A 56,931-nucleotide genomic window follows, 5' to 3' on the forward strand; every position below is an offset into this window, starting at 1 on the left:
GAGCGCCGAGGTGTCGGTCCCTGCCGGACCTCGGCGGAGACTTGGCCGGGACGTACCGCCGCACCCCGAGCAGCGGCGCGAGCATCGATGCGCAAACCTGCGCGGCCGACCTGGCCGCACTCGACCGCGACGGCTACGTCATCCTGCCCGACCTGCTGAGCCCACAGGAACTCGAGGAAATCCGTGCGGCGGTCGTGCCGCTGCTGGATCAGCACGGACGCAACAAGTTCGAGGGGCACACCACCCAGCGGATCTACAGCGTGCTCAACAAAACGCGCACCTGCGACCGCATCGCCGACCATCCGCGGGTACTCGCGCTGCTGGATCGCTTGTTCCTGCCGAACTACCTGCTGTCGATGCTTCAGGTGATCAACATCCTGCCGGGTGAGCAGGCCCAGATGTTGCACACCGACGACGGCTTCTACCCGCTGCCGCGCCCGCGTGCCGCACTCGGCGCCGCGACGATCTGGGCGATCGACGATTTCACCGCCGAGAACGGCGCCACCGACATCATCGCGGGCAGTCACCGGTGGGGGCATCGCGTGCCCGAGGAATCCGAGCGCGAACCCGTGGTGATGCGCGCGGGCTCCTGCGTGTTCTTCCTCGGCACCCTCTGGCACGGCGGCGGCGCCAACCGTTCGGCGCAGCCACGCCTCGCCCTGACCGCCCAATACTGCGAACCCTGGCTGCGACCGCAGGAAGCGTTCACCCTCTCGACCACCCGCGACACCGTCCGCGCGGTCTCCGAGGACATCCGCCGCATGCTCGGATACAGCATCCACCCGCCCTTCATCGGCCAGGTCGACGGCATGCACCCCAAACGCCTGCTGGAACCCGGCGCCCCGCCGCTGTGAGCCTCGCGACGGGCGGTAGCGACACGCTGGTTTCGCTTATAGCGCAAGGGATTCCCGCGACGCGGCGAGCGCTCTAGCGTGGGCGCATGACTTCACCGATCACCGGCACGGCCGCGGGTGTGCCGTTCACCGCTCTACCGCCGTCCGGGGACGCCGCCGGCGCGCCGATGATCGTCACCTGGCACATGCTGGACGCGCCCCGCACCGACGCCGCGTTCGCGGCCGCCCTGCCGATGGCGGGCCTGCCCGCCTGGCGGGTGCATCTCGGCATGCCGATGTGCGGGGCGCGCATGGTCGACGGCAGCACCGACGCCATCGTCGCCCTCTTCAACGAAGACCCCCTGATGTCCTTCCTCTACCCGTTCGCGCAGCAGGCGACCGCGGAATTCCCGGCCGCCCTCGCGGATCTGCGGGAGCAGTTGCCGGTCGACGACGGCCCGATCGGCGTACTCGGCGGTTCGCTCGGCGGAGCCGTCGCGCTGAACGTGCTCACCACGACCGACATTCCGGTCTTCGCCGCCGCGATCGTGAACGGCGCCATCCGCATGCGTTCGGTGGTCGACCTGTTCCCCGGCGAGTATGCCTATGATGCCGAATCCGAAAAGGCCGTCGACAGTTTGGATTTCGTCACCGAAGCCGCGCGCCTTGCCGACCGCGCGCCCCTGCTCGTCGTCAGCGGCGAACTCGACCATCCCGCCTTCCGCGCCGACGCCGCCCGTCTCGTCGCCGCCATCGGCCCGCGCGCCGAACTCTGCCCCATCCCCGGCCTCGCCCACCCGCTGGCCGACGAACCCGGCCTCGCTCCCGCGCCCCAATCCGCCCGAGCCCGCGCAGTGGACACCGCCCTCACCGAGTGGTTCGCACAGCAGCTCACGCAAGCCCCCACGCCCTAGACACCCACGACACCAGTTGTCCCGCTGAACTATTCGGGATCCTGCCGACACGACAAGGCCCACCGGCCCGGGCCGCCCTTCGACCAGACCGGTGGGACGACGAGCCGATCAGGACGTCTGCCCGCCCTGCTTGTAAGGCGCGTTCGCCAGCTGAGCGGCGGTGCTGAACGCCTTCTTCATCTGTGGCCAGAAGGTACTTTCCACGCACGAGTAGCGCGGCATGAAACCGCCGCACGACCCCGAACTGTTCGGGCCGATTTCGATGGTGATGGCGGCCAAGCCCAATGCGCCGTGGGCTTGGTCGTCGGTCGTTCCGGTGGTCGAGTATCCGACGGTTTCCTCCGAAGTGCCGACGACGAATCCGCTGGGCACGATCTTCTTCGTCAACGCGCGCAACTGCGTGGCATTGCGGCTCGTGGCATTGCTCGGGATGATTCCGTAGTTGCCGTACGCGTGCAGATCGATCACGATGCCGGTCGCGGTTTGCGGAACGTCACCGCCGCCGCTGGGCCGCTGGTTGGTGAACAGGCTCGCATAGAGCTTCTGAATCGCCTGAGTTTCCGGTTCGGAGGCCGCCCGCGGACCCTGATAGGTCTGCGAGCAAGGGTTGCGGGAGTCCCCGCCCCAGCGGACGGTGAAATTGCGATTCAGGTCCACACCGGGGCCTTGACCGGAACCGTCGACGACGGAGCACGACGCCGGAGTCGCGCTGTTGTTCACGTTCTTGCGTTGCATCTTGGGCCGATTACCGCCGCTGGCGGTGACGTCGACGCCGTCCGGGTTGGTCACCGGGACCACCCAGACCTCGGTGTTGTCCAGGATCGAGGTCACCGCGGGATCGGTGCCGTAGCCGGTGGCGAGATAATCGATCCACTTCCACGCCAATTCACCGGTGGCCAGTTCGCGGGCATGGATCTGCGCGGTCAGCAGAAATCGCGGTTTGCGCGTGGTGGGCGCCAGATCACACCCGACGGGTTTCATCGTGGTTTTCGCGGCGGCTTTCTCCGCATCGGTCCCCGCGGACGTGCCGGTCAGGCAGATCACGTTCATCGTGTGCCCGCCCCGGCCCCGGTCGGCCAGCCACGATTTGCCGATGTTGTGCACCTGCGCGATGCCGGGATATTTGGCGGCGGTATCGGTCGCATGCCGAAGCAGATCGGCCGCGGTGTGATAGCCACCGTAATAGGTGGCATCAGGAGTCCGCCGCTCCGTAGGGTCCGATTTGTAGACCGGCGCCTTCTTGGTAAGGGTCAGCCCCTTCGCGCGCAGCGCCTGGGCACCGGCCTCGTCGACCGCGATGGTCACCTTGCCCGGTCCGGCGGGCACCATTTCGATCCCCGCGTTCTCGATGATCTCCACCTGCGCCCGCGACGGCACCGGCACATCCCAATAGTAGGGGGAATCATCGGCGGCATTCGCCGTCACCGGACAGAAGAATAGCGTCGAGAATCCACCGACCGCCGCCACGGTGAGAGACGCAAGAATATTGCGAAAACTGCTCATGGACTTTCCTAGTCTTGGGCGGCGACCACGGCCACCGCGAGCCATGTCGTTCTTCTGTGCGGAGATTAAGCTGGTGCGTCGGCACGGAGAAACCCCAGTCGGCGAGTGGGGAACCGCCCCGGGTGGCGGCACACTCGCAGCACTCTGTAAGGTCTCGCACAACAGGTTTCGCCGATCCGCGCATCTTTTGCGCAGGCCCGGGTAAAGCACGGCCAACAGCGGTCACCGGAGGTGGTCTCGCCGGAGGGCGTGCACCTGTCCGGATCGGCGAGGAGTTCGATCGAATGCAAGCACTCACGGTAGGTTTCGAAGAGGAATTTCTTCTGGTCGACGCGGAAGGCCGGCCGGTACCCGAATTCGACGCGGTCTGCGGCTGGCTGACGGACAAACTCGAGGCTGCCGACAGCGCCCGGTTCAAGCCGCAACTGCAGCTGACGCAGATCGAGACGATCAGCGGCATCCACACCAGCATGACCGCGCTGGCGAGCGAATTGCGCAGCGCCAGAGCCGCGCTCGCCGCCGCGGGCGACGCGTGCGCCGTAACGGTGCTGCCGGTCGGCACCGCACCGCATCCGATCGCCGACAACACTCCGCTGCCCGACTCGGGCCGCTCTGCCCGGATCCACGATCGGTACCGCGGCGCGCTCCGCGACTACACCGCGTGCGGGGCACACGTGCACATCGGCGTCGCCGATCCGGAGCGCGCCGTGGCCGTCGTGAATCATCTGCGGCCGTGGTTGCCGACATTGCTTGCGGTCGGGGGGAATTCACCGTTCCACCGCGGCCGCGACTCCGGTTACAGCTCCTGGCGGATCGCCGAGCAGGCCCGCTTTCCCGGTGCCGGACTGCCGCCCTACGCGCGTTCGGCCGACGATTACGACGCACGGATCGCCACTCTCATCGAATGTGGTGCGCTCGTCGACGATCACATGTCGTTCTGGCTGGCCCGCCCGTCGAAGGTGTACCCCACCGTGGAGGTCCGCGCCGCCGACACCGCCGCCACCGTCGACGACGCGATCTTGCAGGCGGTGCTCACCCGCGGTCTGGTGCAGACGGCCCTGAACCAGCTGGACGAGGGCGTGGAAGGCCCCCGCATCGACGATCAGGTCGGCGCCGCGGCGATCTGGGCTGCCGCGCGCTACGGCTTGGCCGGCCCGGCCGTCGATCCGATCGAAGAGATCCGGGTGCCCGCGATACTGATGCTGCGTTCACTCGTTGCATGGATCGCGGACGCGCTCACCGCCGCCGACGACACCGCCGTGGCAAGGCGCCTGTTACGCAATGTCGAACGCCACGGCACCGGCGCGGCACGCCAGCGCGGCGCCGCCCGGCCCGGCCTGCGCCACCTGGTCGACACGTTCCGTCTGACCAGCTGGCCGTGACGCACAAACAGCGTTGCCGGTCAGCGGGTTTCGCTGACCGGCAACGCGGCACAGGCGGTGCGACGACTAGTTGTGCTGATGTCCGGCCTGACGCGCCTCGTTCACATCGGCTTCCGCGCGAGCCTTCTCCGCCGCGGCTTCCTTCTGCGCGGCCTCGCGCTCGGATTCGGCCTTGTCCTGCTGCGCTTTGCCCTCACCTTTGAGGTTCTCGTCACCGGTGACCACACCGGCGGCCTCCTTGGCCTTGCCTTTCACGTCTTCGACGACACCTTCGACGCCCTCGCGGGGGCCACTTCCATGTTCTGACACAGTTATTCACCTTTCGAGCTGCGACTGCGGCTGACCTTCGGCGCTTACCCGGAGTCGTTCGACTCAATCCACCGCGATCAAAGGATCGGCCTGCCGCCGGTCACGGCGATCCGCGCGCCGGAGATGTAGCTGCCGTCCTCGGATGCCAGCAGCACGTAGGCCGGGGCGAGTTCGGCGGGTTGGCCCGCACGCCCCAGCGGCACGTCGTCGCCGAAGTTGGCCACCTTCTTCGGCGGCATCGTGGACGGGATCAGCGGCGTCCAGATCGGTCCTGGCGCAACGCTGTTCACCCGGATCCCGCGCTCGCCGAGCAGCTGGGCCAGGCTCGCGGAGAAGTTCGCGATCGCCGCTTTCGTCGCCGCGTAGGGCGCGAGGGTCGGTGAGGGCATATCGGAGTTGACCGACGAACTGCCGATGATCGACGCGCCCGGCTGCATGTGCGGCAGCGCGGCCTTGACCAAGCGGAAGTACGCGCTGACGTTCACCTGGAAGGTGTGATCGAACTCCTCGTCGCTGATCTCTTCCAACGTCTCGTGCGTCATCTGATAGGCCGCGTTGCTGACCAGGACGTCGATCTTCCCGAACTCTTGCACGGCCCGATCGATGACCGTCCGGCACTGTCCCGGCTCGGCGAGATCGCCGGGCACCAGCACCGCCTTGCGCCCGGCCTGCTCGACCAGTTCGGCCACTTCCTTGGCGTCTTCGTCTTCACTCAGATAGGAGAGCACCACGTCCGCGCCTTCGCGCGCGAAGGCGATCGCGACCGCGCGCCCGATACCGCTGTCGGCACCGGTGATCACGGCCGCCTTGCCGGCCAGCTTGCCCGACCCCTGGTAACTGTCCTCCCCGCAGTCCGGCACCGGGTCCATCCGTGCCTGCACGCCGGGAACCGGCTGCTGTTGTTCAGGAAATCCCATGACCACTCCTCTCGTTGCACCCTGCCGTGTATTCGCCGACTACCGCGATATGTGGTCGGCAAACACCAGGTCGGCGCGTTTCGACCTCCCGGCCGCGACAGGCAGGAGCAGAAGTGGTTCCCGGGCTCCGCTACCCGGCGACCTCGACTGGGCTCACGGGCAACCAATTGTCCTGCAACAGCTCGGAAATGAACTCGTGTACCGCGTCCTGACCTCCGTCGGCGCGCTTGCCTGCCAGCGGCAGATCGCGCAACGTGAACGTGCGTGCATCGATGTCGCACGCGTCCGTCGGGAAGCCGATGCGGGTCGCCGCGCGAGCCATGATCACCTGCATCATGGCCTCGAGGACGCGCCGGTTGGCGCCGAGCCGACGACGTATCTCCGCCGAGCCGAGCCGACCGTGGTCGCCGGACGTACCGAATGACGACTTCAGGGCCGGCGTGCCGGTGTGATCGAAGAAGTGACAGTGATCGCGCCCCGGTTCCCGCTCATCCCATTCCCGGAAGAAGGCCTGCATGCGCTCGTTCAACAGCCGGAAGTCGGCCAACTCGGCGCCGATGACCGCGGGTGCGTAGGCGTCGGTGGTGTCGCTGCGGATCAGCAGGCCCAAGAACGCATGGTGCAGATACCGGTCGAAGATCAGCTTCGCGAACCACACCTGCGGGTTGCCCATCAGCCTGTACTGATCGGTCCACACCGGCAGCAAGGTGTCGTACACCTCGAGGTAGAAGTCGTTCAGTCGCGCCGCGAGGTCATCGATGGCCGCCCCGTCGAGGTCGCGAACGACCATATCGGTCACCAAGGTATTGGACATCGCGATGAAATCGCTGCCGGGCGAGTACAGCGGATCATTGAAGACACCCGCTTCGCCGGTCAACGCCCACCGATCGCGGGAATACACCTGCGCGCAACTATGGGCGAAGTGCCGCAGCCGCTTGAAGTCCTGCAACGACTCCCGGTGCCGGGCGACGGCGCGCGCGACCTCGGGCTCGTGCCGGGTCAGCCAGTCGAGCGCGGCGTCGAACGTGCCGATCTCTTCGAACGGCACATACCGCGGGTCGGACACGATACCGACGCTGATCGACCCCGACACCAAGGGGATGAGCCAGACCCAATAGCCCTTGCCCATGAGATGATTGGTGGACCGCCAGCGCAATCCTTCCGAAACCCTCTCTCGCCAGGCAGATTTGGCAGCCGCGGAGGTGCCCACCTCTTCCTCGACGAGGTCATCCATCCAGATCATCTCGCTCAGCCGGAACCAGACGGCGTCGCAGTTGTGCGGGCTGTCCTTGCGCAGTCCGAGTTTGCTCTTGAGCAAGCCGCGCCGACCGGTGGCGTCGATCACCCACCGCGCCTGCACGGTCTGTCCAGCGCCCGCTCGCGCGATCACGATCTCGTGCGGCGCACCCGATTTCAGGCGAACGTCGACAACGCGATACCCGTGCCGGAATTCCGCACCGGTCGCTGCGACGATCTCACCCAACGCGTTCTCGAAGACGCCGCGATCGAGCTGAAAGGTCGCCGCCGCGTAGAAGAACCCGCTGGGTCCCGATTCCGCGCGCTGTGACAGCGGCGGTGGCGGGACCGAAACGGACGGCAGGAATCGCAGGCCGGTCTTGCGAATCTGGGCCTGCTCCAGATGTTCTCGCAGTTGCAGCGTTTCCGCAAAGTAGGTGCCGCTGATCACGACCGTGGATTCGCCCACCTTGTGCGCGGCCGCGCGGACCGGATGCGGCACCCGCTCTACCACGAGGACGGTGGTTTCCGGTCTGCGCAAGAGCACCTGCCGGGCGACGCTGAGCCCGGCCAGCCCACCGCCCAGCACGACGACGTCATAGTCCGAACGGTCGGTGATCACGGTACGAGCGTCCCTTCGCACGCGGCGGCGACGGGTCGCAGCACCTCGTCCATGCAGCGTCGCATCGCCCGATAGGTGGGCTCCCCTGGTGGATTCGCGTCAAAGGCGAGTATGTAGTGCCCGAGTCCGGTCGACTCGTACAGCTGCGTGAGGCGGTCCCGGCAGCGCTGCGGCGTGCCGACCAGATTGAGCGGAATCATCTTCTCGACCACGCCGGACGCGTCCCGGCCCCCGGCCTTGCGGCCCGCGTCGACCGCCTCGAAATAGGTGCGATAATTCGGCAGCAGGTGCCGACGCGCCAGCAACCCGTTGGCGGTCGCGCCCTCGGCGACCCACCACCCCACGTGCTCGCGTACGGTGTCCGCGGCGCGGTCGTCCGCATCATCCAGTACGACGATGCAGGTCAACGCGTGCCGAGCGGCCGGGTCGAACTGTCCGTGCTGTCTTGCCGTTTCGCGGTATCGCGCCAGCAGTGCTCGCTTCTCGTTGTCAGGCATGGCTTCTCGGATCAGCAACGGGTATCCGTGCGCGGCCGCCCATCGGACGGTGTCCGGTGAGCCGGAGGCGACGTAGACCGGCGGATGCGGCCGCGTCAGCGGTTTCGGCTGCACCGGCACCGCGTCCAGGGCGCCGTCCATCGACGAGATCACGTACGGCTCTTCGCCCCACGCCCGCACCACCTGGTCCATGGTCTCGACCAGTGCACGGTGGTTGACCGTCATATCGACCTCGAAGGCTTCGAAATCCCGGGCGTAGGTGCCGCGGCCGATGCCGAAATCGAAACGACCGCCGCTGAGATGATCGAGCATCGCGACTCGTTCGGCGAGCTTGATCGGATGCTCCAGCGGAACGATGGTGATCGCGGAGCCGACTCGGATCCGCTCGGATCCGCCCAGCAGGAACGAGGCCATGTTGAGGGCGTTGGTGCACAGGCTGTAGTTGGTGAAATGGTGTTCCAGCAGCCATATTCCGGAATAGCCGAGTTCCTCGGCCCACTGCGCCGACTGTATCGCGGCCGCGAACGTTTCCCGCTGACCGATCCCGGGCCGCTGCGCGACGCTCAGTACGATGTCGAATCTCATCTCCGGCTTTCCTCCCTAGACATAGTCCACATAGGCCGGCGCGGCCGGCGACCGTTCCCTACCGGTGACATTCACGAGCGTCACGGTGTCGCGACTCAGCCGGCCGGCCCGCGCCAGCTTCATCGCGCAGGCCAGGGCCACCGACGAGGTCAGGCACGCGTCCACCCCTTCCAGGTCCCAGACGAGTCGTCTGGCCGCGAGGATTTCCTGGTCCGCCACGGCTTCGAAGGCACCGCCCGTCGCTTGCACGATCCGGTGAACGAACGGGTAGGAATCCGCCGGGTTGCCCCGCAGGATGGCCTTGGCGATACCGCTCGGGCGCCGGTTGATGTGCTCGGGGCGGATCGTCGCCGAGTCGTCCCGGAAGGCCTCGTACATCGGCGCACACCGCGATTGCTGTGCGCAGACGATGCTGGGCACCCGCGCCAGCCTGCCGAGCGCCACGTATTCGGTGGCGCCTTTGAACGCACCGTAGACCCCCATCCCGCTGCTCACCGCCTGCACGACGACGTCGGGTGCGCGCGGCGCCAGTTGGTCGAACGCCTCGAGATATGCGAGTTTCAGGCCTTCGCGCCGCGCCGGATTGAAAAAGCCGCTCTCGAACGGCAGGCCGCGCTCGGCCGCGAACCGTGCCGCCGCCGCGCCCGCACCGACATAGTCTGCGTCTACGCAATACACCCGCACATTGGGCGCGTCGGGCACATCGATCCGGTCCAGAAAGTCCCGGGCGCCGAAGATGTGCAGCGTGACCTCCGGCAGGCGCGCGGCGCACCGGCCCATCGAGGTCGAACTGTTGCCGGTGGACGAGACGACGAACTCGGTCACGCCCTGCTGCAGGAGGAACGGCATGGCGACCCCCGCCATCCGGTCCTTGGCGGTCCCGCTCGGGTTGGCGTTCTCCGCCTTCAGGTACAGATAGTCCAGACCTGCCCAGCGCCCGAGTTCACGTGCCCACAGCAGTGGGGTGTTGCCTTCACCGAGCCACACGACGTGCCGAAAGTCTTTCAGCGGCAACAGGTCGAACCAGCGCACGAGCGGATTGCCGTCGTCGCGGATCCGTGCCCGGGGCAGGTCGTAGAACACATCGGTGGCGCCCGCGCAGCGGGGGCACCGCGGCACGAACCCGGCCGCGACACCGTATCCGCAGGCACGACACTCCAATACGACCTGTTTGCGCAATTCCGGCGTGGCCGATGTCTCGATCATCTCGCCGCACCCTCGGTCGCGGAGGCCGGCGACCCCGCGAGAGCCATGATGTCCGTCCGCGATCGGATGCCCATCCGGTGCAGCGTCCGACCGTCTCGGTACAGCTCGCGGCCGGTCGCGGCCGAGGCCATCGTGACGATCGCGTCCAATTGCCGGTGCGGCGTGCCGACCAGCGCGGCGAGCGCTGCCAACGGCACCGTACCGGTCCGCACGTGCTCGTCGAGGAATCGATGGTCGGTACCGCACGGGGCGAGGATGGACCGATATCCCGGGACAGCACGCAGGGTGTCGGCCAAGCTGGATGCGGTGCAATCGTAGGTCTGCCCGAACCATTCGAGCGCGGTCGGCAACTGCACACCCACCGCGCGCCCGAGCAGCACCCGCTCCCGGTCCGCGGCCTCGATGATCCGCGCGACCCCGGCCGATATCCCCTCGGCATAGAAACGATGCCGGTCGCCGTGGTCGAGCCGCGCCAGATTGGCCAGAGCCACAACGGGCTGCAGCACGGCCGTGACATTGGCCAGACTCGACTCCCAGATCGAGCCGGCGCTGCGGACAGCGGGAAAACTCCGCACCAGCAGGTCGCGGGCGATGTCCGCATGCCGCCGCTGTCGCGCGCCGAGCGGAACATCCTTCTTGTACTGGAAGATTCGGACGGTCGACGATCCTTCGCCGCGGCAGACGAACGGCAGGACCATCTCGGCGACAGCGGGGCCGGGCGCGGTCTCACACCAGCCCACCCGGTCGCGCAACGCAGCGGTGACCTCCAGGACGCCGCCGGTGTGGCCGGGCACGAGCACGACCGCGACAGCCTGCCGCAGCGCCGGCCAGGACGCCGTGACCAGGTCACGATGCGCGGCGGCGGAAACCGCGACCAGCACGAGATCCGCGCCCGAGCACACCGCCGCCAGATCCGTCGACACCGCCGCGAGGCGGACCGTATGCGGGTCCGGGTCGCGCAGGGTCAGTGTCAGGGCCTCGAAATCCGCGAGGCGCGCCGCGGTCCGGTTCCAGAGCCGGACCTCGCATCCGGCCCGCGCCACTACTGCCGCCAGCGCCCGGCCCGCATCGCCCGCACCGAGCACCGCCGTCTTGATCGTCTTGTCTCCCATCGTCATCTACCCGGATCACGAACCGGCAGACCGTAGATTTGCTGCTCGAACTCGGCCTGGTCCGCGGCGCGGAAGCGACCTCGATAGTCCAGACCGCGTTCCACCGAGACCCAGCGCACCAGCGAGTGCAGCGGACGCATCTCGTCGTGCACGAACCCGGGGCGCGGCCTGCTCATCAAGCCCACCTCGGTGACGCGCGAGGCGCCGGCCAGGGCGAGTTCGCGCCCGAGCTCCATGCCGCGACGCCACGGATACACGGCGACGGTCTGCGTGTCCCGGTGCACCGCCGCCACGGCGTCCGCCAGTCGCGCGACGGAATAGACGTAGGCGGTCCGGCCCAGCGGGTGTTCCAGTACCGGCGTCTCCCCCGGCGGGACGGTCACCACCGTCCACTCGGACCCGGCGCTCTGGCGGACCCGGTACCCGTCGAACCGGGCCTCCTGCCGCGCCCGGGTGATGTGCGCCTGTGCGTCGACGGTTCGGAAACCGCACGGAAGCCGCTGTGCCACATGCTCGAGCCCGCGCACGAGCGAGGCGGCGAAGGCGTCGCCGTCGCCTTCGACGAAGAACCGCTGTGGGCTGAAGCAGGCTTGCTGCTCGTAGACGCTCAGGTCGTACGCCGCACGCACCGCGACGTCGGCCCAGCTGCCGTCGTCGGCACCGATCAGGGCGATGCTCTCTTTCGGGCCGAACTCCACCAGCTCGGTCCCGACCGGTATCCGCGGCTTGATCGCCGCTATCGAGGAGTGTTTTCCCCACGCGCACACCACATCCGAGGCGTCGATGAAATCCTGCTCCACCGGATCCCCGCCGGGCCAGTAGAGTACGGAGAGCGCACGGGTGAGCGGATGCCAGGGGTCGACGTCGGCGAAGGTACGGGCGAAGGCGAGCGTCGAGACCAGATCGCGGCGCGGCAGTTTCGCGACGGTCACGTTCTTCGTGAGCAACCCGCGGATCACGGTGAACAACCCGGCCAGCGCAACATTGCCGACCATCAAATGCAGTACGCGCCCTTTGGGCAACGCCCGCAAGAAGATCGACTGCCGGGGCAGCCAATCATCGAGCAGCAGAGGATTGTCCAGGTCCGTCTCGACGATGTCGTAGAGCTTGGCGCGCGCACAGGCGCGCGCTACCCGCGTGTAGTCGTCCTCGATCATCGTCTCGTGGTATCCGGTGATCTGCGCCGCCAGGGCGACGGCGGCGCGGCGGCCGGGATAACCGCGATCGCCCCACAACCGGCCGACCCGTTCGAGGAAGACCGTGATCTCGTCCAGGTGCAGCTGCGCGAGCGCGTCTCGTCGGGTCTTCAGCACGTCCCCGACCAGTGCGGGGGTCGGCCGGGGAATCGTGATCCGCCAACCCGATTCGTAGGTGACGACCAGCGGCTCGACCCCGCTGTCAGCCACCGTTTCGCCGTTCACGACGATCGGCAGCGCTACCTCGGGCATACGGCACCCCGGGCCGTTTCGCTCGGCAGCAGCTCCAGCACACCGCCCGCGCGGAAGGTCTCCTGCACGACGAGTCGCACCCACTGGGCGTATCGAATCACGTGGCGTAGGTTGTCCACCGCGAAGCGGCGCTCGGGATCATGGGACAACCGGACCACCCGGAAGTCGCCCATCATCGGCGGCAGTGTGTGTTCGGCTCGATCACGGCGGTAACTCACCTCGAACGCCGAACGACCGCCGGTCGAGCACCCGACGGTCTGATGACCGCGGTAGTGGGTGTCCTCGTTGAAGAAGATCATGTTGTCGGCGGCCTTCTCGACCCATTCGCCGCGCAGGCAACCGTCGCCGAAATAGTTCACCACCGCTTTGCGCTTCAGCTTGATCATCCGGGCCCGCAATGTCGCGCGCAGGCGCTGCTCCGACTCGTGCCCCAGTTGCTCGGCGAAGCCGGCCAAGGCCAGGCCGTCGTCGAGCACCGTATGCGTGAAGAACTGGTCGGACGCGTCCAGCTCGCCGGGGCGATCGAGCAGCACCCCGCGCACGCAGGTGACCGTCACATGGTCTACCGCGAGGGCGCGATCGCGCACTGCGCACCGCATCAGCGCATCGACGAGATCCTTGGATTGTCCACGGGCGGTGAGGCATTGCCTGGTGGCCGCGGGAAGCCAGCGTGCGGCGACGCGGGTGTCGGGCAGGCCCGGTGCGATGGCGGTCAACCCCTCGACCACCCGGCCGGGCAGTTCGGTCCAACTCACCTGTGCGCGGGCGAGCAGCCCCTCTGTGCGATGCCACTTCGCGCCGTCGATCACGGAGTACCTGAAGTAGTCCCGTTCGACGTATTCCCGGACCTTCCGGGTGCGGTCGGCGAGTTCCAGCAGGGACAGGTGATCCAGCGTCCTCGGCTGGCCGATCGCCAGCAGGTAGCCGTCCAGCCGTTGCGCCAGCACCGCACGCACCGACCGCAGGGAGAGTTCACCGGCGAGTTGTTCGAGGCCGATCCCGGCGCGCCGCAGCACCGCCAGCCCCAGGACGAGTTCCGCGTCGGCCTCGGTCCAGGTCTCGTATGGACGGGCCTCGGCCGCGGTCAGCGCGTCACGGAACTCCTTGCGGCCGTGCCAGGTTCCGTCGAAGCGCAGCCAATGATGCCTGCTGGAGATCAGCGTGGCGCCCGCCGCCTGGATCAGATCCCGCACCGAGTTCGCGGAATCTTCTGCGGCACAACAGGACAACAGTCCGGCGACGTCATCGAGCGTAGACGTGCTCGTCGGGATGGTTTCGATCGACACGATCGGCTCCAATCGGAGGTACGCGGTGCGTACGGGAATTGCTGGGGAGCACTGCGCCGAAACTATCACCGAATTTTCGCTGACGCGATAAACCGAAAGTGACAGAACGCATGTGACCGGCGGCCCGGTGAATACCGCGCCGTCGTACGAATTGCGTTACCAGGCGACTGTTTTCGGCGAGCGAATCGTGACAGATGTGCTGAAGGGAGTATTGACAGCGCCGTGGAAACTCCCGTTTGGTGGAAAGGGAGCACGAACTGGCCGAAAAGTCTGGCACGAGGAGCCCTGGAAATGCGAGTGTGGATCGAACGCGCGCTCTGCCAAGGTGCAGAGCTGTGTTGTGAACACGCTGCGGCGGTGTTCGCGACGGACGACGAGTATGTGGCCTACGTGAAGGCCGACATCGGCGCCGACTGCGCGCACAACGCGCTGCTCGTGCCCGGCGAACACGAAGAGCAGGTGCACCGCGCCGCGGCCGAATGCCCGTCACGCTGCATCAACATCATCGACTGACCGGCCGCCGATCGAGGGCAGACCATGACTACGCACGCCAAGGTCACCGTCATCGACTCTATTCGGGCGATCGATGATCTGATCCATCAGCGCGACGATGCTTTCACACTCGCCGGGGCGGAGCTCGAGGAACTCCGCGACGAAGTGATGCGCGCCGCGGTCCGCCACCACTGGCAGTACTGCGCAGCCTACCGGCGTTATGCCGAAGCCAATGAATGGTCGCCGGCCCGGCTGGACCGGCCCGGTTTCATCGAGTCGTTGCCGCTGATACCGGCCTCGGTGTTCAAGCGTCGCGACGTTTCGAGCTGCGCGCCCGAAAAAGTGGTGCAGGTCTGCACCAGCAGCGGCACCCGAGGTACGAAAAGCCGGATATATCGCGACGGAACCACACTGGAGCGTTTTGTCGGCAGCATCGAACAGGGTAGCCGGCTCGCGCTACCGAATCCCGAGATCGAACGGCAGCTGTTCGTGCTCGGTCCGGACACCACTGAAGCCGGCGATCTCTGGTTCTCCTACGTACTCAGCATCGTGGATCTGCTGCATCCCACCCGATTCTGCGTCACCGCAGGCATTTTCCGGATCGATGAGGTGATCGCGGCGTTGCTCGACGAGTCGATCGACCGGCCGGTGATCGTCGGACCACCCGCCTTGGTCCGGGATCTCGCGGCAGCACTGCGCGAACGCGGCATCGATCCCCGCCTCGGCGCGCGCAATGGTCTCGTCATCACCGCGGGCGGCTGGAAGCGCGCGAACACGACGGCGATGTCGCGGCGGGACTTCGAGGAATTCGTTACGGCCGCTTTCGGTTTGGCCGGCGAAGCGCCGATCCGCGACTGCTACAACGCGGTCGAGCTGAACACGGTGCTGTTCGAATGCCGGTTCCGCGCCAAACATCTGCCCGCTTGGTTGCACACGAGCGCACGTGACCCGGCGACGATGCGGCCGCTGCCGCCGGGCGAGGTCGGCGTGCTCGCGTTCTGCGACGCCTCCCCCACCAGCTATCCGGGCTTCGTGGCGACCGATGATCTGGGCTCGGTATCGCGCGAGGGCAGCTGCCCGTGCGGCAACGACTCCGCGGTGCTCACCGTGCTGCGCCGCATCACGACGGCCGAAACTCGCGGCTGCGCCCTACGACTCGACGCCGAGGTCATCCGATGACGACCGCACCAGTAGGACAACGCCGTTCGACCACTCCGGTGACCGTGCGCTCGGAGTGGTTCGAACTGCCCACCCCGCGCGGCATGCTGCGTGGCCTGCACCAATACCAGCCCGACAACCACGATCCGGTCGGACGAGTCATCGTGGTCCCACCGTTCGGCACGGTGATGCGGCGCGGCCGTGCCATCGCCCTCTACTTTCTCCTCAACGGGTTCGATGTCATTCGCTACGACCCCACCAATCATGTAGGCGAAAGCGACGGAACTATCCGGGATTTGACCCCCGATGCCCTTGCCGCGGACCTCGCGCTGGTGCACGACTGGGTCGCGAGCTGCGGCCCGCGCAGCGGGCCCGCCGCCCTGTTCACCGCGAGTATCGCCGCGCGCATCGCATTCGCGACGGCCGCCCGGTCGAGTCGGCGTCCGGTCGCGATCGGCGCGATCTCAGCCGTGGTCGACCTGCGGGCCACCATCGCGGCGGCCAACGACCAGGATTTCATCGGGCAGTGGCTGCGCGGCGAGCAGACCGACCCGGACCGCACCGCGCTCGTGCTCGACCACGAGGTGAAATGGCGGTTCGTCCAGCGGTTGATCGAATTGGGCTGGCACACCACCGAATCCACCCGAGCCGATGTCCGATCGCTCGGCTCCGTGCCGATGCTGGCGGTCCAGGGCAGCCGCGACTCCTGGGTCGATCCGCGCGCCGTGGAGTACGCCTTGCGCGACCACGCGTCGGCCGCCATCGTCGTGCTGTCCGATGCCACGCACGAACTCAACACCGCGTATGCCCGCACGGCGCTCGCCGAACTGGTTCGCTTCTTCCGGCCCGCGCACGCGGCCGACGATCCCGTCCTCGCCCCGACCTTCGCGCATGTCGTCGCGCAGAACAAGGGCGAGCGACAGATCGACCGGTCGCAGCCGGACGGTTTCGCCGTGGAGGTCACCCATTGCGCACCGTTCGACTACGACTTGGGCCCGGGCGCCTCCTCGGCCCCCACCACATGATCGGCCGCGCCGGTACCGCCGTGGGTCGCCGCGGTACCGTTGTGCGGTGTCGTCGCACCATGATTCGAGGCCCGGACGAGCGGCGCCGGACGTAGTGTTCTCGGGAACGCGTAATCCAGCCACATGCCGGCCAACGAGGACGTCACGATGGAGAGCACCACGATGCTCGTGAAGAATTCCTCGTTGATGAGGCCCGCGGACAACGTGACGGTGGCCAGCACGATTCCCGGGCCACCACGCGCGTTCAGCGCGACGGCGAAATTCTTCGCTTGCCGGTTCGATTCGCCCGCCGCGCGCGCGGCGGCCCAGATGCTGAGCCCCTTGACCGCGGTTGCCGTCAGCAAGAAGACGGCGAAGAACACGAGGTCGAAATTGCGTGCCAGATCGAGTTGCATGCCCACACCGGCGAAGTAGATCGGGATGAAGAACGCCAGCGAGAAGCTCTTGATCGTATCCCACGCGCCCGCGTCCGGCACCGGCGCATTCTTTCTATTACCGTGCGGCGCGGTGACATCGGAGGAGGCGATCCCAGCCAAGAGCGCGCCGAAGATGGCGTTGATCCCGAGGAATACACACGCCAGAACCAGCGCGAGTGCGAATACCAACCGGAACGCGATCGGGCTCGCCTTCGCCATCAGATTCGCCCTGCTCATGGCCAGCCGGTTGAACAACCATTTGCCGGCCAGCAGCAGCACCGATATGAAGACCAGGCTGACGATCACCTGATACGCCATCGCACCCGTACCGTCCAGGTGCAGTAGCGAGCCGAGCCCGAACGTCTTCTGGTCGCTCTGGACCAGGCTGAACGTCACGGCGAGCGCCACATACAACACGACGTCCTCGAGCAGCGCGACCGCGAGGACGACCCGGGCGAAACTGGTGTTGAGCAACCCGAGGTCGAGCATTATTCGCGAGATGACCGGAATGCTGGTGACCGCGAAGGCGATTCCGAAGATCAGGGCGAAGGTGGCATCGGTCCCGTGCGGGCCGGAGTAGTCGGCGTGGTCGAGCGCGAGGGCCACCCCGACCCCGAGCACCATCGGAATCACCAGCCCGGCTGCGGCCAGCGCCGCCACGGTGCGCTGTTTGCCCGGATTGCGATAGGTCATGACCTCCCGCCCGGCCAGGAACATCAGCAGCAGCAGTCCGAACTCGTTGAGCATTTGGATTCCGGCATGGACGACGCCGTCGGCGGGGAACAGTTGGCTCGCCACACCGGGCGCCACCTGCCCGAACACCGTGGGCCCCAGGAACAATCCACCGAGGATCTCCCCGATTACCGGCGGCTGGCGCAGTTTCGCACAGATCTGCGCGCCCAGGTGGGCGGCGACGAGGATGATGATCAGCGCGGCGAACAGACTGGCGAAATCGCCACGGGACAGCGACATTTGACCCTCCTTACAGGCCGATGCCGGCGGCCTGCCGGAACTTGTCCAGCCGACCGCCGACAGTGCTGGATCAGTCCACCTTGACCTGCACGCTGATACCGGCGTTGAGGTTGTAGGGATAGGCCAGACTCGCCGCGTTGCGCGCCAACGCCAGATAGCCGCGGCTGGACAGATACGCGACCGCCGCGCCGACTTCCCCCGCGTCGGCGAAGGTCGGGCTCAGCGGCAACTCGAACGGCAGCACGCCGTCGAGGGTGATCCGCAGCTCGGTGCCGTACCCGACACCGAGCTTCTCCAGATCGGTGCGATGAATGTTGGTCCAGACGTTGCCGAACGGATGATCGATGTTGGTCACGTACCCGAGGAGTTCGTTGTCGGCGACGAGTTCGGGATCCTTGCGTTCGAATCGGACGATCTCGTCGTCGGCGAGGCGTCGCCCGACCTTTTCCAGCGGGAAGCCGGCGGCGAGATGCGCCGACGGCAGCGCGACCATCTCACGGCTGTAGAAGGTAGGTTCCGGCTGCTCCGGAATGACCTCGGGCGAGGACACCTCGTAGGCCTCCAGATACCCGTGCTCCTTGATGACCGTGGTGAGCAAGCCGTTGTTCGGCGCGATGTAGATATAGGAACCTTCCTTCCGTTCGAAGCCCGCGCCCGAACCGGCCCACTGTCCGCGGGCGCCGCCCTTGGAGGCGTGCGCGATCCGCAACGCGACCGAGCGCGCGGTGGTGCCGGTCGCCGGGTATGTCGTAGTCGCGAACACCGTGCCCTCGGGGAACAAGCGCGGCAGATCGACGATGTACCGTGCGCCCTCCTCCACGTCCCACGGCTGCATGGTGTGACAGATGTCCACGATCGTGACATCCGGGCACACGCTGAGCATCAACCCCTTGCATTGCGCCACCGAATCATCGGTGATGCCGAGGTCGCTCATGAAAGCGATAATTGGGCGGCGACCATTTGCTGTTGTCACTGACCCGCTCCTTCTGTATTACTTTGCGGTGAATTCCGCCACCTCCGCGGGCGGAAATCTCGATGCCCGGTAGCCGCCCGGGCGGGCGTCAGTAGCGGTACTGCTCCGGTTTATACGGACCTTCGATCGGAATATCGAGATAGTCCGACTGCCGAGGCGTCAAGGTCGAGAGCCGGGCGCCGAGAGCGGGCAGATGCAAACGCGCGACCATTTCGTCCAGTCGCTTCGGCAGCGTGTACACACCTACCGGGTATTGCGCCGACTTGGTGAACAGTTCGATCTGAGCCAGCACCTGATTCGCAAAACTGTTGCTCATGACGAACGACGGATGGCCGGTGGCGTTGCCGAGATTGAGCAGCCTGCCCTCCGACAGGACGAGCACGGCATGACCGTCCGGGAAGATCCACTTGTCGACCTGCGGCTTGATGTTCTCCTTGCGCACGCCCGCGATCCGAGCCAGGCCCGCCATGTCTATCTCGTTGTCGAAGTGGCCGATATTGCCGACGATCGCCTGATGCTTCATGGCCGAGAGATGGTCGGCGGTGATCACGTCCACATTCCCGGTGGCGGTGACGAAGATGTCCGCGAACGCGACCACGTCGTCGAGCGTGGCCACCTGGAAACCGTCCATCACGGCCTGCAGGGCACAGATCGGGTCGATCTCCACCACCACGACGCGGGCCCCCTGCCCGTGCAGCGCCTCCGCGCATCCCTTGCCCACGTCCCCGTAACCGCAGACGACAGCAACCTTTCCGCCGATCAGCACGTCCGTGCCGCGATTGATGCCGTCGATCAGCGAGTGCCTGATGCCGTACCGGTTGTCGAACTTCGACTTGGTGACGGAATCGTTGACGTTGACCGCCGGGAACAGCAACGCGCCGCTGTTCGCCATCTGATAGAGCCGGTGGACACCGGTCGTGGTCTCCTCCGTGACACCGCGGATACCCGCGGCCAGGTCGGTCCACCTGCGCGGGTGGGCGGCCAGCGAGGCCCGCAGCAGCGCATCGATCACCTCGTCGTCGGCCGACCGCTCGGCACCGGGATCCGCTACGGCGCCCACCTTTTCGGCCTCGACCGCCCGATGCACCAGCATCGTGGCGTCACCGCCGTCGTCGAGCAGCATGTTCGGACCCGCGCCGTCGGGCCAGTCGAGCATCTGCTCGGTCGCCCACCAGTATTCGTCGAGGGTTTCACCTTTCCAGGCGAACACCGGGACACCCCGCGGGGCCTCGACCGTGCCCGACGGCCCGACGACGGTGGCGGCGGCCGCGTGATCCTGCGTGGACAGAATATTGCAGCTCGCCCAGCGCACCTGGGCGCCGAGCGCCGTGAGGGTTTCGATCAGCACCGCGGTCTGCACGGTCATGTGCAACGAACCGGAAATCCGGGCACCGGTCAGTGGTTTGCTGTTCGCATACTGTTCGCGCAGAGCCATGAGGCCCGGCATCTCGTGCTCGGCGAGTTCGATTTCCTGGCGCCCGAAATGGGCAAGTGATAGATCGGCGACCCGATAAGAGAATTCAGTTGTCACGGCCAACTCCATAAATGCTCGACCACTGTCCGTACTGACGATAGGGCGACGTACCGTCCAAGACAACGCAGATCAGCGGGGCAACCAGAAGATACGACGGCAAGCAATTGGTGACACACCGTAATATGTAGCAAATTGCGCCGATCGGCACATCGCGGGACGGATCGGCCCGCCGATATCCTGAATATCGTTGTCAGACAGTTCAGGCGCGCCTAAATCAGAAAAAAACTCCGGGACGGATACCATGGTTCACTCTGCGGCAGAAATCGAACTCGGCATCATCGGCGGCAGCGGGTTGTACGACCTGGAAACGCTCGCCGACCGCCGCGAAGTCGCCCTCACCACGCCCTACGGCGACCCGAGCGACAAGGTCGGCGTCGGCGTGCTCGACGGGCGACCCATCGCCTTCCTCGCCCGGCACGGCCGCGGCCACCGCTACCTGCCGGCCGAAGTGCCCGCCGCGGCCAACATACACGCGCTCAAGCAACTCGGGGTCCAGCGCATCCTCAGCATCAGCGCCGTCGGCAGTCTGCGCGACGAGATCGAGCCGAGCCATCTGGTAGTGCCCGATCAGCTCATCGACCTGACCCGGCACCGCCGATCCACCTTCTTCGGGACCGGCCTCGTCGCCCACATGCCGCTGGGCGACCCCTTCTGCCCGGTGCTGCGCGCCGCGCTGACCGACGTCGCCGCGTCGACCGGTGCGTCCGTGCATCGCGCGGGCACCTACGTCTGCATCGAAGGGCCGCAGTTCTCCACCAGAGCCGAATCGGGGCTCTACCGAACCTGGGGTGCCGACATCATCGGCATGACCGCGGCCACCGAGGTCAAACTCGCGCGAGAGGCCGGAATCTGTTTCGCCACATTGGCATTGGTCACCGATTACGACTGCTGGCGCACCGAAGGGCCGTCCGTCACCGCGGATATGGTCGCGTCGGTGATGCGGGCCAACATCGCGACGGCCAAGGACATCATCCGCAAGTTCGCCGCGTCGTCCGACGGCACGGCGCGCGACTGCGAGTGCGCCGACGCGATGCGGCACGCCGTCATGTCGGACCCCGCGGGCGTACCCGGCGACACCGCGGACCGGGTCGCGCTCTTCGCCGGAAAACAGCTGCGGTGATTCCCTTCCCGACTCCCGAGACCGCAGGATTCGTCATGTCCGATACCGTCGACTATTCGACCACCCCAGACCGCACCGACGACCGGCTCCGCGCCGACGTCGCCGACCTCATCCGGGCCTATCCCGATTTCCCTTCGCCCGGTGTGCTTTTCCAGGACCTCTGCCCGGTCATCGCGACCCCCACGATGACCGCCCGGATCGCCAGGGCGGCGATCCGCCATTTCGCCGGCGCCTTCGACATCGTCTTGGCGGTAGAAGCGCGCGGCTTCGTCTTCGGTGCCGTGCTGGCCCAGGAATCGGGCAGCCCGCTGGTGCTCGCCCGCAAATCGGGCAAGCTGCCGGGCAGGGTGTACCGCGTCAGCTACGACCTCGAATACGGCCGGGCGGCGCTCGAGTTGCAATGCGATGTCCTGCCCCCGTCCGCACGCGTCCTGCTCGTCGACGACGTGCTGGCGACCGGCGGAACACTCTCCGCCGCAGCGGAACTGGTGGAACTCGCGCACGGAACCGTGGCGGGATACGCGGTGGTCGCCACGCTCACCGAGCTCGGCGGATCCGCCCGGCTCTGGCGATACCGGGGCTACTGCACGCTGACCCTGCCGACCGACTGACCCGACGGCGTGATCACCCGATCCTCGGTGACGATCGCGGCGACGAGATCGGCGGGTGTCATATCGAACGCCGGATTGTGGGCGGTGCTCGTCGCGGGAGCGATGCGCGCACCGTTCAATTCGAGCACCTCGGTCGCGGCACGCTCCTCGATCGGCACCTGGGCACCGGTCGGGCAGGTCGGATCGAGCGTCGCTTCGGGCGCGGCGACGACGAACGGGATCCCCGCGCGCTGTGCCGCCAAGGCGTGGCTCAGCGTGCCGACCTTGTTGACCACGTCGCCGTTGGCCGCGATCCGATCCGCACCGACTACCACTGCGTCGACCCGGCCGTGCACGATGATCCCCGCGGCCGCGCCGTCCACGATGACGGTGTGCGCGATCCCGGCCCGGCCGAGTTCCCACGCGGTGAGCCTGCTGCCCTGCAACAGCGGCCGAGTTTCACAGGCGTACACCAGCTCCAGCCGGTTCGCCGCGTTCAACGCGCCGATGACCGACAGCGCGGTTCCGCATTCGACACCGGCCAGCGCACCCGCGTTGCAGTGCGTCAAAATCCGGCGGGCGCCTGCTAGCAGGTCGGCGCCCCGCGCGCCGATCGTTCGATTGGCGGAAACGTCAGCGTCTCGCACGGCCAACGCCGCGGCGAGGACCGCGTCCAGACCGCCGTCCCGAACCGTTCGCACCTGTTCTACGCCCCACGCGAGATTGACTGCCGTGGGTCGTGCGGCGGTCATGGTCACGGCGGCCGCATCGAGTGCGCGCTCGATCGATTCGCCGGCTTCCGCGGCCCGCAGCGCGGCGAGCGCCATACCGAACGCACCCGCTACACCGAGCGCCATCGCGCCGCGCACCGCGAGCCGGGCGATCTCGCCCGCGAGCTGCGCGGCGGTGCTCACCGTGACGACCGCTTCCCGATGTGGCAGCAACGTTTGATCGATAATGATTACTTTTCCGTCGACCCAGTCGATTGTCCGCATAGGATCACTCTCCGGCCGCGGCCGGATTCCGTCAACGACGGGACATCGGCCATAGCCGAACGGCCATGTGCCAGAAGCCTTTCAGGACACACAGATGGAACGTTCGTCGTATTGCTCTGCCGCAGTGTGGATTACTAATATCGACCATGAGAAACTGCCGAAACGCAGGGGCAGTTTCTCTCGCCGATCGGAGTGAAATGACTGAGCTCAGTAACGATACTCCCCTGTCGCTTACCGCAATTCGGGACCTGGTGACCCGTGAGGAGGTGGACAACGAGCAAGTGCTGCATCTGACCGCGAACGAAACGGTGCTTTCCCCGTTCGCACAGAACGTGCTGTCCACCAAATTGGCGAACCGTTATCTGCTCGAACATCTCGACATGCGGCTGGACTCTCCGTCGCGCCTCAACAACTTCCTCTATCGCGGACTCAACCGAGTGAACGCCATAGAGCAATCCGCGACCCAGGTCTGCCGCGAGCTCTTCGGTGCCGAATATATCGAATTCCGTTGCCTTTCCGGCTTGCACGCTATGCAGACAACCTTTGCCGCACTGTCCCAGCCCGGCGACAAGATCATGCGCATTTCCACCAAAGACGGCGGCCACTTCCTGACCGAGCTCATGTGCCGGTCGTTCGGCAGGCGCAGCACTACCTACGCGTTCGGCGACCTGTGCACCATCGACCTCGAGCGGACCCGGGAGATATTCGAGCGCGAACGGCCGTCGCTGCTGTACATCGACGCCATGAACTACCTCTTCCCGTTTCCGCTCCGGGAACTGAAGCAGATCTGCGGCGACGTCCCGCTGATCTTCGACGCCTCGCACACCCTCGGGTTGATCGCGGGCGGGCAGTTCCAGGATCCGCTGGCCGAAGGCGCCGACATTCTGCAGGCCAACACGCACAAGACCTTCTTCGGACCGCAGAAGGGACTCATCCTCGGCAAGAGCCGCAGCCTGATGGAGCGGATCACCTATACCCTTTCGAACGGCATGGTGAGCAGCCAGCACACCGCTTCGACGCTCGCGCTGTTCATCGCCCTGCACGAGATGTACGAGGATGGGCACGAATACGCGGCTCGGGTGATCGAAAACGCCAGGCATCTGGCAGGTTTGCTCCACGAGCGCGGGATCCCCGTGCTCGCCGCGGATCGCGGATTCACCCAGAACCACATGTTTTTCATCGACACCCGGTCGCTCGGCGCCGGCCCGATGTTGGCCAAGAAGCTGCTCGACGCGAACATCTCGGTGAATCGCTCGATCGCGTTCGAGCACATCGATACGCTGCGACTCGGCGTCCAGGAGATCACGCGGCGGGGATACAGCGGCGCCGATCTCGAACGGATCGCCGGCTGGATCGAACGCTTGCTGCTCCGGGACGCGAACCCGGAATCGGTCGCGCGTGATGTCGCGACATTCGTTGTCGGCAGGCAGAATATTCGCTACTGCGGTAAGAGCGCGGGTCCGCGCCGCGCACCTCGCGGCAAGCCGTCGCCTACGGCCCCGGCTCGGCCGCGCTGGGTCAACATCAGCCTGACGAAAGCCGACAATCGTTGCACCCCAGAGACGGTCGAGGCCGTCCGCGCCCTCGGCGAGGCCGCCGCGGTGTTCGAGCACCAGACCGATTCGGCAGGCAACATCAGCGTCCGGACGAACGGTCACACCTTCGTCTCGGCGAGCGGTTCCTACCTCAAAGATCTGGCGCCGCATGATTTCGTCGAACTGGTCGACTTCTCGGACTGGACGCTACGCTGCGAGGGCGCCGGGCCGCCGTCGGCGGAGAGCTACATGCACTATCTGGTGCGAACATCGGTGGATGCGCGCTACATCGTGCACAACCACTACATCCCGGGTGAGGAGATCGCCGACCTGGACGTGCTCGTCATCCCGCCCAAGGAGTACGGAAGCGTGCAGCTCGCGGAGGCGGTCGCGAAGGCTGCGCCGCGCAGCCACATCATCTACATCCGGCGCCACGGGCTGGTGTTCTGGAGCGATACGCTCGAGGAGTGCACCGCCCTGATGGCCAAGGTGGCGAGCCGGCGGATCTGACCCGCCCTACCAGCCGGAGACCGGATAGGTCATGACCAGCACGGCCTCGACATTGTCGGTCGTCGCCTCGTAGAAGTGCGGCACGTCGGCACCGAACACCACAAAATCGCCCGCCGCAGCGTCACATGGCGTGTCGACGGCTCCGACTCGCAAACCGCCCTTGGCCACGTGCAGATGCTCCACCGTGCCGACCGTGTGCGCCGGGCTGTCGATCCGGTTGCCCGCCTTGCGGATTCGGATCCGCCAGACCTCGACGTACACGCCGGCGCCGACGCGCTGCAGGAGTTCCTGTTTGCTGTAATCCGGCTCGGACGTGCCGGGCCGCAGCGTTGCCCTGGTGGGCGCCGTCGCGACGATGAGGTCGCCGAGCGGCAGCCGCAGCGCCACCGCGATGGCGGACAACGTGTCGATCCGCGGATTACCCGCGCCCGATTCCAACGTGGACAACGTGGCCTTGCTGATTCCGGCCTGCCGGGCGAGCTCCGCCGCCGACATGCCCCGCGCCTCCCGCATCCTGCGGATCTGTGCACCGATGGCGGCGGCGGCACTGTCCAGCTTGGCGCTATCTGCTAGATCGGACATCGACCACCGTTCGCTAGATTGTGCCGCTGGGCCCAATCTAACGTACCGGGCTGGGCGATTACGGTCCGGCTCCGGTGGTGTCGGGCCCGGTCCGCAACGGATGACGGCTCGGTTCGGCGACGATGCGAGCCGGCACGTTCCGTGCTCCTTCGAGAGTGCGCCCGACGATCGCGGAACCGACCACCAGCGCGCCACCTATCATCTGCACGACGGTGAGCTGCTCACCGGCCAGCAGCACCGCGAAAAGGGTCGAAAAGACCGGCTCCGTACAGAGAATCAAGCCGACCCGGGTAGAGCTCGTCCGGCGTGCACCACGGAGCTGGGCGAAGAACGCGAACGACGTGCCGATCACGCCGAGATAGACGATCAGCAGCCAATTCGATCCGCTCACCGCGCCGGCCAGGCGCCACATCGGCGCACCCGTCAGCACCGAGGTCCCCGTCGCCAGCAGCAGCACCACGACGAACTCGATCAGGGTGATGTTCACCAGCGACTGGTTCTGCCCTTCGGAACTGCGGCCGAACAGGGTGATCTGGGTGGCCCTGATCATCGCCGCGGCCAAGATGATCAAGTCTCCGCTCTGCGGATGGAATCCACCCTTCGACAACAGCAACAGACCACAGCCGACGAGCGCGGTGACCGTAGCGAGATAGACCGGAAGCGGTTGTGCCCGACGACTGAGCAGGCGTTCGAGGACCGGCACGAGCACCACGGAAACGGTGATCAGAAATCCGGAGTTGGCGGCCGAAGTATGCAGCACGCCAATTGTTTCCAAGATCAGAATGCCGTAGAGCATGAACCCGAAGGCGATGCCGTTGCGCACCTCGGAAGAGGTGAGCTGAGGCAGCGTGCGCAACGCGAGCAGCGCGATGACCGGTATCGCCGCCGCGAAACGCAGCGCGAGAAAGCCGGCCGCGGGCACCGCACTGCCGACCGTCTGCATGACGACGTAGCTGGAACCCCAGGTGATCGCCACCAGCAAGATGGACAGATCCGTCAGGGCCACCATCGACCCTGGTTGTGACGCGTCCCCACCCCGCATCGTGGTACACCGCCCCCTCGATTGCCAAATATTTGCCGACTTCGACTGACGTACAGCATATTAGGCAGAATCGTACAGTTTGTTGCACTCTGGGCTCTGCCCCCAATTCCGGTGTCAGCGGTAAGTTGTAGCGCCCGCTGCTACCTCGTGCACCCTTGCGACTGCCCAGTCCCATAAGTCACACTGGCTATCGGACATGCAGCGCGGAATGTTCGGGTCACTCGGGTCGCCGTGATCGTCGCTTGCCGGCGGACCAGATCATCCATGGGGGTCACCGTGGTTTGCCAGGTGAATGCTCGGCGGTCAGTCGAGGCTATCCGGCAGCACGTCGGCCTGCATGCGGGCATCGAGCGATCCCATTCTCACGCCGGCCCTACAGTCCACACTCGAGCCCTGGCTGCACGAGTGCCGGGACGGCGTTCACCGCACGGGCGCGCACGTTCGACCTAGGGGCGCGCACCAGCCTCCCTAGTTTTGATACACAGCACGAAAGCGGGGGCAGATTTGATGGTTGCACCGGCAGGTATACGACTGGTAGTCGTCGATGAACATGTGTTGTATCGGCACGGAATTGTGGAAATTCTTTCCCACGAACACGATATGGAAGTCGTCGGACAATGCGGTGAGCGCGATGTCGAGGCGACACTCGAGCGGCACCGGCCGGATATCGCGATCATCAGTATCAGCCAATACGAGCGGCGACCGGAACGTTGGATACGCAGCGTCCTGCTGAGCACGCCCAGCGCGGTCGCGGTGATCATCTTGGGCGACCGGGACACTCCGCGTGGTATCGGCGATCTGATCGCAGCGGGCGCAGGCGGATACGTCTGGAAGAACTCGACCCGGGAGGAATTGATCAGCGCGGTACGCAAGATCTTCGAGAACCCCGAGCAGGTGGTCTTGTCGGTCACCCGAGGCATGCTGCAAGGTCTGGGGAGCGGGGACGGAGCCATACTCTCCACCCGGGAACGAGAGGTGCTGACGCTCGTCGCCGCGGGTCTGAAGAACTCGCAGATCGCCGATCGGCTGTATCTGGCGGAAGGTACCGTCAAACGGCATCTGACGAATATCTACGCCAAACTCTCGGCCTCCTCACGCGTCGAAGCAATAAAACAGGCAATCGCCCTGGACCTGCTTTCGGTCGAGGCGATACTCGAGCCCGACGCCTCCAGGCAGCGATGAATGCCGCGCCGAGCCACTGCGATCGTCGTCGGCATAGCCGAAAGACCCACTGCCTTCGCCGCTCTCGATGCGGCCGCCGGTCTGTCCCGCGATCTCGCGGACGAATTGCATGTAGTGCACGCCATCGATCTGGGCGACTATCCGGTGGATCCCGATATCGATGACTGGGAAAAACGGGCAGACGCGAAACAGGCGACCCTGCGGGCGCGCGCCGCCGCCGCGCTCTACGATTATCGCTCGATCGGGTGGACATATCATGCTCGACGCGGCGCACCGGAGCGAGTCCTGCTCGCCGTCGCGCACTCGGTAGGCGCCAGGATGATCGTCATCGGCTCGCATCCGCATTCGTTTCTCGGCTATCACTACGGTGGTTCCGTGTCGCGTGCGCTGCTGCGCCAGCACGAATATCCGATACTCCTGGTCTCCGAGCACAGTCAGGCCTGAGTGCGCGCTCTCGGACCGCAGCGCCGGGCACGGCCGGACTACGCCCGACCGTGCCTGGCCTTGTGGAACAACACACCTCGGAGACGGTTCGTACCGACCAGCGCGACGCGGCGGACATCCGCCAAGCCGTGGCCTGCAGGTAACACGCCCGTGTGGTCCCCGACTGCGCGCATCGCGTGCAATTCGGCGCAGACACGCTCGACGTCACGGTCGACGAAATTCGTCGAGCCCGCCAGGTGGCCCCTGTCGGTTTCTTTGGTAGTCATCACAGACCTCCGAGATGTACGTTCTGTCGGCAATCGGGTTACGTCATCGCCTCGCCCATGGCCACCTCGTACTGCGCGATCTTCTCGGTCCGCGGTTGGGCCAACCGCACGTAGTCGCCGGTACGCAACGCCATCGACCGATCGAGCCGGGCCGCGTTGAAATACAGCTCGGGGATGTCGAGTACACCAGGGTCGACGATGAGTTCGAGATCGGGATGAAACGAGAAGGGCAGAATCGTGCCCGCCACCGAACCGGAGAGATTCTCGGCGATGTCAGGGGTGGCAAAAGATACATAGGTGCCGTCGAAGAGCGCGCGCACCGCGGTGAGGTCGACCTTTGCGTCACCCGGCACCACCGCCAAGACGTACCGCTTGTTCTTCTTGCCGATCTTCACCATCACCACCATGCATTTCGCCGCATCGTGCAAGTCGTTGCCGCGCATCGGACTGACCAGGTCGGTGCGGCCCTCCGGTTCATGATCGATCAATCGATACTGTGCCGAACCTGCGTCGAGGAACTCGATGAGGCGCTGGTAGGGATCACTCTGGGTCATGCGAACCTTTCTGAGTCGACGAAGACCAACGCGTGCACAACCTCCAGGCACAGCACATCCCGGCAGGTGTGGTGCGATAGGCGAGCGTTTAGTAAAACGAACGATACCGACTACTATACTTTACGCCACCGGCGCGGCGATAGTCCGCGCTTACCGTCGAATATCCACTGCCGCTTCGGTTTACCGAAGCCTCAGATGCCGGCGACCTGCGGTTCGCAACGGATGTCGAAGTTGACGGAGTTGGCGATGAAACAGAGGTCGTGCGCGCGCTCGTGCAGCGCGAGCGCGCGGTCCCGGTGCTGCGCATCGGTGATCCGCGCCCGGGGCCGCAGTACTACCTCGGCGAAGCGCCCACCGCCCGCGGGGTCTTCGACCATGGTGCCCGACGGGTGATCGGTGTATTCGGTGACCACGATCCCCGCGCGGGCGCACAGCACGAGGTACCAGAGCATGTGGCACTGCGACAGCGAGGCCACCAGCAGTTCTTCCGGATTCCACTGTTCGGGTGCGCCGCGGAACGCCGGATCGGCCGTGCCCAGGATCGGCGGTTTGCCCTCGGCGCTGACGATATGCGATCGCTCGAAATCCCGGTACCCGCTGGTGCCCGTGCCGGTGTTACCGGTCCAGGTCACGTCCAGCGCGTACTCGTGCGCCTTGGCCATCCGCCACCCCTACGGCACTTTCTCGATCAACTTCATCACACCCGTCAATGTCGCAGCATAGCTCGGTTCGGTGGCGTAGCCCGCGGCCGCCACTTCGCGGGCGAACGCATAGGGATCGCCGGTGTGCGCGAACGCTTTCGCGTACCGGGGCTGCAACAGCACCTGCGCGTGGCCGTCGAACGACTGAGCCGGGGAGGCATAGGCCCGGAACCACGCGCGTACGACGTAGTTGTAGCGCCCGTCGGGCCGTGGTGTCACCGAGATGATCCCGGGATAGCTTCGCACGTTCGGGGTGTTGTGCACCTCCGTGGTCGTGCACAGCTTACGTTGGGCCTCCGGCACTTTCGCGCTCGCTTTGATACCGAAGAAGTTGTTGCCGCAGGCCTTAGCGCCCCAACCGGTTTCGAGCGCGGCCTGGCCGAGGGTGACCAGCCACGGTATGCGACTGCGGGTTTCGTTCGCCTGCGCGTGCGGACGGTACTTGCGCACGAAATCCACCACGTGGGCGGGCACCCGGCCGCTGGGCCGCGGCCCGGGTTTCGGCGTCGGCGCGGGCGCGCTACCGCCGCCCAGACCGGGAACCGGTCCGGCGAACAGCGGACTCGGCGACCGCGCACCTTCCCAGCTGAGGTCGACATGGATGTGATCGGTGTGCGGGTTGCTGCCACCGTACGGGCGCCAACCCTGCGCACGGTACTGCCAGCCCCACTGCCGTCGATTCCAAATGATGTACGCCACTTGCAATTCCACCGCATTCGCCTGCAACCAGGCGAGGTAGGCCTCGACCTGCGCCCGATGCGCCGGGTCCGCCGCGTTCGCGTACAGGTCGATCGAACGCCCCTCGCCGTGCAGCGACGGGGTCCCGAAAGTCGTTGCCCGGCAGTTGAAGGTACCCGCCTGGCGGCCGGTGAGCCGCTTCCACTGATTCGCCATCGCGCGGGCGCCCGGCTGCTCCCCCGTCGCGCACTTGGTGAACGAACCGCGCCGCACGATGCCTGCGGCACGATCGGGCGTCCGGGTCGGCGTGGGCGTGGGGGTAGGCGTAGGTCCCGGCTTCGGCGTCGAACCGTTCTGGCGATACCGCCGTACATGCGCGAGTGCGGCCGCGTTGGCCGGACCGGTCAGATACGTCCAGGTGTCGGGGCGTCCGCGCACGTCGACGTGCGCGAAATTGCCGCCGACGCCGAGCGCGATATCGTTGCCGCAGGCGTCGATCGCCAGTTCCGCGATCTGTAGCCCGGTGAGACCGGCGATGGTGATGTCGGCGGCTTGTCCGCTGCAATGCCTACTGAGCGTGGGCTTTTGCCCGCGCGCCCGGTAGACGGCGACATTGCTCGCCCAGGACCGGTAGCCCGAGGTGATCCGCACCGGCTTTCCCGCCCGATCGCGGATCGCTTGCAGACAGCGGACCAGCGCCGGCGAGATGCGGGCCCGGTCAGCGGGTCGTCCACCGCTGCTGACGAGTTCACCGACGGTGAAGTTCGGCGCCAGCTTCTTCGCCCGAACCTGCGGGCCGGTGTCGTAGAGCGGCAGACCGGTACTGTTCGGATCCCAATGCTCTTGCCCGGCGGCAGACGGGCCGGGCCGGGCGGTGAGCACCAGCCCCGACGGGAAACTTTCGGCCTCGAAAGCCGCCGCGGCACCGGCGACGCTCTCATCGAACTCGTGCTGCTCGACGGCACCGGATTCTTCGGCTTCGCTGTGCACAGGCCACTCGGCTACGACGCTCATCGCTTGCCTCCCCACCTCTCAGTAGGTGCTCTGGTGGATGGGGCGGCGTTCCCGCGGCGGACGCGCCGGTGTCACAGGACGCGCCCCCAGGTCCGCGAGGGTGACCACGGTGCTGCCGCTGGTCCAGAAATTCTTCGCCTGCCCCCGCGCGACGAGCTCCACGCACGCGGCGTGCGCGCATTGGCTCACGCCGGGGCGGGCGGGATGGAATTCGTAGTAGTCCAGCATCGAGATCTCGATCCGGGTGGCGGGCTTCTTGCGCCAGTCCTTGGGCGCCGGCGGCAGCACCCGCCACTGCACGCAGTCGATCGCGCCATACGCGAATTGCAGGTCGCTGTTGCGATACTCGCTCTGCTCGATCCGGGTGAAACCGATATCGCCGCCGCGCGCGATCGACTTGCGGATCTTGTCCCGCACGCCGGCCGAGCGCTTGATCATGTCCGCCACGTCGATGGTCACCTCGGTACCGCTGGCGCCGAGGAAATGCGCGAACAGCCGGGCCGCCAGCGGGCCTGCCGCGATCACGCGGGCCATCGAAAAGAGCGCCACATCGCGCGGATCGCCGAACGCGCACGCACAATCGATGGCCGCCTTGGCGTCGAGGCGATGACTGGTCAGGCTGCAGCGCTTGCGGAATCGTTTCTGCATCTCGCTCCAGGGCGCCTCCGGCTTCAGATCGTCCTGGACCGGTTTGCATTTGCCGAGCATCCGGCGAGCGCGCGCGGGCGGCGCTTGCTCCTCGAACGATTCGCTGTCCCGGCACCGGCACCCGCACTCCTGCGCGATCGACTCCCCCGCGTAATCCTCTGATTCCCAATCGGTCTCGCCCCAGTACTCCCCGTCGCCCTCCTGTGGCGTCCACAGCTCGTCGCTGCTCTCGTCGGGAACTTCCCGGCTGAGCACCCCGCCGCTCAGGTTCGCTGACGCGTCGGCGAGCAGCTGCCAGCCGAATCGACGGGGAATATCGTTGTGCGGCACTCGCGTTCGCTCCACCCGGAAGTTCGGCGAACCAGCCGTCCGGACAGCCGCCGCCACCCGTTCGCTGGCCCGCGCGGTGCCTTCCCCGGGGCGGTACAGCACCCGCAGCGCGCCGGTGCCCGCCGCCATGCGCTTGCGCGCCCAGTCGATCAACGCTTTCGGGTCGTTGTACAGCGCGTCGAAGGTGTGCACCTCGTCCGGATCGGTGTGACCCAGGATCGCCATCAGCGCCGCGCCACCGCCGGAGTGCGCGGTCAGGATCAGACGGTTGCGACGCACGGTCGTGCCGGTCGCCGCGCCGAAACGGGCCAGCGCGTCATCGATCAACGCGTGCAGCGCACCGGGTTTCGTGAGCGCCGGGAACGTGTAGCGCGCCGGATTGCCTTTGGGCTGATGGTGGCCACGGGGCAGGATCAGCACCGTCGGCACCGTCCGTCCGGCGGCTCCGGGCTTGGCCGGATCGGTGAAATCCAGTCCGCTGATCGGCTTCTTGTGCTTGACGATGTGCATCGCCGCGCCGTGACCGGAGTAGCCGTGCAAGTGCACGACCACGTCGACCACCGAGGGATCGACCATGCCGTTCCACTCGATCAGCAGATCCGGTGGCGTGCCCGCGTGCGAGCGCAGTTGCGGATGGCGGTGCACGAGCAACCGGCCTGGTGTCACCGCGACGGGCTGGGCGTCTTCGTAATCCGCGTCTTCGTAATCCGCGTCCTCGTAGTCGACTTCCCCGTTGTCGGCTGCCTCGTAATCGGCATCCTCGTAGTCGGCGTTCTCGTAGTCGCCTTCTTCGTAGATCCCGCCTTCGTAGCCGGCGTTCTCGTAGTCCGCTTCGGCATAGTCCGCGGCCTCGAAAGGCGCTAGCTCGCTGTCCACTTCGAAGACCGCGTCCTCCTGGTCCGCGTCCTCGCCGTCGTACTCGGTCCCGTAGGCGTAGTCCGCCTCGACAGCCCCGGCTTCGCCGAACTCGGTGTCGGAACTCTCGTTCTGCCAGCCGGTTTCGCCGTCGTGCTCCAGCGCACCCACGTCCTCGGCGAAGACGTCTTCGCGCGTGGGCCACACGCCGGTCTCGGGCGCCGCCTCGGGCGAAGCGAAGATCGATGATTCGGCAACGGTACTCATATCAGGCTCCAATCGGTATCGCGCGATGGCGAACGACTCGACGTCCCAACGGCTCAGAGCCGTGGGGCAACTCGTCGATGTCCGTTCGTCGCGGCCGCCGCCGGCGCCGCCGGTGCCGAGGGTGCGGTGGTGCCGGACAGCACGCCGGCGGGCAGCAGTTTCGTCGGTTGCGCCGATCGGACCTGATTCGTGCTGCGGCGCATGGTGACCGCCAGATCCTTGACCCGCTCACCGGTGGCCGACTGCCACAGATCGATGATGCGGTTCATCGTCTGGGCGGGGCCGGGCCCCGGCACGCCGGTGGAGCGATACAGCAGCTCGGCCTGGGCCTGTTCGTCGAACACCCCGAGTTCGATCGCCCACAGCAGCGGGGAGACGAGCGTGGCGAGTTCGAACAGTTCGCGCGCCTGCCGCGAGGGCGCCACGCCGACCCGCCTGCCGATCGTCGCGAGCCGATCGGCCGGATTGCCGCCGCTGATACCCGCGTTGGCGCTGAGATCCCGGACCACCGCGCTCTCGTAGTCGAGCGTGAGGTGGAACCAGTTCAGCAGGCAGACGTAGCTGAACTCTTCGCGCGAGAGCATCCCGCCGAGGCGGCGCAGTCGCAGCATCTCCGCCAGGGTCTGGCACAGGTAACCGATGTAACTGGCGTCGGTCGGGTTCGAGCCGGAGGTGTTGCGCTCGTTCTCGATGCCGAGCCAGACCTGGCGCAGCAGTTCGTTCCACATCTCGATGAAACGGATATTGCTCGCGGCGCCCGCGTCTCGCTTCCAAGCCTGGCTGTCCGCGCCGGGCGCCGGATGCGGGAGATCGAGTCCGAACATGCGCCAGTAGGCGTTGCGGCGGTTCACCCGCGCATCGGGCCGCAGCTGACTGGTCAACCCGCCCACCCGGAACAGGGGCGGGTCGCGGAAGAACAGCTCCTCGGTGGCGCGTACCCAGGCCATGGTTTCGACCGAGGGCGCGGGCAGCGTCTCGCCGACCACGTAGCGCCGCACAACCTCTGCGAAGATCTCGACGGCGCCAGTGCTTTCGACCAGATACGCGTAGAACATGTGGTCCCACAGCGGCACCACCTGCGGATCGTTGGTCGGGTTGTAGCCGAGCGGCGGCGGGAACGGTGGTGTGCCCGTGGTGGGCCCGTGCACGCCGGACTTGAACGACTCCTTGATCAAGTTGTCCGGCAGCTGCGTCAACTTGACGGCGGCCGGGTCGCCGAGCGGCACCTTGGTCTCGGTGAAGACCTTGGGCCAGACCGTGATTCCGCCCTGCGCCCAGATCTCGTCCAGCCACCGGCTCAACTGCTCCGGGTGGAAGGTGAAGACCGCGTCGGCGGGTGTCAGCGGGTCGGTGAGCTTGGGGAGTTTGGTAGCCAACTGTCGGAACATGGCGCTGCCTTCCTTAAAGTGCCTGCGGCGAGTCGGAGTACGTGAGCGAGACACCGCCGCCGGACCCGGTGCGGACCGGCCCGTACGTCACGAAGGTGACCGCCCGGACCTGCCCGTCGCAGTCCTGGATCTGCGCCGCGACCGCCTCGGCGGGATATTCGATCGCGAAGGTCGGTTTCGACCCGCAGCCGTCGCCGTTGCCGCCGTCCCTGCGGATCTCGTCGTAGACGTAGAGGATTTCCGGGCCACGAGCACCGCGGTGGATCACGGCGATCCGGTCCGCGTAGTTCGGCAGGGCCTTCTGGAATTCCAGCAGTTTGTGCTCGACGTCGACCAGGGCGGGCAACCGCTGGGTGATCGGGCCTTTCGCCGAGAGGTTGCGCGATTGCAACCCGTATTGCAGCTCCGAGAAGATCGACAGCGTGAAGTCGTTGCCTTCCGCGAGCGTGCTCGGCGCCGCGCTCTCCTGCTGCCGGTACTGCTGAAGTACGCCGGTGAACAACTGGATCAGCTGATCCATGTCCACCGCCGCCTTGCCTGGCTCGTTGTCCATGTCGGTCTCCTATCTCCTACGTTCAGGCGGCGACGCGGTCGCCGCCACCCATCCGGCGCAGCCATGTCTCCATTTCCGATGGCGCGGTGGACGATTCGAGACCGCGCAGCACGGTCAGCGCCAGAATCCGCATCGGCTCGACCCGCTGCAGGTAGGTCGAGGTGTACAGCGAGGCGCCCGCGCGGTCGGCCAGCCGGTTCAGTTCGGCCGGCGACACCCGTCGTGGGTCGGCCAGTGCCGAAAGCGGCACGCCGTGGAAGGCTCGCATCGGCCTGCGCGTGCACACCTCGGCGATCGTGGGCAGCAGCGGCATGCTGGCCGCCACGATCGCGCCCACCTCCGAAGAAGCTTGTGCGAGTGGATGTCTGGCCTGCCAGCGAGCGGCCAGCGCGTCCCACGGGCCCGCGCCGAACCAGCTCCGGCACAACGCCGCGTTGAACTGCACCCGCAGCGCCGAGACCGGATGCGGGTCGCCGAACGGCATCCGGTACACCTGGCTCGACGGACCGTCCACGACGGTCGCCAAGGCCGGCACCGGCGCGTACCCCAGCAAGCTGAAGGCGTAGACGTCGGCCGCCACCTCGGAAGCCCAACCGCGCCAAGCGCGCGCCGCGAGCGAACTGTGCGGCGCCAGGGCGGCATGCAGGGCTGCCGCCAATTCCTTTGTCCAACTGGTCAAATGGGCAACCTGGTGGCCGGTCTCGTGCACCAGGGAGGTCGGCTGCCACAGATTGTGCCGAGTGATCTTGATCGCGGCCGCCGGTGACAGCGAGGCGTCCCAGAGCCGGGCGCCGGAGCGCAGGATCGACGCGCCCATGCCCTTGTCGAGATAGGTGAGCACCGGCGGTGTGTCGATGCCGAGCGGCCGCAGCACCTGATCCATGCTGTGCACGGCCAGGGCGTCCAGCCCGCGCAGCACCGCCGCGGTGCGCGGATTCGTCCTGGTATTCACCGCGTCGCAGTAGAAGTCGACCATGGCTTCCGCGCGGCCGTACCGGCGGCGCAACCTGAGCAGTTCCGCGCGTGCGGTTTTCAGGTCGGCCGGCGTCGTCGCAGCTTTGATCGTGAACAGTGCGCGGTCCGCCTGCGCGGTGAGCGTGCGCGCCTGGCCGGTGAGGCTCGCGCGGACGCTGAGCCCGAGGTAGGACTCCAGTTCGCGCCACGCCACCGGTGACGCGCTGACCTCGAGGTCGCCCAGCGCCGCGCACGCGCGCCGCCAGTGCCGTGCCTCAGCGGCCAGCGCGGCGGTCTCGGTGGCGAATCGGGCGTCCATCACTTCATTCCCGGGATGGCGACGACCTCGGCGACGGGCAGCTGTCCCGAATCCGCCGCTACGCCGGTGAAAGTCACCGTGAGCGTCACGCCGTCCGCCGGATCGGCGACGGCGGCGGCGAACTGGGCGCCCCGCTGCGCAAGATAGGTGGCGATGCCGGTGCTGGTCGCGGCGGTCAGATCGCCGGCCAGTTTCGCCGCCGCGACCGGGTCGGTCGACAACTCGGCTTGCAGCAAGCGCCGCGCGATCCGATAGTGCAGGCGCGGCAGGAAGATCTCGCGCAACGCCGACAGCACGGCGGGCAGATCGCGCTGTCCCGCGGGCGCGGCGCGTTGCAGGCGGGCCTGCATGGCCCGGGCTCGCCGCTCGGACAGCTTGATCACGATCCGCATCCGCTTCGTGGCCGGATCCCAGCGCACCGTGGTGAGCCTGCGCGGCCGACGGCCCTTGCGCGCCGGCAGTTTCGCGACGCGCACACGGAAGTAGCGCTGGCCGGGCACGGGCCGGTAGGCGCCGGGAGCGGTCCCGACCCGGCGGCGGCGACCGAGCGCGGGTTCGCGCAGTAGCAGTCCCGCGGCCTCGGCGGTGAGCGGCTGATATTCCTCCGCGGCGGGTTGCTCTGCCGCGGGCAGGGTTTCATCGCGGGTGAGGTGCCCCAGCATGGTGCCGGGCATGGTCTCGTAGAGGTCGATCTCGGCCTGCACCGGCCACCGATCGACGCCGCGGTCGAGCAGGTAGGACTCCAGCGTGCCACCGTCGTTCCAGCGCACCGCCCGCGCCACCTGCCGCGGGATCGGCACCGCGAAAACCCTGGTGTACTTGCGGAATCGGTAGCGCGGTCCGGTCGAGCGGGGCAGCATCACCCAGAAGCCGCCCTCCTCCGCGGTTTCCCGCTCGGGCAGGTCGGCGCGCAACAGCCGGTCGGGCAGGTATGCGGCCGCGGATTCGGCGAACGCGCGCTGCACCGCGGCACTTACTTGAAGCGGATCGGTGAACGCTTCCTCGGGCAACTCCTCGAGGACGCGCGCCACCGTCGCCTCGACCGCCGAGGCGAGCGCCTCGCCGGGGATCGTATCTTCCTCCTGGCCGGTGGCTTCCAGGCCGAGCGCGGTGAAACCGACCCCGACCACCGCCCGCGCGATCAGGACTGACGGGTCCTGACCCGCGATCTTGCCGATGGTGCGGGCCGCGTCGGGACCGACCATCCCCTTGATCAGCTTCGCCAGCGGCTGCGCGATCAGATTGATCAGCTTCGCCCGCGCCCCGGTCACTTTCAGCCCCAGTTTGAGCAGCGGCCGGATCGCCAGCACCGCCGGGACGAACTGCTCGATCTCGGCGATCGGCGGGTCCTCGCCCGTGTAGGCGCTCAGCTGGGCGGCGAGCCGGGCCCGAGCGTCGTCCAATTCGGCGACCGTATTCGCCTCGGGCTCTTCGGCCTCGGCTTCGTCGTACTCCTGCGCGTCGGCCTCGTCGTGCTCCTCCGCCGTGAACATCGCGAAGAGCTGGTGATCGAAATCCTGCGCCAGCAGCGCCGCCGTGCCGAGTTCGTCTGCGGCCTCGTCGGTTTCGTCCGCGGTCTCGTCGGCGGCCTCGCCGATCCCGAGCCGCTTGGCCAGCATCGGCACCAGCGGCCGGATCTCGGCGGGCAGGATCCGGGTCAGCGGGTTGAGCAGTTTCGCGACGACGCCCTCGAGCAGCGCAAGCCCGATCTTCTTCAGCCGCTGCAGGATCGGCCCGAGCACGTGCTTGCCGACGGCCTGCAATCCGCTCTTGATCGTCTTCAGCCCGCTCTTCGCGACGTTGAGCACGCCCTTCACCGGGTTACGGACGAACCCGACCGCCTGCCGGATCTTCTGCTTGATGACGGACTTGACCTTGCGGGTGATCTTGCTGAGGAAGTTCTCGAACACCTCGGAATCGAGGGCGGCCGGGGCTTGCAGCGAGTCGAGCAGTTCGTCGAGTTCCTGCTCGGCCAGCCCGTGCAGATCCGCGTTCTCCAGCCCGCTCGCGAAGCTGTCGATGGTGCGTTCCCATGCGCTGATCAGCGGTGCGAGCCACTCCTGCAACGACTCCCGGCACTCGGACTCCGAGGGCGGCACCGACCACTGCTGGGCATCGGAGAGCGCCCGCGCGGCTCCTTCGTCGAGCAGTTGCTCGAGCGCCTCGGTGAATTCTTCGTCGTGCAGTGCCGCCAGGAACTCGGTGGCGAGTTGCGACTGCTCGTCCGCCACCGAGTAGCTGTGCTCCCCGAAGGGTGATTCGGTGAACGAGTAGCTTTCGAACGGCGACTCGTCCAGGGCGGCCGTCGGCTGCTCGGCCGCCTCGTCCACCGCCTCGCCGAAGGGCGAGAGCCCGGAAAAGGGCGAGACATATTCCTCGGTAGCACCGCGAGACTCGGTGTATGAGTCACTGCGCATTGTGGTCACCTCCGCAAACGACGGGCGTTTCGCGTCACTGTGCGCGACCACGGTGTGCGCGAACGTCAACGCTTCGTCTCTCCCGGCGCGGTCTCCCCCGGCACGCGATCTGCGCCCAGTTCGGCGAGCAAGGTGGCGACCCGCGCCAGCGACGCGTCGATATCGGCGAACACCCATTCCCGGGCGGAGTCCGGCTCGGCGGAGCCGGCCAGTACGCGGATGATCAGACGTCCCCGGTCCCGCCAGGCCCGCACCACGATCGTTCTGCTCTCGGGTCCACTCACCGGACCACGGTCGCGCGCGGCCATACCAACTCCCGTCAATGCCGAGGCGGCGGCGTTGACGTGGCGTTGACGCACGCGCAGCACCGGGTCGGCACGCTGGCAGCACTCGGCCGCGTTGCGGCCGGTGACGGAGGGATGATCCGATGGCGGTCGCCATTTGCCTGCTCGGCGGTTTCGCGCTGCGCGTGGACGCGAACCACGTTGCCCTGCCGCAGCATTCACGACGCGTGCTGGCCTATCTGGCGCTGGATCACATCGCCCAACCCGATTGCGACCGCGGCCTGCTCGCGGAACGCCTGTGGCCCGACGCCCCCGCAGACCGGTCCCGGGCGAGTTTGCGCACCGCCCTGTGGCGGATCCGGCAGGCCGGTCCCGCACTGGTGCACGGCGCCGGCGGCCGGTTGCGGCTCGGCGCCGACGTGACGGTCGACGTGCACGAGTTCCGGAGCAACGCCGAACGCATGCTGGGCGCGCAGTCCGACTGCCCGCGCGACCGCGCCGCTCTGCTCGCCCGTACCAGCGAGCTGCTGCCGGGCTGGGACGAGACCTGGCTGCTGCTCGCGCGAGAACAGTTGCGGCAGATGCGGTTGCACGCCCTGGAAACGGACGCGCGCAAGCTCGCGGCGCGGGGTCGCTACCACGAGGCGATCGAGGCGATGCTCGCCGTGGTCGCCGAGGAACCGCTGCGCGAATCGGCACAGACCGCGCTCATCGAGGCGCATCTGGGCGAGGGCAACGTGGTCGAGGCGCGCAGGCAGCTGCGCCTGTTCGCGGATCTGCTGTGGACCGAACTGAGCATCCGGCCGTCACCGGAGTTGTTCGGGCGGGTCGGCATGGCCGCCCCGCCGCCGACCGCGCCCGTGTCCCGATCAGTCGATCGTCATGTCACGCTGGGCGAGCGCCGCGTGCTCCCACACATGGGTGCCCGACGCCGGATGTGAACGGCGCGCGTGCACCGAAGCCAGCACCGACACCCTGGTGCCGCGCGCGGGCAGCAGCGCCGCGGGTAGCCGGGCCGACACGGTACGCCAACGGCCCGGCGCGAGTTCGAAACCCACCGCCGCCGTCTGCGCGGGAAAGAAGTCCACGGGAAAGGTGGGCGGTGCGCCGGTGGCGACTCGTAACGCGAAGGTGACGACAAAGCAGCGGCACGCTCCAGCTGCCGCCATGTTGGCTATCCGGGCGTGAATCCAGTTGTCCTGTCCGGCTTTCGGGTTCACGTGGACCGCGATCCGGTCGTCCCCGTGCCGGTTCCACAGGCGCGGCGCCGACCCGAAGACCGCGCGCGCGTCCGGCGTGGACTCCGCGAAGCCGTAGACGAATCGGTGGCAGGCATCGACGAGATCCGTGGCACCGGAACCGGACACCAGATGCGCGACCAATTCCGCTGTGCTGACCGGGGTCCCGCGGCGCGCGCGGTACAGCTCCCCCATCAGCGCGCGCAGCGGGGCCGCGCCGATCCGTTGCGCCACACCGCGAAAGAAGCGACTGCCGTCGTCGTACGCCGCCGTCGGTGTGCTGCGCTGGAACGCCTGCCGCGCGCACAGCCGCACCGGCGCGCGGGTGTAATCGAAACTCTCGGTGCGAGTGTCGCCGTCGTCCCGGAAGCTGGTGTACGCCTCGTCCCACCACCCGTCGGTCTGTGCCGCCGGGCTCAGGCCGCGGGCGAACCACGAATGAAAGACCTCGTGGCCGAGCGCACCGGCTGCGGTGGTCGCCCCGCCCGCGTATTCCATGCCGCCGCCCGCGCCGTGGAACAGGCACACGAAACGGTCACCGAGGAACGCGCCGAAGGCGGTCTCGTACTCCGCCAGGAGTACGCCGACCCGAGTGTGCAGCGCGGGCAGATTCTCTTGGCCGCCGACAAGTTTCCAGGTCTCCAGCACCACCGACCGCCCGGACACCGGCAACGATACGGTCGACGAGCGCAGCACGACCGAGTCCGCCGGTCGCAGCTCCAGCAGCGACGACATCGTGGTGAACCAGGACGGGAAACGCACCGTCCAGGCGTTGGCGCCGACCACGGTCGCGGCGCCGTTGGTGATCAGCGAATGGGCGACCGCCGTTCCGGTGACCCGCAATTCGAGCGTCCACGGGAATTGGTCGAACGGCAGGTTCGACGGGAACCAGGCCTCCAGGTACCGGCCCGCATACAGGTCGGACATGCCGAAAGACCAGCGCACCCGCCCGCTCGACCAGTGCAGCACCGGCGGATAGGCCCCACCGAGATCGGCGTCCGGCGTATCGAGCCGGTACGTCACGCTCAGCCGATGCGCCGATCCGGCCGCCTGGGTGCGGCCGATCACCCGGATCGAGCTGTGCGCACCGGCTCCGACATCGTGGGCGGCCAGCTCGGCGGGGTCGAGCCGGGTTCCGTCGAGCCGGGCGGTACGCACGCTCTGCCGGAGGTCGAAGATCGGTGCTCCCGCGTGCGGGCCGACCACGTAGTCAACGGTCGCCTCGACGGACCCGATACCGGACGCGGCGTCGAGCGTGACGACCGCGCGCAATTGCTCGATGTGCATCGGCACCGCGCGCAGCCGGCCGATCGGCGTCGGCGGCGGTGCGTTGCGGAAATCGAGCGGCATCCGCGCAGCATGCTCCGCTGTCGTAGGCGTCGGCGTCAATGACGCGTAGTCGCCGTGCACACCCAGACCCCGGCCCGCCGCCCGAGCTCGGCCGACGGGCGCAGCGCGAGTTCGCGCCACAGCGTCGCCGCGAAGAGATCGAACTGTCTGCGCGCCTCGGCCGCGTTGCCCTCGCCGAGGTGGGCATCGATCAGAATCGCCTGCGCGGATTCGCGCAGCGGCTCCTCGGCGACGACCCGCAAGATCAGATCGATCGCCTGCGGATAGCGGCCCTGGGCGCAGTCCCTGCGGGCCACCGCCTCCAACGTGTGCAACCGCAGCAACCGCAACTGTTCGCGGAACAGCACCAGCCAGTCCTCGTCCCATCCCGGCAGGAGCTCGGCCGCCGTGCACAGTGCGCGCACGTTCGCCGCCGGGCCTGCGCACCCGGCCAGCAGGGCCTCGGCCCGACGCCGGAATCGATCCACGTCGACCTCGACCTGATCGGTCAACCGCACGCGCTCCGCGTCGCCGCCGAGCAGGCCGGGTCCGGCCCGGCGGATGCGCCACAGTGCCGTGCGCAGGCTGGCCGAGGACCGATCCGGCGACGAGTTCTCCCACAATCGTTCGGCCAGCACTCGCCGTCCACACTCGGCCACGGTCATCCGGTGCAGTGCGAGATAGGCGAGCACCCGCTGCGCGTGCACCGGTAACACCACTTTCGCCCCGGCCACCCGCAACTCGAACCCGCCGAACAACGACAACTGCGCGGCGACCCCGGGCAAGTCCGCGCAAGTGCCCGCACGCGTCCCGGTGATCCTGGTCCGCGGGTACGCCGGGATGGGGCCTGCCGCCCTGCCCGCCATCGCTGAATTCGCTACCCACATGGTCACGTCTTTCGACGAACTTCAATCTTTCGACACCATGACACCGCAGGTCAGGATGCCGCGCCTGAGTAGATCGCTACCCGAATCGGGGCGAATCCAGCGAAACGGGTCCGCTGACCGAACTCGGGCTCACTGCGCGCGCAGAAAGCCACGCAGAATCGGCAGCAACGCTTTCGTGCTGACCATATGGTTCTGCCCCTCGAGAATGCGGAGCGTGGACATCGGAACCGTGTCGGCGATTTGCCGTGCGACATCGTGCAATCCGGCCGGACTTTTCGCGCCGGCGACGATATGCAGCGGTACTTCGATGCCGCCGAGCCGGTCCAGCGGTGGCACGTCCGCGGTCAACGCGATGTCGTACATGAGGGTGGGTGCCAGGGCCTTCATGGTGGACCAGCCGGGAAACAGGGGAAGCAGCGCGACGAACGGACGCGGCATGCCGATTTCGCGCAGGAATTCCTTCACCGCGCCGGCGTTCTCGCCTTTTCGCAGCAGTGATTCGACCTTACGTGCCAACTCGGCGTAGGAATCGCGTTCCGCCGCGTCGTGCACGTACGACGCGTCATAGACGACCGCCCGATCGACCTTGTGCGGTAACCGCAGCGCGGCTTCGAGCGTGAGCACGGCGCCCGACGAATGCCCGTAAACGAAGGCATTGCCACCGGCCGCGTCGATCATCGCCTCGATATCGTCGACTTCGCGCTGCACCTCGTAGGGCGCGGTGTCGGTACTGTCACCGCGGCCGCGACGGTCATAGGTATAGACGGTGAATTCCTTCGAGATCGCTTTGACGTCGTCCACGATGGGACGGAATTTCCGGAAGCAGGTCGCCCCGGTGACGTACACCAGCGCGGGCCCCGCGCCCACCACGTCGTAGGCCAATCGCGTGCCGTCCGCCGATACCGCCGTGCTCATCTGTGCGCCCTTCGCGTCGAAGTCTGTCACCGTATGGACGGGGCGGCCCCGCAGAACTCATCGGTGCCCGCACCGGTGGTACTCAGGGGACGAGCACGATTCGGCCGAACACCTCGCCCGCGTCGATCATCCGATGCGCCAGCACCGCGTCGATCAACGAAAGCTCTTCGTGCACCATCGCTTCCAGCTCGCCGCGACCCACGGCGGCGAACAGTTCGGCGATCGCCGCGCTGATCTGCGGGGCGGAAACCGTATCCGCACTGAAGGTGGCGAACGACAGCGATTTCTGGAATGCCGCGATCATCGGCTCGGCGAAATCCGCCGGCGGCATACCGCCCATCGCGCCGACCGCCACCATGCGACCGTTCGGCGCGAGCTTGCCGAGGAACGCCGACACTTGCGCACCGCCGACGATATCGATGATCACGTCGTAGTCCGCGGGAGCGTCCGGCCCGCCACGGCCGTCCCGATCCAGCACGTGCGTGGCGCCGAGCTTGCGCAGGCGCTCGCCACGCTCGGCCGAGGAGGTCGTCACCGCGACCGATCCCGCTCCACGCCGCGCCGCGAGCTGGACCACCATCACCCCGATGCCCCCCGCCGCACCGCGCACCAGCACCGACTCGCCGGGCGCGAAATGAGCACGGCGCAAGGCGAAGTGGGCCACCATCGCCGAACTCCCGAGGGTCACCGCCGCGGCGGCGGACACCGCCTCCGGGATGGGCACCACCTTCGCGGCCGCGGCGACAGCGCGCTCGGCGTAGCCCCCGCTCAACCCGGTGTGCGCCCAAACCCGCCGACCGATCCACGCGGTGTCGACGCCGTCGCCTACCGCCGCGACCGTCCCCGCCACCTCACTGCCGAGCACGTGCCCAGGCGTGGATCCGTAGGCGGTCAACGCACCGCCCCGGATCAGCGCGTCGAGGCCGCCGACGCCGATCGCCTCGGTCACGATCAGCACCTCACCCGCAGCCGGATCCGGGTCGGGAAGATCGACCACGGCGAGGACCTCCGGCGCCCCGAACGCCGGGAACGTCACTGCTTTCACTGCTGCCTCCATGTGCTTTTCCGAACTGGATCAACCCGTTCGGAACGTAACGGACGCCCCCGTCCGTTTAGCTAAAGTGAGAGCGGTGACCACTCGTTTGTCTCAGACCCGCCGTTCCGACGCACGGGACAACCGCGAGCGCATCCTCGGCGCGGCGCGTGCGGTGTTCGTCGCCGACGGCCTGGACGTGCCGATGCGCGCGATCGCCCGGCGCGCAGGGGTCGGCCCGGCCACCCTCTATCGGCATTTCCCGACCAAGGAGTCGCTGGTCACCGAGGCGTTCACCGATCACATGCACGCCTGCCGAGCCATCGTGGACGAGGGCCTGGCCGACCCGGACGCGTGGCACGGCTTCTGTGTCGCCGTCGAGCAGCTGTGCGAATTGCTGGCGCGCGACCAAGGTTTCAGCGCTGCCTTCATGGCCGCCTTTCCGCGCTCGATGGACTTCACCGCGATCCGTTCGTCCTCGCTCACCGGTGCCGCCGAACTGCTGCGCCGCGCCAAGGACAGCGGTGAGCTGCGCGCCGACATCCTGTTGGACGACCTCGTCCTGATGATCATGGCCAACGGCGGGCTGCGCACCAGCAGTCCTGCGGCGCGCGTGGCGGCATCCCGGCGCTTCGCCGCGCTCATGCTGCAGGCGTTCCGCGCCGCGCCCACCGTCGTCCCGCTGCCGCCGTCGCCGCGATTGACCCCCGCGAGCTGAGGCCGCGACCTACGATGCGAGGACGGGCTCGACCCAGTGCGGCCCGGCTGGAGGAGCACGATGACCACCGCGTTCGACGGCCCACCCCTCGAGATCGACACGCGCCCCGCGGTTCTCGACCAGTTCACGGTCGACGAGACCGGGCGCGCGGGGCAACGTCCGGGCGGGGTCGCGGCACCGGCCGATGTCGACGAGGTGGCCGCGCTGGTGCGGTGGGCGCGAGCGACGCGGACACCGCTCATCGCCCGCGGCGCCGGAACGAGCCTGGAAGGCCACCTGCTCGCCCAGCACAACGAACTGATCGTCGATCTGTCGCAGGCGAATTCGATCCTCGACATCTCCCCCACCGATTTCACCGCCACGGTGCAGCCGGGCGTCACCCGCACCCAATTGAACACGGCGACGGCAGAACACGGTTTGCAGTTCACCGTCGACCCCGGGGCCGACGCCTCGCTCGGCGGCATGGCCGCGACCAACGCCAGCGGCACCACCACCGTCCGCTACGGCGGGATGCGGGCGAATGTGCTTGCGCTGCAAGCGGTGCTTCCCGACGCGACGGTGGCGCGCTTCGGCCGCGCGGTCCGCAAATCCTCCAGCGGCTACGACCTCAAAGATCTGCTGATCGGTTCCGCGGGGACCCTCGGCATCATCACCGAACTCACCGTGCGCCTGCACCCCATCCCGGAATGGCTGCGCTCGCTGCGGATTTCGTTTCCCACGGTGGCGGACGCCGTCGACGCCGCCGTCGAGATGCTCGGTGCCGCGCTCCCGGTGAGCAGGCTGGAGCTCGTCGACACGGTGAGCATGGTCGCGACCAACGCTTATCGGGGCACCGACTATGCCGAGACCCCGGCGCTGTTCATCGACGTGGAGTCGTCGTCGGAGCCGGCCGCGATTGCCGAGGAACAGGAGATCACCCGAATCGCCCGGGGCCACAACGCCCTCGACGTCGCCGCGGCCCGCACCCACACCGAGCGCTACGCCCTGTGGGAGGACCGGCACAATCTCTTCTTCGCGCTGAAGTCGCTGCACCCGGGACGCCGGTTCATGGTGACCGACACCGCCGTCCCGTACTCCCGGCTCGCGGCGGCCGTCGATACCGCGCTGCGCCTGGGCGAGGAACTCGGCTTGGCGGTCAGCGTCTGCGGGCACATCGGCGACGGCAACGTGCACACCATCGTGCCCTACGACGAGCACGACGACGAGGTGGTGCAGCAGTACTCCGACCAGTTGGTGCGCCATGCCCTGGCCGTCGGCGGCACCGCGACGGGCGAGCACGGCATCGGCCTCACCAAGAAGAAGTACCTGCGGGAAGAACACGGCGCGGCAGTCGATCTGATGCTCGCGATCAAGCGCACCCTCGACCCGCACAACCTCTTCAACCCGGGCAAGGTCCTCGACGCATGAGTCGAACCGTTGTGGGACGCTAGGACTCGTCGGGGCCGGGTTCGTCCAGCACGGCTCGGCCGATCGTGAAGGCGGCGTTGGCGGCCGGAACGCCCGCGTAAGCGCCGGTGTGCAGGAGCACCTCGGCGATCTCGGCGGGGGTGAGACCGTGGCGGCGGGCCGCGCGTACGTGCATCGCGATCTCCTCGTGGCGGCCCAGCGCGGTGAGCACGGCGAGGGTGATGCAGCTGCGGGTGCGACGATCGAGACCGGGCCGGGTCCAGATCGAACCCCACACCGACTCGGTGATGTATTCCTGGAACGGGCGGGTGAATTCGGTCGTCGCGGCCTCGGTACGGTCGACGTGCGCGTCGCCGAGCACCTCGCGCCGGACCTGTGCGCCCCGCTCGGCACGTTCGTTCACGAATTCTCCTTCAGGTGTCCGAGGATCAGCTGGTTGACGACGTCCGGTTGTTCGACGTTCGCCAGATGCGCCGCGGACTCGACGATTTCGAGCCGGGACAGCGGGATGGCCGCGGCGATCCGGTCACCGTGCACGGGCGGCGTCGCGGGATCGTCCGCGCCCGCGATGACCAGCGTGGGCGCGCTGATCCTGGTCAGCCCCACCGCGATGTCCATCGTTTCGATCGCCGCGCAGCACGCGGCGTAGCCCACGGCGGGCGTGGCGGCGATCATGTTCTCGTAGAACCGGATTCGTTCCGGGTGGGCAGCGCACCACTGCGGGGTGAACCACCGTCGTACGACCGCGCCCGCCACCGCCGCGGTCCCTGCGACGCGGACTGTGGCGGCACGCTCGGCCCAGCCGGCGGGCGGGCCCAGTTCGGCGCTGGTGCAACACAGTGTCAACGTGCGCAGCCGGTGCGGGGCATGCGCGCCGAGCCACATGCCGACCATGCCGCCCAGGGACAATCCCACGAAATGCACGCGGCGGGCAGCCAGCCGGTCGAGCAGCGCGAGCACGTCGGAACCGAGATCGGCCAGGGCATATGGTCCGGCCGGCACCGGCGAATGCCCTTGGCCGCGTTGGTCGTAGCGCACCACCCGGTAGCCCGCGGCGGTCAGTGCCGCCACTTGCGGCTCCCACATGCGCACATCGCTGCCGAGCGACCCGCTCAGCACTACCGTGTCCCCTTCCGATGGCCCGTCGACGTGAGCATGCACCGCAACCGGACTCATCGTTCGACCCCCTGCCATTCCGCCAATGCGCGCAGCCGGAATTCGTTCGCGGCACCCAGATACCCGGATGGATCGAGCAGCTCGTCGATTCGCCCGCGGTCCAGATACTTCCCGATCACCGGATCGGCCGCGAGCAACTCGGCGAGGTCGCCCCGCACCGCGTCGGCACAGCAGGCGGCGACGAGGTCACCGGCCTCCTGTCGGCCCACCGTGCCCCCGCTCGCCGGCACCAACTCCACAGCGACGTGTTCGGCCACGAGCACACCACCGGAGCCCGTCAGGTTCGCGCGCATCCGCGCGGGATCAATGTGCAGGCGCGAGAGGCAAACCCGCAGCCAGTGCACCGCCGAACCGGTGCTGCGCAGTAGTTCGACCAACGGTCGCCATTCCGCGTGCCACGAGCCGGCGGCTCGTTGATGTTCCTGGGCACCCGAACTCAGCACGGTGGCGACCAGGCCGGGCGCCTGCGCGGCGGCACCGGCGGCGAGCACCGCGGCGACCGGATTTCGCTTGTGCGGCATGGTCGATGATCCGCCGCTGCCGGGCGGCCCCTGCTCGACCACTTCGGCGACTTCGGTCTGCGCGAGCAAGGTGAGATCGCGGGCGATCTTCGCGACCGCACCGCAGGTCTGGCCCAAAGTACCCGCGATCTCAGCGATGCGGCTGCGTTCGGTGTGCCAGGGCAAGGCCGGCTCCGCGAGGCCGAGCTGACGCGCCAGCTCGGTCAGCACAAAGACTCCGTGCTCGCCCAGCGCGGCCGCCGTCCCGACCGCACCGCCGAACTGCACCGCCAGGCGGCTGTCCCGAACGCGATCGAGCTGCCGCAACGCCGCGACCACGCCGCCCAGCCAGCCGGCGGCCGTGAGCCCGAACGTCACCGGGGGCGCCTGTTGCAACAGGCTGCGCCCGGCCAGCACGGTGTCCGCGTGCTCCTCGGCCGAACGCGCAAGCAGATCGGCGCAGCCCACCAGATCGTCACGCAGCACGGTCAGTGCTCGGGCGGTGACCAGCATCGCTGCGGTGTCGAGGACATCCTGACTGGTCGCACCGAGATGCACGTAGGCCGCCGCCGCGGAGTCCACCCGCGCGGTCAACGCGCGTACCAGCGGACCCGCCGGATTGCCGATCCGCACCGCGGCCGCACCCAACGCACCGACGTCGTACTCCGCGGCCCGGCAGTGCTTTTCGATCGCGTTCGCGGCCGCCGCCGGAACCACGCCCGCCGCCGCCGAGGCACGGGCGAGCGCCGCCTCGAAATCGAGCATCGCCTGCACCCAGGCCCGATCGCCGACCGCTTCCGCGACCGGGCCCGCCGCGAGCACCCCGCCGAACAGCTCAGACATCGAAGAACACCGTTTCGTCCGTCCCTTGCAGGTGGACGTCGAAAACGTAACCGTCGCCGGCACGTGCGGCGATCAGTGTGTGCCTGCGTTCCGGCGCAACGGTCGCCAGCACGGGATCGACCGCGTGCCGGTCGGCGTGCTCGGGGAAGTACACCCGGGTGACGACACGGTGCAGCAGTCCCCGGGCGAACACCGACATGTCCAGGTGCGGGGCTTGCCACCCGCCCGCACCGTCGCACACCGCTTCCGGCAGCGGGATGTGCACCGCGTACTCACCGCGCCGGGTATCGCTGCGCGCGAACCCGTTTCGCTCACCGCGGTGTGCGTCGCCGACCACCTGCCAGGTCTCCACCATGGCGTCGTCGATGGCAGTGCCCGCGCCGTCGAACACCCGGCCGGTGAGCCACACCGCACCCGGTGCGCCGGGCGGAACCGCGAATTGCCCGTCCGCCCACGTCAATCCGAGATGCAGGTAGGGACCGACGGTCTGGGAGGGTGTGCTGGGCAGGCTAGTCATCGTCGGCCGCCTCGTCTTCGAACGGGGTCGCGCCCCGCCCGCGCAGCACTATGTCGAACTCGAAGGCCAAGGCTCGCTCCGGCTCGGTGCGCGCGTGATCGAAACGGCTGACCAGCAATTCGCGCGCATGCGCAGGCACCGAGTTGTAGACCGGGTCCTGGCCGAACAGCGGATCGTCGGGGAAGTACATCTGCGTCACCAGGCGCTGGGTGAAAGCCAGCCCGAACAACGAGAAGTGGATATGCGCGGGCCGCCACGCGTTGTGATGGTTACGCCACGGGTACGCACCCGGTTTGACCGTAATGAACTCGTATCGCCCGGCGCTGTCGGTGTAGGTGCGTCCGGCGCCGTCGAAGTTGGGGTCCAGTGCGCAGTTCCAGCGGTCGCGGTCGTGCCGGTAGCGACCGCCCGCGTTCGCCTGCCAGATCTCGACGAGCGAGTGCGGGATCGGCTTGCCGTCACCGTCGAGCAGCCGCCCGTGCACGATGATCCGCTGGCCGATCGGTTCGCCCGCGTGGTGCGCGGTCAGGTCGTGGTCGGCGGGACCTACCCGATCCGAACCGAAGACCGGTCCGGTGAGCTCGGTCAGGCGCTGCGGCAACACGATCAGCGATTCGCGCGGGTGCCGCAGCACCGTGGACGCGTACGCCGCAAAGTCGAGCGGCGGATGGCTGCCGTCCGGATCGCGCCGGAATCCGGCCGGAGCTGGTGTCGCGCAATGCCGTGCGCTCATGATGCTGCCTCCAGAACTATCGCAAGTCCCTGACCGACGCCGATGCAGAGCGCGGCAAGCCCCCACCGGCTGCCCCGTCGCCGCATTTCCCTGGCCAACTGCACGACTATCCGGCCGCCGGACGCGCCCAGCGGATGACCGAGCGCGATCGCGCCGCCGTTGACATTGACGATCTCGGGGTCCAGCTCGGGCCATCCGGCCAGACACGCGACCGATTGCGCGGCGAACGCCTCGTTCAACTCCACCACACCGATATCCCCCCATCCGATTCCGGCCCGCGCCAACGCGATTCGAGCCGCCTGCACCGGACCGACGCCGAACACGTCGGGGTCCACCCCCGCCGCCCCGCGCCCGGCGATCCTGGCCAGTGGTGCGCGACCGATCCGCCCGGCCACGGACTCGTCGCCGAGCAGCAGCGCGCACGCCCCGTCGCTCAGCGGTGAGGCGTTTCCGGCAGTCACCGTCCCGTTCGCCCGGAACGCGGGCCGCAACCCCGCCAGGGTGGTCACCGTGGTGCCGGGCCGGATCGGCTCGTCCCGGTCGAGGCCGGTATCCGGTACCGCGACAACGTGATCGTCGTAGAACCCGTCGGCCCAGGCCCGCGCGGCCGATCGGTGACTGCGCGCGGCGAACTCGTCCTGGGCCGCCCGATCGACGCCGAACCGTTCGGCCAGCGCTTCGGTGCTCTCGCCGAGCGAGACCGTCCAGGCCGCGGGCATCGCCGGGTTGACCATCCGCCAGCCCAGCGTGGTCGAGTGCAGCGTCGCGTCACCGGCGGGAAAACCCTTGGGCGGCTTGGTCAGCACCCACGGGGCACGGCTCATCGATTCGACCCCGCCGGCCACGACGAGCGCCGCGTCACCGGTCTCGATCGCCCGGGACGCGTGCAGGGTCGCGTCCAGACTCGACCCGCACAGTCGGTTCACGGTCGTCCCGGGCACCGAGGTCGGCCAGCCCGCGAGCAACGCGGCCATCCGGGCGAGGTTGCGATTGTCCTCTCCGGCCTGGTTGGCCGCGCCGAAGACGACGTCGTCCACTGTCGCGGGGTCCAGATCAGACCGTTCGGCGAGGGTGCGCAACACGTGCGCACCGAGATCGTCCGGGCGCACGCCCGCCAGTGCGCCGCCGTAACGGCCGAACGGCGTCCGCACGCCGTCGTAGAGGAACGCGCCGCTCACGACGCCGCCTGCAAGGCGTGCAGGGCCGCGAGTTCGGTGGCCGAGGGCGGTTCGGTAACCTGCAGTTCCGCAGCGACTTTCAGCTCCCAACCGGTCGCGGCCCGCACCTGCTCGACACTCACCCCGGGATGCACGGCGACCAGCACCAGTTCGCCGGTGGCATCGGGTCGCATGACCCCGAGATCGGTGATGATCCGCGTGGGCCCCGCTCCGCGCAGGCCCAGGCGGGCGCGCTCCCCGCCACCGCGGCCGTGGCCGAACGAGGTGACGAAATCGACTCGCTCGACGAAGGATTGCCGCGATTGGCGGACCACCACGAACACTTCGCCGCAGGACGCGGCGATCTCGGGCGCGCCACCCGCGCCCGGCAGCCGCACCCTCGGCCGCCGATAGTCGCCGATGACGGTGGTGTTGATATTGCCGAACCGATCCAGTTGCGCGGCACCGAGAAAGCCGATGTCGATGCGTCCCGGTTGCAGCCAATAGTTGAACACCTCCGGCACGCCGATCACCGCGTCCGCGGTCTCCGCGAGGATCCCGTCCCCGATCGAGGCGGGCAGCCTGCCCGGCTTGGCGCCCAGGGTGCCGGACTCGTAGATCAGCACCAGGTCCGGTGCATGCGTCGTGCGCGCCAAGTTCGCTGCGGTGGAGGGCAATCCGATGCCGACGAAACACCGCTTGCCGCCGGTGAGCGCCCGCGCGGCAGCAACCGTCATCATCTCATCGGCGGTGGCCCGTACCGGCGTGGTGTCCGTTGCGGCCGGAATTCGGTTCATGCGGCACTCCCCGCGAAGACGTGCTCGTCGAGCCATTCGGTGAAACGGCCACGGTCCCGGCTGATCGGGTCCCACGCCGCGTAGAACGCGTTGTCGCGTTCGGAATACCCTTGCGCGTAGGACGGATGCGCGCCGCCGGGCACCGCGGCGACCGCGGTGATCGCCCACGCCGGCAGCACGATCGCGCCGGGCACCGGGGTGAGTTCGTCGACGATCTCCTCGACGGTGACCAGGCTCTGCCGCGCGGCCAGCACGGCCTCCTTCTGCACCCCGAGCAGCCCCCACAGCTGCACGTTCCCGGCCCGGTCCGCCCGCTGGGCATGGATCACGGTGACATCCGGCCGCAGCGCGGGCACGGCGGTGAGCTGTTCGCCGGTGAACGGGCAGCTGATCGGCTTGATGGTCGCGGTGACGGACGGCAGGTCGGTGCCGACGTAGCCGCGCAGCACCGCGAACGGCAGACCGGAGGCCCCCGCGACGTAGCGGTTGGCCATGCCCGCGTGGCTGTGTTCCTCCAGCTCCAGCGCGTTCGGCCAGGCGTGCTCCACCGCGTCGCGGAAGCGGTGCAGCGAACCGACACCCGGATTGCCGCCCCACGAGAACACCAGTCTGGCCGCGCAGCCCGCGCCGATCAGCTGGTCGTACACGATGTCCGGGGTCATCCGCACCAGGGTCAGCCCGCGCAGGCGCTGCCGGATGATCTCCTGCCCGGCAGCCACCGGAATCAGGTGCGTGAAACCCTCCAGGGCGACGGTGTCGCCGTCGTGCACGAGCTCGGCCACCGCGGTCGCCAAGGACGAAATCCTGGCCATGCTCACTCCTTTCGTCGTTCGGTCGGTTTCCGGTGCTGCCAGCCGGTGTAGGCGTCCGCGAAATAGGCAGCGCCGTACCGTGATCCGGTGATCAGCGCGAGTTCGCCGCGCTGGCGCTCGATATCGAAGGGCGACGCACCATCGATGCTGTGCAGCATGGTGGTCGCCCAGTAGGAAAAGTGCTGGGCTCGCCACACCCGGTCCAGGGCTCGCTCGGTGTACCGGTCCAGCACATCCGGGTCACGCCGGGCATAGAACTCGGCGATCTCCTCCGCCAGCACCGCGACATCGGCGAGGGCGAGGTTCAGTCCTTTCGCACCGGTGGGCGGCACCGTATGCGCCGCATCGCCGGCCAGCAGCAGGTTCCCATGGCGCATCGGCGCGGTGACGAACGACCGGAACGGCAGCACCGTCTTCGCGACGATCGGGCCCTCCCGCAGGGCGAACCCGTTGCCGTCGACGCGGCGGCGCAGCTGCGACCAGATCCGATCGTCGTCCCATTCCTCCGGCCGCGTCCCGAGCGGGCACTGGAAATACATCCGCTGCAACGCCTCGGTGCGCCGGCTGATCAGCGCGAAACCGAACTCCGAATGGGCGTAGATCAATTCGTCGTTCGAGGGCGGCGCTTCGGTGAGCACCCCGAACCACGCGAAAGGGTACTCGCGCAACCAGACTTTGCGGACTCCGGGCGGGTAGGCGTGCCGGCAGATCGAGCGCGAGCCGTCCGCGCCGACGAGCAGATCCGCCTCGACGCGCACCGGGCCGCCGCATGATTCGGTGAACGCGACGGTCGGACGGTCGCCGGAGATATCGACGGCCGTGCCGGTCACGCCGTAGCGCACGTCCCCGCCGTCGGCGCTGCGCCGCCGCGACAGGTCCAGGAACACCTCGGTTTGCGGGTAGAGCCACACGGATTCGCCGACCGACTCCTGGAAGTCGATGCGATGGTTCGCGCCGTCGAACCGCAGCACCACGCCGTTGTGCCGGTCACCCGCGGTGAGCACCCGGTCCGACACCCCCGAATCCACCAGCAGCCGAACCGAACCCGCCTCGAGGATGCCCGCCCGGATGGTGCTCGCGATATCGTCGTACCAGCGGTGATCGACGACAATGCTGTCGATCCCGGCGCAGGACAGCAGATGCGAGAGCAGCAGGCCGGCCGGGCCCGCGCCGACGATCGCCACCTGCGTGCGGATATCCCTCACGCCGGTCGCACTTTTCGCTCGAGCTGCGGCTCGGACGCGACCGGGACGAGTCCGTCCACGGTGGTCCGCGGCACCGCGGCCATGGCGAGCAGGCCGATGCCCGCCACCGCCGCGAAGAGATAGAAGCCCCACGGGTTCGCCGACCCGACGACGATGAGCCAGCCCGTGATCGTCGGACCGAAGATCGCCCCCAGCCTGCCTACTCCGGCAGCGAAACCCATTGCGGTCGCACGGATCTCGGCGGGATAGGCCTGCGTCACGTACGCGTAGATGAGTACCTGCGCAGAGAAGACGAAGACACCCGTGACGAGCACCAGCGTATTGAGCAGCGCGGTGCTGGAGATCCGCACGCTGAGCACCGCCAAGAACAGCGCCGCGGCGGCGAACCACACCAGGACCGTCGGTTTGATCCCGCGCCGGTCGGCGAGCGCACCGGCGGCGAGCAGGCCGATGACCGCGCCGACGTTCAGCATCAGCAGCACGGTCAACGAGGTCGACATGTTGTATCCGGCGTCGCGCATCAGCTTGGGCAACCAGGTGTTCAAGCCGTACACGAGCAGCAGGCCCATGAACGATCCGACCCAAACCCCCAGCGTCGCACGCACATACAGCGGACGCAGCAGCACGGTGGGCCGCAGCCGGTTCGGCGCCGCCTTGGCCGCCAGGTACGCTTGCGACTCCGGCAGCTTGGCCCACAGCACCGGCAGCAAAAGGAAACCGGCCGCGCCACCCGCATAGAACAGCGGCTCCCAGTGCGGGATCACCCGCAGCGCGAGCAGCGCGGTCAGTACCGCGCCGGTGTGATAGCCGGTCATCGTGATCGTGCTCGCGAACGCGCGCCGCGCCGGCGGCATGTGCTCGGCCATGAACGTCAGAGCGGTCGGCAGGCAGGCGCCCAGACCGATGCCCGCGATCAGCCGGAACACGGCGAAAACGCCCACCGAACCGGCCAGCGGTATCGCGGCGGTGAACAGCGAGAACACCGCGATCGAGCAGAGCAGCATTCGTCGCCTGCCATAGCGGTCCGCTATCGGCCCGGAGGCCGTCGCGCCGACGGCGACGCCGACCAGGGAGATGGTGGCGGCGAAGGTGGCACTCGCCGCGGTGAATCCGAGATGGCGCTGGTCGATGAGGGTGGGAATGACGGCGCCGAGCACGACGAGGTCGTAGCCCTCCAGCAGCACGGTCAGCCAGCAGAGCACCGCCGGCCAGGACAACAACTTCTTCATAGGGAGTTCGTTTCTGGTGTGCAGTTGTGAGTGCCATCACGCTACGATCGGCCCCATCAGAAATCCAATAGATGTTTTTCCCCACTTGCATAGAGGAGATCTATGGGCGCGGAGTTCGATCTCAACCTCGTCCGAACCTTCGTGCTGCTGTACGAAACCCGCAGCGTGACCGCGGCGGCCGACGTCCTCGGCGTCACTCAGCCCACGGTCAGTTACGGACTGGGCAAACTGCGCCGACGTTTCGGCGACGAGCTGTTCGTGCGCGGTCCCGGCGGTCTGGTCCCGAGTTCGGAGGCCGAACGGCTCTATCCGCCGCTACGCAACGCCATCGAGCAGATGGACGCAACCATCGGCGCGACAGCGGAATTCGATCTTTCCGGGCCGATCAGCTTCGCCATCGGGCTCACCGACCTCGGCGAGGTCAATTCGCTGCCGCGGGTGCTCGCGGAGCTCACCGCCCGCGCGCCCGCCGCGAGCCTGCAGGTGCGTGCGTTCGACATCGCCACCGCGACCGACGAACTCACCCGGGGCCGGGTCGACGCGATCGTGGCCACCCCGATCCTGGACTCGGCGCGGCTCAGCAGGCTGCCGCTGTTCACCGAGGGCTACGCGGGCATGGTCGCGGTCGACCATCCGCGTCTACAGAGCCAGGCCCCCACCGATGCCGAACTGCGTGCCGAACGGCATATCGTCGTGGACGGCGCCACCGGCCACCCCGCGCCCAGGCACGCCCTGCGCGCACACGGCCTGGAGCGTCGAATCGCGGTCCGGGTAACCCGTTTCGCCA

Annotated in this window: 53 protein-coding genes; 15 read left to right on the top strand and 38 right to left on the bottom strand. The window is 67.7% G+C overall.

The features are described 5' to 3' along the window. Window positions 1-20 precede the first annotated feature (20 nt). The gene (locus NBRGI_RS36990; protein ID WP_029901934.1) at window positions 21-854 is read left to right on the top strand and encodes a phytanoyl-CoA dioxygenase family protein; all 834 of its coding nucleotides are present in this window, start codon (window positions 21-23) and stop codon (window positions 852-854) included. Between the two features lie 86 nt (window positions 855-940). Further along, complete coding sequence (locus tag NBRGI_RS36995; RefSeq protein WP_029901936.1) at window positions 941-1,747, top strand: alpha/beta hydrolase family protein; 807 nt, start codon at window positions 941-943, stop codon at window positions 1,745-1,747. 108 nt (window positions 1,748-1,855) lie between these two features. On the opposite strand, the gene NBRGI_RS37000 is transcribed toward NBRGI_RS36995, so the two are convergent. Beyond that, window positions 1,856-3,460, bottom strand: coding sequence for a M14 family zinc carboxypeptidase (locus tag NBRGI_RS37000; protein ID WP_235211236.1), 1,605 nt, complete (start codon window positions 3,458-3,460; stop codon window positions 1,856-1,858). A 74-nt stretch (window positions 3,461-3,534) separates the two neighbouring features. Between NBRGI_RS37000 and NBRGI_RS37005 the strand changes: the two genes are divergently transcribed. Further along, on the top strand, window positions 3,535-4,632 hold the full coding sequence (locus NBRGI_RS37005) for a carboxylate-amine ligase (protein ID WP_063726359.1): 1,098 nt from the start codon (window positions 3,535-3,537) through the stop codon (window positions 4,630-4,632). A gap of 66 nt (window positions 4,633-4,698) precedes the next feature. Here NBRGI_RS37005 and mbp1 read toward each other — a convergent pair whose 3' ends face one another. The 8 genes from mbp1 to NBRGI_RS37045 form a co-directional block, all read right to left on the bottom strand. Beyond that, window positions 4,699-4,941, bottom strand: a complete 243-nt coding sequence (gene mbp1 / locus NBRGI_RS37010; protein WP_029901942.1) for a microaggregate-binding protein 1 — start codon at window positions 4,939-4,941, stop codon at window positions 4,699-4,701. A gap of 77 nt (window positions 4,942-5,018) precedes the next feature. Beyond that, window positions 5,019-5,858 carry a glucose 1-dehydrogenase gene (locus tag NBRGI_RS37015; RefSeq protein ID WP_029901944.1) on the bottom strand — a complete coding sequence of 280 codons (840 nt, stop codon included), beginning with the start codon at window positions 5,856-5,858 and terminating at the stop codon, window positions 5,019-5,021. A gap of 130 nt (window positions 5,859-5,988) precedes the next feature. After that, window positions 5,989-7,716 (bottom strand): NAD(P)/FAD-dependent oxidoreductase, encoded by a 1,728-nt coding sequence (locus tag NBRGI_RS37020; RefSeq protein ID WP_051728322.1) that lies wholly within the window; start codon window positions 7,714-7,716, stop codon window positions 5,989-5,991. Further along, the gene (locus tag NBRGI_RS37025) at window positions 7,713-8,798 is read right to left on the bottom strand and encodes an LLM class flavin-dependent oxidoreductase (protein WP_029901948.1); all 1,086 of its coding nucleotides are present in this window, start codon (window positions 8,796-8,798) and stop codon (window positions 7,713-7,715) included. The genes NBRGI_RS37020 and NBRGI_RS37025 overlap by 4 nt, the downstream gene beginning before the upstream one ends. A gap of 15 nt (window positions 8,799-8,813) precedes the next feature. Then, a complete protein-coding gene (locus NBRGI_RS37030) occupies window positions 8,814-10,004 on the bottom strand; it encodes a threonine synthase (RefSeq protein WP_051728323.1) in 1,191 nt (396 codons plus the stop codon). Continuing rightward, window positions 10,001-11,116 (bottom strand): NAD/NADP-dependent octopine/nopaline dehydrogenase family protein, encoded by a 1,116-nt coding sequence (locus NBRGI_RS37035; protein ID WP_029901951.1) that lies wholly within the window; start codon window positions 11,114-11,116, stop codon window positions 10,001-10,003. Before NBRGI_RS37035 ends, NBRGI_RS37030 begins: the two co-directional genes overlap by 4 nt. 2 nt (window positions 11,117-11,118) lie before the next feature. Further along, window positions 11,119-12,564, bottom strand: coding sequence for an acyl-CoA reductase (locus tag NBRGI_RS37040; protein ID WP_029901953.1), 1,446 nt, complete (start codon window positions 12,562-12,564; stop codon window positions 11,119-11,121). Next, the gene (locus NBRGI_RS37045; protein WP_029901955.1) at window positions 12,552-13,850 is read right to left on the bottom strand and encodes a hypothetical protein; all 1,299 of its coding nucleotides are present in this window, start codon (window positions 13,848-13,850) and stop codon (window positions 12,552-12,554) included. The genes NBRGI_RS37040 and NBRGI_RS37045 overlap by 13 nt, the downstream gene beginning before the upstream one ends. A gap of 291 nt (window positions 13,851-14,141) precedes the next feature. Between NBRGI_RS37045 and NBRGI_RS44620 the strand changes: the two genes are divergently transcribed. Genes NBRGI_RS44620 through NBRGI_RS37060 form a run of 3 tightly spaced genes read left to right on the top strand, consistent with a single transcriptional unit; the run spans window position 14,142 to window position 16,525 of the window. Further along, window positions 14,142-14,363: a ferredoxin gene (locus NBRGI_RS44620; RefSeq protein WP_036562228.1), complete on the top strand. Its 222-nt coding sequence runs from the start codon at window positions 14,142-14,144 to the stop codon at window positions 14,361-14,363. Window positions 14,364-14,387: 24 nt separating this feature from the next. Beyond that, the gene (locus NBRGI_RS37055; protein WP_029901956.1) at window positions 14,388-15,521 is read left to right on the top strand and encodes a LuxE/PaaK family acyltransferase; all 1,134 of its coding nucleotides are present in this window, start codon (window positions 14,388-14,390) and stop codon (window positions 15,519-15,521) included. Next, a complete protein-coding gene (locus tag NBRGI_RS37060) occupies window positions 15,518-16,525 on the top strand; it encodes a hypothetical protein (protein ID WP_081878389.1) in 1,008 nt (335 codons plus the stop codon). Before NBRGI_RS37055 ends, NBRGI_RS37060 begins: the two co-directional genes overlap by 4 nt. On the opposite strand, the gene NBRGI_RS37065 is transcribed toward NBRGI_RS37060, so the two are convergent. From NBRGI_RS37065 to ahcY, 3 genes are all read right to left on the bottom strand, one after another. Beyond that, window positions 16,483-17,913: a cation:proton antiporter gene (locus tag NBRGI_RS37065; protein WP_029901960.1), complete on the bottom strand. Its 1,431-nt coding sequence runs from the start codon at window positions 17,911-17,913 to the stop codon at window positions 16,483-16,485. The genes NBRGI_RS37060 and NBRGI_RS37065 overlap by 43 nt on opposite strands. A 70-nt stretch (window positions 17,914-17,983) precedes the next feature. Beyond that, entirely contained in the window at window positions 17,984-18,847 is an 864-nt protein-coding gene (locus NBRGI_RS37070; RefSeq protein ID WP_029901962.1) for an adenosyl-fluoride synthase, read from the bottom strand. Window positions 18,848-18,974: 127 nt separating this feature from the next. Then, window positions 18,975-20,429 (bottom strand): adenosylhomocysteinase, encoded by a 1,455-nt coding sequence (gene ahcY, locus NBRGI_RS37075; protein WP_029901964.1) that lies wholly within the window; start codon window positions 20,427-20,429, stop codon window positions 18,975-18,977. Window positions 20,430-20,661: 232 nt separating this feature from the next. Here ahcY and mtnP point away from each other — a divergent pair, with 232 nt between their 5' ends. Further along, complete coding sequence (mtnP, locus tag NBRGI_RS37080) at window positions 20,662-21,540, top strand: S-methyl-5'-thioadenosine phosphorylase (RefSeq protein ID WP_029901966.1); 879 nt, start codon at window positions 20,662-20,664, stop codon at window positions 21,538-21,540. Between the two features lie 35 nt (window positions 21,541-21,575). Continuing rightward, window positions 21,576-22,151, top strand: coding sequence for an adenine phosphoribosyltransferase (locus tag NBRGI_RS37085; RefSeq protein ID WP_029901968.1), 576 nt, complete (start codon window positions 21,576-21,578; stop codon window positions 22,149-22,151). Here NBRGI_RS37085 and mtnA read toward each other — a convergent pair. Next, window positions 22,121-23,125 (bottom strand): S-methyl-5-thioribose-1-phosphate isomerase, encoded by a 1,005-nt coding sequence (gene mtnA, locus NBRGI_RS37090; protein WP_029901971.1) that lies wholly within the window; start codon window positions 23,123-23,125, stop codon window positions 22,121-22,123. The two genes, NBRGI_RS37085 and mtnA, sit on opposite strands and share 31 nt — an antisense overlap. A gap of 197 nt (window positions 23,126-23,322) precedes the next feature. On the opposite strand from mtnA, the gene NBRGI_RS37095 reads away from it, so the two are divergent. Beyond that, window positions 23,323-25,170, top strand: coding sequence for a fluorothreonine transaldolase (locus NBRGI_RS37095; RefSeq protein WP_029901975.1), 1,848 nt, complete (start codon window positions 23,323-23,325; stop codon window positions 25,168-25,170). Window positions 25,171-25,176: 6 nt separating this feature from the next. Here the strand turns inward: NBRGI_RS37095 and NBRGI_RS37100 are convergent, their stop codons facing one another. After that, complete coding sequence (locus tag NBRGI_RS37100; RefSeq protein WP_029901977.1) at window positions 25,177-25,752, bottom strand: helix-turn-helix domain-containing protein; 576 nt, start codon at window positions 25,750-25,752, stop codon at window positions 25,177-25,179. A 58-nt stretch (window positions 25,753-25,810) separates the two neighbouring features. Beyond that, window positions 25,811-26,761: a DMT family transporter gene (locus NBRGI_RS37105; RefSeq protein WP_029901980.1), complete on the bottom strand. Its 951-nt coding sequence runs from the start codon at window positions 26,759-26,761 to the stop codon at window positions 25,811-25,813. Window positions 26,762-27,301: 540 nt separating this feature from the next. Between NBRGI_RS37105 and NBRGI_RS37110 the strand changes: the two genes are divergently transcribed. Both NBRGI_RS37110 and NBRGI_RS44625 read left to right on the top strand, forming a co-directional pair. Beyond that, window positions 27,302-27,976: a response regulator transcription factor gene (locus NBRGI_RS37110; protein ID WP_081594068.1), complete on the top strand. Its 675-nt coding sequence runs from the start codon at window positions 27,302-27,304 to the stop codon at window positions 27,974-27,976. Then, window positions 27,977-28,420 carry a universal stress protein gene (locus NBRGI_RS44625; protein WP_051728324.1) on the top strand — a complete coding sequence of 148 codons (444 nt, stop codon included), beginning with the start codon at window positions 27,977-27,979 and terminating at the stop codon, window positions 28,418-28,420. 304 nt (window positions 28,421-28,724) lie between these two features. Here the strand turns inward: NBRGI_RS44625 and NBRGI_RS37125 are convergent, their stop codons facing one another. The 9 genes from NBRGI_RS37125 to NBRGI_RS37165 all read right to left on the bottom strand — a co-directional run bounded on the left by NBRGI_RS37125 (window position 28,725) and on the right by NBRGI_RS37165 (window position 39,648). After that, the gene (locus NBRGI_RS37125) at window positions 28,725-29,240 is read right to left on the bottom strand and encodes a YbaK/EbsC family protein (RefSeq protein WP_029901987.1); all 516 of its coding nucleotides are present in this window, start codon (window positions 29,238-29,240) and stop codon (window positions 28,725-28,727) included. A 191-nt stretch (window positions 29,241-29,431) separates the two neighbouring features. Beyond that, the gene (locus NBRGI_RS37130) at window positions 29,432-29,902 is read right to left on the bottom strand and encodes an OsmC family protein (RefSeq protein ID WP_029901989.1); all 471 of its coding nucleotides are present in this window, start codon (window positions 29,900-29,902) and stop codon (window positions 29,432-29,434) included. A gap of 9 nt (window positions 29,903-29,911) precedes the next feature. Then, window positions 29,912-31,633 (bottom strand): glucosaminidase domain-containing protein, encoded by a 1,722-nt coding sequence (locus tag NBRGI_RS46925; protein ID WP_029901991.1) that lies wholly within the window; start codon window positions 31,631-31,633, stop codon window positions 29,912-29,914. An 18-nt stretch (window positions 31,634-31,651) separates the two neighbouring features. Then, entirely contained in the window at window positions 31,652-33,733 is a 2,082-nt protein-coding gene (locus NBRGI_RS37140; RefSeq protein WP_029901993.1) for a hypothetical protein, read from the bottom strand. Window positions 33,734-33,786: 53 nt separating this feature from the next. Then, window positions 33,787-35,109: a hypothetical protein gene (locus NBRGI_RS37145; RefSeq protein ID WP_235211232.1), complete on the bottom strand. Its 1,323-nt coding sequence runs from the start codon at window positions 35,107-35,109 to the stop codon at window positions 33,787-33,789. A 25-nt stretch (window positions 35,110-35,134) separates the two neighbouring features. Further along, window positions 35,135-35,674 (bottom strand): hypothetical protein, encoded by a 540-nt coding sequence (locus NBRGI_RS37150; protein WP_029901997.1) that lies wholly within the window; start codon window positions 35,672-35,674, stop codon window positions 35,135-35,137. 22 nt (window positions 35,675-35,696) lie between these two features. After that, the gene (locus NBRGI_RS37155; RefSeq protein ID WP_029901999.1) at window positions 35,697-36,947 is read right to left on the bottom strand and encodes a hypothetical protein; all 1,251 of its coding nucleotides are present in this window, start codon (window positions 36,945-36,947) and stop codon (window positions 35,697-35,699) included. Continuing rightward, window positions 36,947-39,364: a hypothetical protein gene (locus tag NBRGI_RS37160; RefSeq protein WP_235211233.1), complete on the bottom strand. Its 2,418-nt coding sequence runs from the start codon at window positions 39,362-39,364 to the stop codon at window positions 36,947-36,949. The genes NBRGI_RS37155 and NBRGI_RS37160 overlap by 1 nt, the downstream gene beginning before the upstream one ends. A gap of 65 nt (window positions 39,365-39,429) precedes the next feature. Continuing rightward, window positions 39,430-39,648 carry a hypothetical protein gene (locus tag NBRGI_RS37165; protein ID WP_148311104.1) on the bottom strand — a complete coding sequence of 73 codons (219 nt, stop codon included), beginning with the start codon at window positions 39,646-39,648 and terminating at the stop codon, window positions 39,430-39,432. Between the two features lie 143 nt (window positions 39,649-39,791). On the opposite strand from NBRGI_RS37165, the gene NBRGI_RS37170 reads away from it, so the two are divergent. Then, complete coding sequence (locus NBRGI_RS37170) at window positions 39,792-40,589, top strand: AfsR/SARP family transcriptional regulator (protein WP_235211234.1); 798 nt, start codon at window positions 39,792-39,794, stop codon at window positions 40,587-40,589. On the opposite strand, the gene NBRGI_RS37175 is transcribed toward NBRGI_RS37170, so the two are convergent. From NBRGI_RS37175 to NBRGI_RS37190, 4 genes are all read right to left on the bottom strand, one after another. Next, on the bottom strand, window positions 40,518-42,236 hold the full coding sequence (locus tag NBRGI_RS37175; RefSeq protein WP_029902007.1) for a hypothetical protein: 1,719 nt from the start codon (window positions 42,234-42,236) through the stop codon (window positions 40,518-40,520). The two genes, NBRGI_RS37170 and NBRGI_RS37175, sit on opposite strands and share 72 nt — an antisense overlap. Before the next feature lie 35 nt (window positions 42,237-42,271). After that, window positions 42,272-43,102: an AfsR/SARP family transcriptional regulator gene (locus NBRGI_RS37180; protein WP_235211237.1), complete on the bottom strand. Its 831-nt coding sequence runs from the start codon at window positions 43,100-43,102 to the stop codon at window positions 42,272-42,274. 129 nt (window positions 43,103-43,231) lie between these two features. After that, on the bottom strand, window positions 43,232-44,047 hold the full coding sequence (locus NBRGI_RS37185; RefSeq protein ID WP_235211235.1) for an alpha/beta fold hydrolase: 816 nt from the start codon (window positions 44,045-44,047) through the stop codon (window positions 43,232-43,234). Between the two features lie 52 nt (window positions 44,048-44,099). After that, window positions 44,100-45,062: a zinc-binding dehydrogenase gene (locus NBRGI_RS37190; RefSeq protein ID WP_029902012.1), complete on the bottom strand. Its 963-nt coding sequence runs from the start codon at window positions 45,060-45,062 to the stop codon at window positions 44,100-44,102. Between the two features lie 85 nt (window positions 45,063-45,147). On the opposite strand from NBRGI_RS37190, the gene NBRGI_RS37195 reads away from it, so the two are divergent. Both NBRGI_RS37195 and NBRGI_RS37200 read left to right on the top strand, forming a co-directional pair. Then, window positions 45,148-45,768 (top strand): TetR/AcrR family transcriptional regulator, encoded by a 621-nt coding sequence (locus NBRGI_RS37195; protein WP_029902014.1) that lies wholly within the window; start codon window positions 45,148-45,150, stop codon window positions 45,766-45,768. Window positions 45,769-45,828: 60 nt separating this feature from the next. After that, the gene (locus NBRGI_RS37200) at window positions 45,829-47,175 is read left to right on the top strand and encodes an FAD-binding oxidoreductase (RefSeq protein ID WP_029902016.1); all 1,347 of its coding nucleotides are present in this window, start codon (window positions 45,829-45,831) and stop codon (window positions 47,173-47,175) included. A 19-nt stretch (window positions 47,176-47,194) separates the two neighbouring features. Here the strand turns inward: NBRGI_RS37200 and pcaC are convergent, their stop codons facing one another. The 10 genes from pcaC to NBRGI_RS37250 are packed head-to-tail and all read right to left on the bottom strand — an operon-like array spanning window position 47,195 to window position 56,144. Then, window positions 47,195-47,578 carry a 4-carboxymuconolactone decarboxylase gene (gene pcaC, locus NBRGI_RS37205; RefSeq protein ID WP_029902018.1) on the bottom strand — a complete coding sequence of 128 codons (384 nt, stop codon included), beginning with the start codon at window positions 47,576-47,578 and terminating at the stop codon, window positions 47,195-47,197. Beyond that, window positions 47,575-48,351, bottom strand: a complete 777-nt coding sequence (gene pcaD, locus NBRGI_RS37210; RefSeq protein ID WP_029902020.1) for a 3-oxoadipate enol-lactonase — start codon at window positions 48,349-48,351, stop codon at window positions 47,575-47,577. The genes pcaC and pcaD overlap by 4 nt, the downstream gene beginning before the upstream one ends. Next, the gene (pcaB, locus tag NBRGI_RS37215) at window positions 48,348-49,694 is read right to left on the bottom strand and encodes a 3-carboxy-cis,cis-muconate cycloisomerase (protein WP_029902022.1); all 1,347 of its coding nucleotides are present in this window, start codon (window positions 49,692-49,694) and stop codon (window positions 48,348-48,350) included. Before pcaB ends, pcaD begins: the two co-directional genes overlap by 4 nt. Next, window positions 49,687-50,211 (bottom strand): protocatechuate 3,4-dioxygenase subunit alpha, encoded by a 525-nt coding sequence (pcaG, locus tag NBRGI_RS37220; protein ID WP_029902024.1) that lies wholly within the window; start codon window positions 50,209-50,211, stop codon window positions 49,687-49,689. Before pcaG ends, pcaB begins: the two co-directional genes overlap by 8 nt. Further along, window positions 50,204-50,944: a protocatechuate 3,4-dioxygenase subunit beta gene (gene pcaH, locus NBRGI_RS37225; protein ID WP_029902026.1), complete on the bottom strand. Its 741-nt coding sequence runs from the start codon at window positions 50,942-50,944 to the stop codon at window positions 50,204-50,206. Before pcaH ends, pcaG begins: the two co-directional genes overlap by 8 nt. After that, window positions 50,941-52,122: a thiolase family protein gene (locus tag NBRGI_RS37230; RefSeq protein WP_029902029.1), complete on the bottom strand. Its 1,182-nt coding sequence runs from the start codon at window positions 52,120-52,122 to the stop codon at window positions 50,941-50,943. The genes pcaH and NBRGI_RS37230 overlap by 4 nt, the downstream gene beginning before the upstream one ends. Beyond that, window positions 52,119-52,898 (bottom strand): 3-oxoadipate--succinyl-CoA transferase, encoded by a 780-nt coding sequence (locus tag NBRGI_RS37235; protein ID WP_029902030.1) that lies wholly within the window; start codon window positions 52,896-52,898, stop codon window positions 52,119-52,121. Before NBRGI_RS37235 ends, NBRGI_RS37230 begins: the two co-directional genes overlap by 4 nt. Next, window positions 52,895-53,710, bottom strand: coding sequence for a CoA transferase subunit A (locus tag NBRGI_RS37240; protein ID WP_029902032.1), 816 nt, complete (start codon window positions 53,708-53,710; stop codon window positions 52,895-52,897). The genes NBRGI_RS37235 and NBRGI_RS37240 overlap by 4 nt, the downstream gene beginning before the upstream one ends. A 2-nt stretch (window positions 53,711-53,712) precedes the next feature. Continuing rightward, window positions 53,713-54,915, bottom strand: a complete 1,203-nt coding sequence (locus NBRGI_RS37245) for a 4-hydroxybenzoate 3-monooxygenase (protein WP_029902034.1) — start codon at window positions 54,913-54,915, stop codon at window positions 53,713-53,715. After that, complete coding sequence (locus NBRGI_RS37250) at window positions 54,912-56,144, bottom strand: MFS transporter (protein WP_029902036.1); 1,233 nt, start codon at window positions 56,142-56,144, stop codon at window positions 54,912-54,914. The genes NBRGI_RS37245 and NBRGI_RS37250 overlap by 4 nt, the downstream gene beginning before the upstream one ends. 102 nt (window positions 56,145-56,246) lie before the next feature. Here NBRGI_RS37250 and NBRGI_RS37255 point away from each other — a divergent pair. Then, window positions 56,247-56,931: LysR family transcriptional regulator (locus tag NBRGI_RS37255; protein ID WP_029902038.1), on the top strand; the 685-nt coding region annotated here is incomplete at its 3' end.

Source organism: Nocardia brasiliensis IFM 10847 (genome assembly GCF_000710915.1).
In the GTDB taxonomy this organism is placed as follows: Bacteria; Actinomycetota; Actinomycetes; order Mycobacteriales; family Mycobacteriaceae; genus Nocardia; species Nocardia brasiliensis_A.

Excerpts from the sequence above, each read along its gene's own strand:
- NBRGI_RS36995 (WP_029901936.1), top strand. The coding sequence starts at position 941 with ATGACTTCACCGATCACCGGCACGGCCGCGGGTGTGCCGTTCACCGCT.
- NBRGI_RS37005 (WP_063726359.1), top strand. The coding sequence starts at position 3,535 with ATGCAAGCACTCACGGTAGGTTTCGAAGAGGAATTTCTTCTGGTCGAC.
- NBRGI_RS37015 (WP_029901944.1), bottom strand. The coding sequence starts at position 5,858 with ATGGGATTTCCTGAACAACAGCAGCCGGTTCCCGGCGTGCAGGCACGG.
- NBRGI_RS37025 (WP_029901948.1), bottom strand. The coding sequence starts at position 8,798 with ATGAGATTCGACATCGTACTGAGCGTCGCGCAGCGGCCCGGGATCGGT.
- NBRGI_RS37030 (WP_051728323.1), bottom strand. The coding sequence starts at position 10,004 with ATGATCGAGACATCGGCCACGCCGGAATTGCGCAAACAGGTCGTATTG.
- NBRGI_RS37035 (WP_029901951.1), bottom strand. The coding sequence starts at position 11,116 with ATGGGAGACAAGACGATCAAGACGGCGGTGCTCGGTGCGGGCGATGCG.
- NBRGI_RS37040 (WP_029901953.1), bottom strand. The coding sequence starts at position 12,564 with ATGCCCGAGGTAGCGCTGCCGATCGTCGTGAACGGCGAAACGGTGGCT.
- NBRGI_RS44620 (WP_036562228.1), top strand. The coding sequence starts at position 14,142 with ATGCGAGTGTGGATCGAACGCGCGCTCTGCCAAGGTGCAGAGCTGTGT.
- NBRGI_RS37055 (WP_029901956.1), top strand. The coding sequence starts at position 14,388 with ATGACTACGCACGCCAAGGTCACCGTCATCGACTCTATTCGGGCGATC.
- NBRGI_RS37060 (WP_081878389.1), top strand. The coding sequence starts at position 15,518 with ATGACGACCGCACCAGTAGGACAACGCCGTTCGACCACTCCGGTGACC.
- NBRGI_RS37065 (WP_029901960.1), bottom strand. The coding sequence starts at position 17,913 with ATGTCGCTGTCCCGTGGCGATTTCGCCAGTCTGTTCGCCGCGCTGATC.
- NBRGI_RS37070 (WP_029901962.1), bottom strand. The coding sequence starts at position 18,847 with ATGAGCGACCTCGGCATCACCGATGATTCGGTGGCGCAATGCAAGGGG.
- ahcY (WP_029901964.1), bottom strand. The coding sequence starts at position 20,429 with ATGGAGTTGGCCGTGACAACTGAATTCTCTTATCGGGTCGCCGATCTA.
- mtnP (WP_029901966.1), top strand. The coding sequence starts at position 20,662 with ATGGTTCACTCTGCGGCAGAAATCGAACTCGGCATCATCGGCGGCAGC.
- NBRGI_RS37085 (WP_029901968.1), top strand. The coding sequence starts at position 21,576 with ATGTCCGATACCGTCGACTATTCGACCACCCCAGACCGCACCGACGAC.
- mtnA (WP_029901971.1), bottom strand. The coding sequence starts at position 23,125 with ATGCGGACAATCGACTGGGTCGACGGAAAAGTAATCATTATCGATCAA.
- NBRGI_RS37095 (WP_029901975.1), top strand. The coding sequence starts at position 23,323 with ATGACTGAGCTCAGTAACGATACTCCCCTGTCGCTTACCGCAATTCGG.
- NBRGI_RS37100 (WP_029901977.1), bottom strand. The coding sequence starts at position 25,752 with ATGTCCGATCTAGCAGATAGCGCCAAGCTGGACAGTGCCGCCGCCGCC.
- NBRGI_RS37105 (WP_029901980.1), bottom strand. The coding sequence starts at position 26,761 with ATGGTGGCCCTGACGGATCTGTCCATCTTGCTGGTGGCGATCACCTGG.
- NBRGI_RS37110 (WP_081594068.1), top strand. The coding sequence starts at position 27,302 with ATGGTTGCACCGGCAGGTATACGACTGGTAGTCGTCGATGAACATGTG.
- NBRGI_RS44625 (WP_051728324.1), top strand. The coding sequence starts at position 27,977 with ATGCCGCGCCGAGCCACTGCGATCGTCGTCGGCATAGCCGAAAGACCC.
- NBRGI_RS37125 (WP_029901987.1), bottom strand. The coding sequence starts at position 29,240 with ATGACCCAGAGTGATCCCTACCAGCGCCTCATCGAGTTCCTCGACGCA.
- NBRGI_RS37130 (WP_029901989.1), bottom strand. The coding sequence starts at position 29,902 with ATGGCCAAGGCGCACGAGTACGCGCTGGACGTGACCTGGACCGGTAAC.
- NBRGI_RS46925 (WP_029901991.1), bottom strand. The coding sequence starts at position 31,633 with ATGAGCGTCGTAGCCGAGTGGCCTGTGCACAGCGAAGCCGAAGAATCC.
- NBRGI_RS37140 (WP_029901993.1), bottom strand. The coding sequence starts at position 33,733 with ATGAGTACCGTTGCCGAATCATCGATCTTCGCTTCGCCCGAGGCGGCG.
- NBRGI_RS37150 (WP_029901997.1), bottom strand. The coding sequence starts at position 35,674 with ATGGACAACGAGCCAGGCAAGGCGGCGGTGGACATGGATCAGCTGATC.
- NBRGI_RS37155 (WP_029901999.1), bottom strand. The coding sequence starts at position 36,947 with ATGGACGCCCGATTCGCCACCGAGACCGCCGCGCTGGCCGCTGAGGCA.
- NBRGI_RS37160 (WP_235211233.1), bottom strand. The coding sequence starts at position 39,364 with ATGCGCAGTGACTCATACACCGAGTCTCGCGGTGCTACCGAGGAATAT.
- NBRGI_RS37170 (WP_235211234.1), top strand. The coding sequence starts at position 39,792 with ATGGCGGTCGCCATTTGCCTGCTCGGCGGTTTCGCGCTGCGCGTGGAC.
- NBRGI_RS37175 (WP_029902007.1), bottom strand. The coding sequence starts at position 42,236 with ATGCCGCTCGATTTCCGCAACGCACCGCCGCCGACGCCGATCGGCCGG.
- NBRGI_RS37180 (WP_235211237.1), bottom strand. The coding sequence starts at position 43,102 with ATGTGGGTAGCGAATTCAGCGATGGCGGGCAGGGCGGCAGGCCCCATC.
- NBRGI_RS37200 (WP_029902016.1), top strand. The coding sequence starts at position 45,829 with ATGACCACCGCGTTCGACGGCCCACCCCTCGAGATCGACACGCGCCCC.
- pcaD (WP_029902020.1), bottom strand. The coding sequence starts at position 48,351 with ATGAGTCCGGTTGCGGTGCATGCTCACGTCGACGGGCCATCGGAAGGG.
- pcaB (WP_029902022.1), bottom strand. The coding sequence starts at position 49,694 with ATGTCTGAGCTGTTCGGCGGGGTGCTCGCGGCGGGCCCGGTCGCGGAA.
- pcaG (WP_029902024.1), bottom strand. The coding sequence starts at position 50,211 with ATGACTAGCCTGCCCAGCACACCCTCCCAGACCGTCGGTCCCTACCTG.
- pcaH (WP_029902026.1), bottom strand. The coding sequence starts at position 50,944 with ATGAGCGCACGGCATTGCGCGACACCAGCTCCGGCCGGATTCCGGCGC.
- NBRGI_RS37235 (WP_029902030.1), bottom strand. The coding sequence starts at position 52,898 with ATGAACCGAATTCCGGCCGCAACGGACACCACGCCGGTACGGGCCACC.
- NBRGI_RS37240 (WP_029902032.1), bottom strand. The coding sequence starts at position 53,710 with ATGGCCAGGATTTCGTCCTTGGCGACCGCGGTGGCCGAGCTCGTGCAC.
- NBRGI_RS37250 (WP_029902036.1), bottom strand. The coding sequence starts at position 56,144 with ATGAAGAAGTTGTTGTCCTGGCCGGCGGTGCTCTGCTGGCTGACCGTG.